Origin of the sequence: Oceanotoga teriensis (assembly GCF_003148465.1) — a bacterium.
Lineage (GTDB): Bacteria > Thermotogota > Thermotogae > Petrotogales > Petrotogaceae > Oceanotoga > Oceanotoga teriensis.
The window spans coordinates 57,672-115,342 of sequence record NZ_QGGI01000007.1 but is presented as its reverse complement, the minus strand read 5'-3'; the positions used below and the strand labels follow the sequence as shown (position 1 = coordinate 115,342).

General features: G+C 26.1%; 46 protein-coding genes (2 of these 46 cut by a window edge). 12 read left to right on the top strand and 34 right to left on the bottom strand.

Annotated elements, in window-relative coordinates; translation table 11 throughout:
• The 6 genes in view from C7380_RS06445 to C7380_RS06415 are tightly spaced (at most 58 nt apart) and all read right to left on the bottom strand, a layout consistent with a single transcriptional unit that may run on beyond the window.
• A protein-coding gene (locus C7380_RS06445) for a hypothetical protein (protein WP_109604673.1) crosses the window boundary here: on the bottom strand, positions 1–443 show its beginning. Its footprint begins 1,003 nt before the window's first position; 443 of the gene's 1,446 nt are visible here — the first part of the coding sequence; its start codon is at positions 441–443; the stop codon falls past the left edge of the window.
• 21 nt (positions 444–464) lie between these two features.
• Positions 465–1,544 (bottom strand): VWA domain-containing protein, encoded by a 1,080-nt coding sequence (locus tag C7380_RS06440; RefSeq protein WP_146192158.1) that lies wholly within the window; start codon positions 1,542–1,544, stop codon positions 465–467.
• On the bottom strand, positions 1,537–3,768 hold the full coding sequence (locus C7380_RS06430; RefSeq protein WP_109604671.1) for a DUF5682 family protein: 2,232 nt from the start codon (positions 3,766–3,768) through the stop codon (positions 1,537–1,539). The genes C7380_RS06440 and C7380_RS06430 overlap by 8 nt, the downstream gene beginning before the upstream one ends.
• Positions 3,765–4,832 carry an ATP-binding protein gene (locus C7380_RS06425; RefSeq protein WP_109604670.1) on the bottom strand — a complete coding sequence of 356 codons (1,068 nt, stop codon included), beginning with the start codon at positions 4,830–4,832 and terminating at the stop codon, positions 3,765–3,767. The genes C7380_RS06430 and C7380_RS06425 overlap by 4 nt, the downstream gene beginning before the upstream one ends.
• 58 nt (positions 4,833–4,890) lie before the next feature.
• Complete coding sequence (locus tag C7380_RS06420; protein ID WP_109604669.1) at positions 4,891–8,103, bottom strand: DUF4132 domain-containing protein; 3,213 nt, start codon at positions 8,101–8,103, stop codon at positions 4,891–4,893.
• Positions 8,104–8,125: 22 nt separating this feature from the next.
• Positions 8,126–8,719: a thymidine kinase gene (locus tag C7380_RS06415; protein ID WP_109604668.1), complete on the bottom strand. Its 594-nt coding sequence runs from the start codon at positions 8,717–8,719 to the stop codon at positions 8,126–8,128.
• 779 nt (positions 8,720–9,498) lie between these two features.
• Between C7380_RS06415 and C7380_RS06410 the strand changes: the two genes are divergently transcribed.
• The 3 genes from C7380_RS06410 to C7380_RS06400 all read left to right on the top strand — a co-directional run bounded on the left by C7380_RS06410 (position 9,499) and on the right by C7380_RS06400 (position 14,515).
• Entirely contained in the window at positions 9,499–11,550 is a 2,052-nt protein-coding gene (locus tag C7380_RS06410; RefSeq protein ID WP_109604667.1) for a hypothetical protein, read from the top strand.
• Between the two features lie 15 nt (positions 11,551–11,565).
• Positions 11,566–13,911, top strand: a complete 2,346-nt coding sequence (locus C7380_RS06405; protein WP_109604666.1) for a S8 family serine peptidase — start codon at positions 11,566–11,568, stop codon at positions 13,909–13,911.
• Positions 13,912–13,999: 88 nt separating this feature from the next.
• Positions 14,000–14,515, top strand: a complete 516-nt coding sequence (locus tag C7380_RS06400) for a protease complex subunit PrcB family protein (RefSeq protein ID WP_109604665.1) — start codon at positions 14,000–14,002, stop codon at positions 14,513–14,515.
• Between the two features lie 35 nt (positions 14,516–14,550).
• Here the strand turns inward: C7380_RS06400 and C7380_RS06395 are convergent, their stop codons facing one another.
• The 13 genes from C7380_RS06395 to C7380_RS06335 form a co-directional block, all read right to left on the bottom strand.
• Positions 14,551–15,468, bottom strand: coding sequence for a ribokinase (locus tag C7380_RS06395; RefSeq protein ID WP_109604664.1), 918 nt, complete (start codon positions 15,466–15,468; stop codon positions 14,551–14,553).
• Positions 15,469–15,486: 18 nt separating this feature from the next.
• Positions 15,487–17,463: a methyl-accepting chemotaxis protein gene (locus tag C7380_RS06390; protein WP_109604663.1), complete on the bottom strand. Its 1,977-nt coding sequence runs from the start codon at positions 17,461–17,463 to the stop codon at positions 15,487–15,489.
• A 64-nt stretch (positions 17,464–17,527) separates the two neighbouring features.
• On the bottom strand, positions 17,528–18,394 hold the full coding sequence (gene rbsB / locus C7380_RS06385; protein WP_109604662.1) for a ribose ABC transporter substrate-binding protein RbsB: 867 nt from the start codon (positions 18,392–18,394) through the stop codon (positions 17,528–17,530).
• A gap of 21 nt (positions 18,395–18,415) precedes the next feature.
• Positions 18,416–19,342, bottom strand: coding sequence for an ABC transporter permease (locus tag C7380_RS06380; protein ID WP_109604661.1), 927 nt, complete (start codon positions 19,340–19,342; stop codon positions 18,416–18,418).
• On the bottom strand, positions 19,329–20,825 hold the full coding sequence (locus C7380_RS06375) for a sugar ABC transporter ATP-binding protein (RefSeq protein ID WP_109604660.1): 1,497 nt from the start codon (positions 20,823–20,825) through the stop codon (positions 19,329–19,331). Before C7380_RS06375 ends, C7380_RS06380 begins: the two co-directional genes overlap by 14 nt.
• The gene (gene rbsD / locus C7380_RS06370) at positions 20,825–21,217 is read right to left on the bottom strand and encodes a D-ribose pyranase (protein ID WP_109604659.1); all 393 of its coding nucleotides are present in this window, start codon (positions 21,215–21,217) and stop codon (positions 20,825–20,827) included. The genes C7380_RS06375 and rbsD overlap by 1 nt, the downstream gene beginning before the upstream one ends.
• 9 nt (positions 21,218–21,226) lie before the next feature.
• On the bottom strand, positions 21,227–22,204 hold the full coding sequence (locus C7380_RS06365) for a LacI family DNA-binding transcriptional regulator (protein WP_109604658.1): 978 nt from the start codon (positions 22,202–22,204) through the stop codon (positions 21,227–21,229).
• A 276-nt stretch (positions 22,205–22,480) separates the two neighbouring features.
• Positions 22,481–23,179 (bottom strand): Crp/Fnr family transcriptional regulator, encoded by a 699-nt coding sequence (locus C7380_RS06360; RefSeq protein WP_109604657.1) that lies wholly within the window; start codon positions 23,177–23,179, stop codon positions 22,481–22,483.
• 111 nt (positions 23,180–23,290) lie between these two features.
• Positions 23,291–23,851, bottom strand: coding sequence for a TetR/AcrR family transcriptional regulator (locus tag C7380_RS06355; RefSeq protein ID WP_109604656.1), 561 nt, complete (start codon positions 23,849–23,851; stop codon positions 23,291–23,293).
• 4 nt (positions 23,852–23,855) lie between these two features.
• Positions 23,856–24,647: an alpha/beta fold hydrolase gene (locus tag C7380_RS06350; RefSeq protein ID WP_158274812.1), complete on the bottom strand. Its 792-nt coding sequence runs from the start codon at positions 24,645–24,647 to the stop codon at positions 23,856–23,858.
• A 116-nt stretch (positions 24,648–24,763) separates the two neighbouring features.
• Positions 24,764–25,405, bottom strand: a complete 642-nt coding sequence (pcp, locus tag C7380_RS06345; protein ID WP_109604654.1) for a pyroglutamyl-peptidase I — start codon at positions 25,403–25,405, stop codon at positions 24,764–24,766.
• A gap of 17 nt (positions 25,406–25,422) precedes the next feature.
• A complete protein-coding gene (locus tag C7380_RS06340) occupies positions 25,423–26,340 on the bottom strand; it encodes a DUF979 domain-containing protein (RefSeq protein ID WP_109604653.1) in 918 nt (305 codons plus the stop codon).
• Between the two features lie 2 nt (positions 26,341–26,342).
• Positions 26,343–27,023: a DUF969 domain-containing protein gene (locus C7380_RS06335; RefSeq protein WP_109604652.1), complete on the bottom strand. Its 681-nt coding sequence runs from the start codon at positions 27,021–27,023 to the stop codon at positions 26,343–26,345.
• A 208-nt stretch (positions 27,024–27,231) separates the two neighbouring features.
• Here C7380_RS06335 and C7380_RS06330 point away from each other — a divergent pair, with 208 nt between their 5' ends.
• From C7380_RS06330 to C7380_RS06310, 5 genes are all read left to right on the top strand, one after another.
• Complete coding sequence (locus tag C7380_RS06330; RefSeq protein ID WP_109604651.1) at positions 27,232–27,675, top strand: MarR family winged helix-turn-helix transcriptional regulator; 444 nt, start codon at positions 27,232–27,234, stop codon at positions 27,673–27,675.
• A gap of 12 nt (positions 27,676–27,687) precedes the next feature.
• Entirely contained in the window at positions 27,688–29,058 is a 1,371-nt protein-coding gene (locus tag C7380_RS06325; protein ID WP_109604650.1) for an MATE family efflux transporter, read from the top strand.
• A gap of 96 nt (positions 29,059–29,154) precedes the next feature.
• Entirely contained in the window at positions 29,155–30,003 is an 849-nt protein-coding gene (locus tag C7380_RS06320; protein ID WP_109604649.1) for a sulfide/dihydroorotate dehydrogenase-like FAD/NAD-binding protein, read from the top strand.
• Positions 29,996–31,378: an NADPH-dependent glutamate synthase gene (gltA, locus tag C7380_RS06315; protein WP_109604648.1), complete on the top strand. Its 1,383-nt coding sequence runs from the start codon at positions 29,996–29,998 to the stop codon at positions 31,376–31,378. Before C7380_RS06320 ends, gltA begins: the two co-directional genes overlap by 8 nt.
• A 127-nt stretch (positions 31,379–31,505) precedes the next feature.
• Positions 31,506–32,648, top strand: coding sequence for a hypothetical protein (locus C7380_RS06310; protein ID WP_109604647.1), 1,143 nt, complete (start codon positions 31,506–31,508; stop codon positions 32,646–32,648).
• A gap of 139 nt (positions 32,649–32,787) precedes the next feature.
• On the opposite strand, the gene C7380_RS06305 is transcribed toward C7380_RS06310, so the two are convergent.
• Positions 32,788–33,753 (bottom strand): DUF4097 family beta strand repeat-containing protein, encoded by a 966-nt coding sequence (locus C7380_RS06305; protein WP_109604646.1) that lies wholly within the window; start codon positions 33,751–33,753, stop codon positions 32,788–32,790.
• A gap of 178 nt (positions 33,754–33,931) precedes the next feature.
• Here C7380_RS06305 and C7380_RS06300 point away from each other — a divergent pair, with 178 nt between their 5' ends.
• The 3 genes from C7380_RS06300 to C7380_RS06290 are packed head-to-tail and all read left to right on the top strand — an operon-like array spanning position 33,932 to position 38,617.
• On the top strand, positions 33,932–34,345 hold the full coding sequence (locus C7380_RS06300; RefSeq protein ID WP_109604645.1) for a response regulator: 414 nt from the start codon (positions 33,932–33,934) through the stop codon (positions 34,343–34,345).
• A 17-nt stretch (positions 34,346–34,362) separates the two neighbouring features.
• The gene (locus C7380_RS06295; RefSeq protein WP_109604644.1) at positions 34,363–35,505 is read left to right on the top strand and encodes an HD domain-containing phosphohydrolase; all 1,143 of its coding nucleotides are present in this window, start codon (positions 34,363–34,365) and stop codon (positions 35,503–35,505) included.
• A gap of 4 nt (positions 35,506–35,509) precedes the next feature.
• Complete coding sequence (locus C7380_RS06290; RefSeq protein ID WP_109604643.1) at positions 35,510–38,617, top strand: two-component regulator propeller domain-containing protein; 3,108 nt, start codon at positions 35,510–35,512, stop codon at positions 38,615–38,617.
• A gap of 35 nt (positions 38,618–38,652) precedes the next feature.
• Here the strand turns inward: C7380_RS06290 and C7380_RS06285 are convergent, their stop codons facing one another.
• From C7380_RS06285 to C7380_RS06230, 12 genes are all read right to left on the bottom strand, one after another.
• On the bottom strand, positions 38,653–40,005 hold the full coding sequence (locus C7380_RS06285; protein WP_109604642.1) for a DUF4127 family protein: 1,353 nt from the start codon (positions 40,003–40,005) through the stop codon (positions 38,653–38,655).
• Complete coding sequence (locus tag C7380_RS06280; RefSeq protein WP_158274811.1) at positions 40,002–41,318, bottom strand: FAD-dependent oxidoreductase; 1,317 nt, start codon at positions 41,316–41,318, stop codon at positions 40,002–40,004. The genes C7380_RS06285 and C7380_RS06280 overlap by 4 nt, the downstream gene beginning before the upstream one ends.
• Before the next feature lie 16 nt (positions 41,319–41,334).
• Complete coding sequence (locus C7380_RS06275; RefSeq protein ID WP_206050540.1) at positions 41,335–42,186, bottom strand: carbohydrate ABC transporter permease; 852 nt, start codon at positions 42,184–42,186, stop codon at positions 41,335–41,337.
• A 1-nt stretch (position 42,187) separates the two neighbouring features.
• Complete coding sequence (locus C7380_RS06270) at positions 42,188–43,069, bottom strand: carbohydrate ABC transporter permease (RefSeq protein WP_109604639.1); 882 nt, start codon at positions 43,067–43,069, stop codon at positions 42,188–42,190.
• Between the two features lie 38 nt (positions 43,070–43,107).
• Positions 43,108–44,325 carry an extracellular solute-binding protein gene (locus tag C7380_RS06265; RefSeq protein WP_158274810.1) on the bottom strand — a complete coding sequence of 406 codons (1,218 nt, stop codon included), beginning with the start codon at positions 44,323–44,325 and terminating at the stop codon, positions 43,108–43,110.
• Positions 44,326–44,348: 23 nt separating this feature from the next.
• Entirely contained in the window at positions 44,349–45,017 is a 669-nt protein-coding gene (locus C7380_RS06260; RefSeq protein ID WP_109604637.1) for a hypothetical protein, read from the bottom strand.
• A 375-nt stretch (positions 45,018–45,392) separates the two neighbouring features.
• The gene (locus C7380_RS06255) at positions 45,393–45,770 is read right to left on the bottom strand and encodes a RidA family protein (protein ID WP_109604636.1); all 378 of its coding nucleotides are present in this window, start codon (positions 45,768–45,770) and stop codon (positions 45,393–45,395) included.
• Between the two features lie 48 nt (positions 45,771–45,818).
• Positions 45,819–46,973, bottom strand: a complete 1,155-nt coding sequence (gene aar / locus C7380_RS06250; protein ID WP_109604635.1) for a bifunctional L-alanine/L-glutamate racemase — start codon at positions 46,971–46,973, stop codon at positions 45,819–45,821.
• 11 nt (positions 46,974–46,984) lie between these two features.
• Positions 46,985–47,812, bottom strand: coding sequence for a carbohydrate ABC transporter permease (locus tag C7380_RS06245; RefSeq protein WP_109604634.1), 828 nt, complete (start codon positions 47,810–47,812; stop codon positions 46,985–46,987).
• The gene (locus tag C7380_RS06240; protein ID WP_109604633.1) at positions 47,809–48,711 is read right to left on the bottom strand and encodes a carbohydrate ABC transporter permease; all 903 of its coding nucleotides are present in this window, start codon (positions 48,709–48,711) and stop codon (positions 47,809–47,811) included. The genes C7380_RS06245 and C7380_RS06240 overlap by 4 nt, the downstream gene beginning before the upstream one ends.
• Before the next feature lie 53 nt (positions 48,712–48,764).
• Entirely contained in the window at positions 48,765–50,006 is a 1,242-nt protein-coding gene (locus C7380_RS06235; RefSeq protein ID WP_109604632.1) for an ABC transporter substrate-binding protein, read from the bottom strand.
• Positions 50,007–50,225: 219 nt separating this feature from the next.
• A complete protein-coding gene (locus C7380_RS06230) occupies positions 50,226–51,275 on the bottom strand; it encodes a GntR family transcriptional regulator (protein ID WP_109604631.1) in 1,050 nt (349 codons plus the stop codon).
• Between the two features lie 133 nt (positions 51,276–51,408).
• On the opposite strand from C7380_RS06230, the gene C7380_RS06225 reads away from it, so the two are divergent.
• On the top strand, positions 51,409–53,019 hold the full coding sequence (locus C7380_RS06225; RefSeq protein WP_109604630.1) for a hypothetical protein: 1,611 nt from the start codon (positions 51,409–51,411) through the stop codon (positions 53,017–53,019).
• Between the two features lie 36 nt (positions 53,020–53,055).
• Here C7380_RS06225 and C7380_RS06220 read toward each other — a convergent pair whose 3' ends face one another.
• Both C7380_RS06220 and C7380_RS06215 read right to left on the bottom strand, forming a co-directional pair.
• Positions 53,056–56,415: a DEAD/DEAH box helicase gene (locus C7380_RS06220; RefSeq protein ID WP_158274809.1), complete on the bottom strand. Its 3,360-nt coding sequence runs from the start codon at positions 56,413–56,415 to the stop codon at positions 53,056–53,058.
• 83 nt (positions 56,416–56,498) lie between these two features.
• Positions 56,499–57,671 carry the 3' portion of an alpha/beta hydrolase gene (locus tag C7380_RS06215; protein WP_109604628.1) on the bottom strand. 417 nt of this gene lie beyond the right edge of the window, so the window shows 1,173 of its 1,590 coding nt (coding positions 418–1,590); its start codon lies off the right edge, out of view; its stop codon occupies positions 56,499–56,501.

Genomic DNA, 57,671 nt, shown 5'->3' with positions numbered 1-57,671 from the left:
AATGGATAGTCTATTATATATGTTTTTTCTTTTATGTTTATTTTTAAATTTTCTTCTATTTGATGTGTTATTTTTGTTTGATCATAATTTATTATGGTTTCATTTATTTTGTCTTGATTTGTATATTTTTTTAGTTTTGAATTGTCTATTTCATTTATTTGTTCATAATCTTTTAGGGTTATTTTTTGACTTTCTTTATTGTTCATGAGATATATGTATATCATTATTACGTGTTTACAGTATCCAACAGCTTCACAATCACATGTAAAATCAAATATGTTATTTTTGAATTTTATATTGTATGATTCTGTTTTATAATGATTTTCATTTATTTTTATTATTTGATTTTTTTCTAAAGATTTTAAAGCTCTTTTATACATTCCTTTATTTGTTAAGTCTATTATATATTCTTCATTTAATGAGTTTATTTGTTTATTTATCATTTTTTTACTCCTAAAATTTTTTTACTTTATGTAGTTCACGAGTTGTTTTACTGTATATGATTTGACTGATATATTTAATTTTTCTAATTTTTTTGCAATATTGTTATTATAATAGGTTTTTCCATCATCTTCTATTCCCGTTAATATTAGTATTTTATTTACCATTGATTTTATGTTTTCAAATTCTTTTAACATTGTTTTTTCTTCTGAAAATAAGTCTGTTATCATTATTATTTCTGTATATTGTTTGTTTTTTATTAGTTTTTGTGAGTATTTTAATGCTTTTGATATATCTGTACCTCCGCCAAGTGTTACATTTAATAGTATTTCTATTGGATCTTGTTTTATTTGAGATAAATCTACTATTCTTGTATCAAATAATATTATTTTTATGTTTATATGATTTATATTATAGAATATTGAGGATATTATTGCTGAGTATATTAAACTTTTTATCATACTACCAGAACAATCTACTATTAGTATTATATTTTTTGTTTTTTTTATTGCTTTATTTGGATAGAAGTATATGTTTTCTATATATAATTTTTTTTGTTCTTTGTTGTAATTTTTTATATTTGTTTTTATGGTTTTGTTTATATCAATATTTTTTGATTTTTGGTATTTTGTTGATATTGTTTTGTTTGTAGTCCCAACTGATGATAGGTCTATATTTTTTAACATTTTTAGTTTTATTTCATTTGCTATTTTTTTTATCATGTATTTTATTTTTTCTTGTTCTTCTGTTTTTGTATAGTTTTTGTACATTATTAAATTTTTTAATAGGTTTATGTCTGGTTTTATGTTTTTTATGTAGTTTTTATCTGTTATTAGTTCATATATTCCATATTCTTCAAATGCATCTAAAGCTATTTTGTTTATTGTTTCTTGATTTAATATATTTTTTACTTTGTTTATAGTTTCTATTATGGTTATTCCATTTGATTTTGTTCCATACATTTGTTTATTTTTTGTATATTCATTATCATATACTGTATCTAATAGTGTTTCTATGTTTTGTTGTTCTTTTGTTATGTTTTGATTTAAATTTTCTTTTGAGTATTTTCCAAGTATTAGTCTCCATTTTGTTTTATTATCCATATTTTATTCCTCTTTTTTCAAGTGTTTCTATAGCTTTTTTTTGTATTTTTATGTTGTTTATTATTTGTTGTTGTGTTGTGTTTATTTGTATTAGTATATTTTCTGTTGTATTGTTTAAATTTTTTATTTTTTGAGATAGTTTTACGGTTTCTATTGGTTTTAAGTTTATAAATATTTTTCTTAATTCTGGTAGTATTTGAAAAAATTGTTCTTCTGTCAGTGTTTCTATAAATTGATTGATTATTTTTATGAATTTGTCATCTTTGAATAATATTTGATGGTTGTTTATTATTAAATATTTTAGAAAGTTTGATGTGTGTATTATTCCGAATTCAGTTGTCTTGAAGTTGTTGTTTATTATTTTGTATAGTTGTTTTTCTTCTATTATATTTTGAGTGTATTGTATTGATACTGATATTCCTTTTAATGAAGATGTCCATGTTTTTTTTGTTATTATTTTTAATGTGTTTATAAATATTTTTTTGTTCAATTTTATTATGTTGTTGTTATTTATAAAAGTGTTTAGTTCATTTATGAAGTTTGATATTTTGTTTTCTAACTTTATGTTTATTTTGTCTATTGTCTTTATTTGTGTAAGTATTTTTATGTATAGATTATTTATTATTATTTTTATATCTTCTTCTATATTTTGATTGAATGTTTTTGAGTAATTTATTATGTTTATTAGTTCATAGAATGAATCTATCATATTTGATATATTGTGTTCATTTATTATGTATTCATTTATTTTTTTATATATTTCGTTTGTTTTATTTTTTAATATTGTCATTATTTTTAATATATTGATTGATTGATATAGATTTGTTGAATTTTTTAATTGATTTTTTATTTTTGTGTTTATACAATTGTCTATTGTATTTCCTAAGTACGCATTATCTATTAGTTGATGTATTATTTTTTCTTTGTTTGTTATTTTGAATGTTTGATTTATGTTTTGATTAAGGTCTATTTTGTATAAATTTATTCCTTTTGTTTGAGTTGAATATTCTATGTTTAAATAGTCTAATTTATATAGGTATATCGATTTTTGTAAAGCTTTTTCTGAATTTAGTATGTTTAATGTAATTATTGAATTTTCTTTTATTTTATATTTTTTTGTTGTTAGTATGAAGTCTTGAACTATCGGTGGTAATGTGGTTTCATCGTATGTTTTTCCATAATTTTCTCCTATTAGAAATTTTTTGAAATTTTGTTTTATTTGTTCTGAGTCATCATAATATATACTGTCTGAGTATGTTGTTACTGAACTGTCTATTAGTTCATATACTCCTGGTTTAATTTTTTTTCTTATTTTAGCAAGTCCATTTGCCATATTTATTCCATCTATTATTTTGCTCATAGGTGTTTTTATTTTATTTTTTTGAGCATATTTTATTAGTATTTCTGTGAATGTTTGCGTTGTATTCATACTGTTTTTTAGCATTATTTTTGAGTATTCAGGATAATTTATTCCGGCAGGATATCCATTTAATGATGAGATATTTTTTGTGTTATATGGTATTAAGTAATTTTTATTTTTATCTGTTATTTTATTTATTTCTTTTTTAGAGATTTTTATTTGAGTTTTTATTAGTTCTGGTAGTATTACTGTGTGAAATCCTCCAGTTATTATTAATGTTTTTTCTGTACTATATTTTATTATATTTTCTGCCATATATTTTTCTCTTAATTGATTGAATGTTTGTGTTGGTGTTAGTTTTCTTGTTATTTCACAGTACGCAAGCATTTGTTTTATATAGTTTTCTATTGTTTTGCTTTGTAAGTTTATTTCAAAGTATTTTTCATAAAATTCATCAAATGATTTTAATTTTAATTTTTTTATTATTTCTTTTATGTATTGTGAGTATTCAAAGTTTTGTTTTTCTTTTATTATCTGATAATCATATATCGGTATGTCTATGAATTTTGTTTCTATTTTTTTTTCATATGCGTATTTTATTGCTATATATTCTGGCGATGTATTGAAAAATGGGTAGTTTATTCCTATATTTTCTATGTTTTGATTTATTCCATATATGGATATTGGTGGTTTTGATTTTGCAATGTTTTGTATGTGTTTATTTGCATCTGATGGTCCCTCTATTAATATTGTTTTTGGTTTATATTCTTTTAATGCTTTTTTTAAAAAATTTGAACTTATTATACTATGATGTCTTATTGGAAAAAAGAAATGGTTTTGATTTATATATTTTTTTAAGTTCATTTTATTTTTACCATATTTTTATATAATTTATTGTATATTTCATTTGTTGATGATCTTAGTTTTATTGTTTTTTCAAAGTAGTAATTTAAAGCTCTTATATCATTTTCATTGTTTTCATCAAAACTGTTTATTAATTTATCAAAAACTATATTTGCATCTATTTCTGAATTTGAAAAGAATTTTGCATGTATCATACATTCATGATATACATTTACAAGTTCTGCAGTTGATAAGTTTTTTTCAGGTTTTTCTATTAAATCTCCTTCTATCGTTATTCCAGTTCTTAAGTCATTGTATATTGTTGTCAATATTTCTATTATGTTTTCGTCTATTTTGTTTTTTTCATCCATTTTTATTATTTGATTTTTTACTATTTCTTGTTCTAATTTTATGTTGTTTAAGGGTTTTATATGTTCTATATTAAATCTTCTCTTTAATGCACTACTCATTTCATTTACACCTTTATCTAATGTGTTGGCTGTAGCTATTATATTGAATCCTTTTTTTGCAAATATTGTGTTGTTTTCTTTTAGTTCTGGTATTTGTATCAATTTATCACTCATTATTGATATTAGCATGTCTTGTACTTCTTGAGGACTTCTTGTTATTTCTTCAAATCTTACTATTGAACCTTTTTCCATGGCTTTTAATACAGGTGATTTTATCATTGATTTTTTATTTGGACCATTTGAAATTAATAATGAGTAATTCCAAGAGTATTTTAAATCGGCTTCATTTGTACCTATATTGCCTTGTATTGTGTTCAATGAATCATTACATATAGCAGCAGTTAAAAGTTCGCTGAGCATTGTTTTAGCTGTTCCTGGGACACCTGTTAACAGTAGTCCTCTGTCTGTTGCAAGTGTAACTATTGATCTTTCTACTATGTCATCATTTCCATATATTTTTTTGCTTATTTGTAATTTTTTATCTCCAAGTATGAATTTTTTTACAGATAATGGAGACATTTGCCACCCTTCTGGTTTGTCTTCTTTTTCATTTTTTATAAGTTTTTGTATTTCTTCTTTGTATTGTATTTCCATTGGTTGTTTTATTATTTGCATTTATGCACCTCTATATAATATTAGTCAAGTAGTAATTTTTACCACTTGACTAATTATTTTATTTTATTACTTCATCTAATTGGTTTAATACAGCATTTAGAAATTTTTTGTCTACATTTTTTATTTTATATGTATTATTTTCGTTTAGGTCATCATATAAATAGGATCCTCTTTCTATTTCTTCTTTTTTATAGAATGCAAGTTCTTCTATTTCTGTTGTTTCATCAATTCCACCTATGTATAAATCAGAACCATGTATTTGTGCTCCATATTTAAGTTCATCAAATTGTAGATGAAATCCGCTATATCCACCACCATCGGTTATTGAATTTTTACTCCATCCCAATTTTTCTAATCTATTTATTAGGGTTGCAACATACATTTTTTTACCTTTATATCTTTTTAAAAAGTGTTTTTCTTGTTCTTCTTGGGTTAATTTTATTAGTTTTATGTTTAATTGATTTACAGGTTGCTCTATTTCATTGTCTTGTAAATTTTCTTTCCATTCATTTATTTGTTTTTCTGTTATATCAAATGGGTGTATTAGTACTATTTGATCTTCTGATTTGAGTTTTATTTGATCATATTCTTGGTTTTCGAATGTTCCATCTTCCATATATCTGAATGTTTTTTGTATTTTTTGATTTTGGTCTATTATGCCCCATATAAGTCCTGTTGCAAATATATTCATTATTGGATTGTCTTTGAATACTTCTTTGAATGTTTTTGAATTCCATTTTCTTGTTATGAATATTGCTCTTTCTAATCTTAATTTTTGAGATTCTATGACCGTTTTTAATTGTTTTTTTAGGTTTGTAAATTCTTTTTTTGTTGTTTTTGCTATTTGTTCATCATCAGATTTATTTGGTTTTGGAAGAGTTTTTAATTTTTTTCCTTCTTGATCATATATTTGTATTGTTAGATCTTTATTTAATTTTCCTATGAATTTTCTATTTCCATAATTTAGTTCTATTTCACCTTTTGTATTGAATCCAAGATTGGGTATTACTTTATCTGAGAGCTCTTCAGAGGTTAATCCCATATTTTTAGCTGCTATATAAAAGTATTCTTTTGCAGTTTCTTTTACTTTTTTGTGTTTGTATTTTCTACTTATTGTATCGAGTTGCATCAGTGCATAATCACTTCCATGAAATGATAATGCTTTTATTCCTTCCGCTGCTATTGCACCTCTCATATTTAAAGCCCAATCGTCTATTTGTTTTTTGAATTCTATTATGAATTCATCATCACAGTTATAAACAGCAAATACCATAGCCATTTTTTCTTTTGCTTTTGCTCCATTGTTTTGCCATATATTGTATACATATCTTCCTAATGTGTTTAAATCATTTTTAGATAATTTTTCTTTTATTTCATTTGCAAGTAAAGGTAGTTCCACTTTTGGACTTAAAAGGAATGAGGATATGTAATATTTTATAACTATTTCATCTATATATTCATTTTTTTGTTCATATTTTATTTTTGGTATATCTATTATATTTAATTTTTCTAATTTTTTATCTATTATTTTTGGATTGTATAATTCTTTTATCAGATTGACTATTGAATTGTTTTTTGTATCGAATTTGTTTATTTTATTGTATGTTATAAGATATTCTAATTCTTCTTTGTTTGCTTTGGGTAATTTTTGTTTTGAAAGTTTTTGTAGTTCTTCATCATATTCATTTTTTCCTTTTAAGTTTTCTATTATTAAATCTCTGATTTTTTTGGATTTTGAATTTAATGATTCAACTATTATTTTTTTGTTTATTATTGGTTTTTTTATGTAGTAATTGAATATATCTTTGTATATTATATAATTTGTATTTTTGTTTAATTTTTTTTCTAATAGTTCATTTTTTTCTATGTATTCTAAATAATCTTTTTTTATATCATCACTTAAATTTTGAACATGTATCCAATCACTTTCTATTAAGTTTATTATATATTCTTGATTTTCACCTATTGATATTATTTGATCTATTACATTTTTTGATTGATATTTTAGTCCTATGATGTTTAATATGTATTCGCTTAAGTGATAATTTAGTTTTATATAATTTCCACATATATTTGATTCTTCTAATAATAAGTAAGCTGATATTTCAAAATATAATGAGTATGATAAATCATGTATGAAATATGATATTTTTTGATAATCATGTTCTAATATATTTTTTGTTTTTAATAATTGTTTTATTTCTTGATATTCTTTTTTTTCTTTTAATGCTTTAAATATATTGTTTATAAATTTGTCTTCAAAATATTTTATGTGTTTTTCTATTTTTATATTTAGATCTTTTGCTTTTTTTATTAGGTATGCATGTATTATTAGTGTTTTTATCATATCTTCTTTTTTGTCAAAAGTTTTTATTATTTCTAATAGTTGTTCTATATATTCTTGATTTATCTGATGATTCATAAGTTCTTTTAATATCTTTTTTTCACCATAACTGAATATTATTACATTTTTTAAGAATGTTTTTAATAGTTTTTCATTTAATTTCATTTTTGTTGATAAGTCGTTGAATTCGTTCATATAAAAATTCATTCTTTCTATTGAAGAATATGAGATATTTGAATATATTGAGTATATTGTTGTTGAGTGATTTATAAATATTTGTTGTATTTTTTCTTCTATTTCTTTTCCATGGATTTTGTTTATTTTGTATAATGTGTAAGTTATCAACATGATGAAATCTTTTTGTTTGTTTATTTTTGATAAATTTATAATTTTTTTTATTTCATCTAAGTATTTTTCATTTTGATCATGTATGTATTTTATGTATAATATTTGTATTTTTAAATCGTTTGAATTTGTTGTATTATATATTTTATCCATATTTTTTATATGTTTTTTATATTCTTTTTCATCATTTAAATTTTTTGGAATTTCTTTGTTTATAAGTATTTGTTTTGTATATTTTATTGTGTTCATTATTATATTTAAATATGTGAAGAATGTTTCATCTGTTTTTTCTATATATTCAATATCTAGATTTTCATTGCTTTCTTTCAATATTTCTAAAGCTAAGTCTACATCATTTGTAATTAAGGAAAGTATTTTAAATACTTTGTAATAGTTTTCTTTTAATTCTTCTTTTGGAGTGTATAAGAAAAAATTGAAGTATGAAAAATTTGTATTTGTTTTTATCTTATTTTTAGTTTCTATGAAATTTTCTGAATTTTTGTAGTATGATTCTAATATATTTATTTCTTCTTTGTTGAGTTTATTTTTTATTGGTTCAAAATATTTTTCTTTATAATTCAATATTAGTAACTCCCTTTTTTAATTAAAATAATTTGTTCATGTTTATCTTTTGTTCTTTTTTTTGTTTTTCATTCAATTTTTTATAGCAGTCTCTACACACAGCTATATATTTATCAAATCCACCTATATCTATTTCTCCACCATTTTCAATGGTTTTATAAGATATAGTTCCTGTGTATTCTCCACATTCGTGACATACTGCTTTTTTCTTTATTACTTCATCTGCATATCCCATTAATATACTTGTTGTTGGAAATATATTGTTTTTAAAACTTAAGTCTAATCCTGAGCAGAATACATCTATTCCTTTATCAATTAGATTTAGTATTATGTCTTTTAATTCTTCTGATATGAATTGTATTTCATCTATAAATACTGCTTTTTCATTTCCTTCAAGTATTTTAAATATTTCTTTTGGTTCTTTTATAGGATATGCTTTTACTCTTGTATTGTTATGAGATACTATGAATGTTTCATCATATCTGTTATCTATTGATGGTTTGAAAGCTTTGTAATTCTTTTTTCCTAAATGATATATTTCAACATATGATAGTAATTCAGATGTTTTTCCAGAGTACATAGGTCCTACTATTAATACAAGTCTTCCACTTTTCATTTTATTACCCCTTTCGAATTTTTTTATTGTTTATAATTTTTATAGTCTCTTATATATATATGGTAGTAGTGATAGTGATATGATGTTGATAGTTGAAAAGTGATTCAAATTAGCTTGAATTCTTATTAAATTAAGTCTATAACTTATCAACTTATTATTATTGTTATCAACTCATTTTTGTTGATAACTTATAAGTACACTTTTGTATATTATTATCATGTTGATAGTTTTTTGTATCGACATAATTATCGACTGAGTTATCGAAAATCATGTCGATAACATAGTTATAGACATTTTTTGTTGATATTTTTTTAATTTAAAAGTTCATAACTTATTAAATAATGTATTTGAGATATTTTTGAAAGTTATCAACTAAATCAACTTATCAACGTTGATAGTTTATAACTTAAATCTTGAATAAAAATAAAAAAAATGTAAGTATTTTATAAACTAACAAAGATTTAACCAATGTCGATAAGTTGATAAGTTTTTTTATATGTCATTTGATTAATAATTTATAAAAATTTTATTGCTATTATATTTTACAATAAAGTATGAAAAGAAACACATCATTTACATATGAAAAAAAATTCAAAAATAATTTACAATAAGTAATTTTATTCATTTTTTATTAAAAATTGATTTTTTTATTTTAAAGTTGTATAATAATATAAAGTTAAGATTATTAATTTTTTTTGAATTTTATATGTTTTGAATTAAATGAAAATTCAAAAATTAAAGAGAAAGTCATAAAAATTACTCATTAAGGGGGGATTTAAGTGAAAAAAGTACTTTTTTTAATCATGTTAACTATCATGGCTGGAATATTACTGGTATCTTGTACTCAAACTCAGAAGCCACCAGTAATAGAGAATAAGTTTACTCCAGAAAATGGAACAAAACATTTAGAAGGTACTGTTAGATTGACTTGGAAAAAATCAGAATCTAATGTACCTCTAACTTATGCTGTTTATGTTGGAGAATCAGAAACTAATTTAAATAAAGTAGCTGAAAAATTAACTAATAACTATTATGATATTCAAACAGAACCTAATAAGAGATATTATTGGAAAATTGAAGTTTCAGATGGTTCTCAAAAAGTTTCAAGTGATGTTTATGAATTTTGGACTAAAGGCTTAGAAGTATTATTAGTTAAATATAATTCTGGTCCAAGAGTTTCAGAGGGAAAAATAGAGGTTTTTAATTCGTCTAATGATTCAAAACTCGGTGAATTTATAGCAGATGAAGAGGGTTATGCTGATATAAATATACCAAATATACCTGAAAAAGTAGAACTTGTTATAACTAAAGAGGGTAATGCTAAAACAGTTGTAAAAAATTTAAAACCAACATATTTTTTAAATAAAGAACCTTTAGAAATTTATTCAAGAAAAGCTTCTTTATGGGAAGATTCATCAGATATAGAATTAAATGAAGTAACTATTAATTATTATAATTCTGATGATACTCCATTTAATATTGATACTACACCAGCTACACAAAATTTTAAAGCTTCTTTAGAAATTTTACAAAAAGAAGAATTTCATTATATAACATATCTCACAAATTGGAATAGAATTCCTGGTTCAGGAGCTATGATATCTGATAGAACTGCTACTTATTCGAGTGAATCAACTAAAACCACTTCAAATATAAGTTTAACAGGTCTATCAAATGGTGAAAATGCTTTATTTACTGCGGTTTATGATCATAATGATAATTTGGTTTTGAATATAGATTATGTAAATGTTCAAAGAGTATTAGATACAGCACCAGCAACACCTTATAATGTGATGAAAGCAACAGATGTTGCAATTTTAAATCAAAAAAATATGATTTCTTGGATGAGAAGAAGAGGTTTAGCTTATTATAATGATCCTGTAGATTTGACAGGAAAAAATAGAACTTTTGATAATTCTATTTCATTAAATATTCCTGAATTAGAAGTAGATATGAATGGAATTCAAACAGATTCTAATTTATATATTGAATTATTCTGGATAGATTTTGATAGCTATGAAATATTAAAAGCTAATTCACTTATAGAAGGTCCAGATGATTATGAAGAACCTGAGGCATACAATGTTTATAGATCTTTTGATGATATAAATTATGTAAAAATAGGTACTGTTAGATCTTCTTATACAACTTATAGAATATTACAAAGTAAACCTTTGGCTAATTTTGTAGATCAATCATCACAGTTAACTCCAGGAGAAGAAGTATGGTATGGTATAAAACCTAAATATAATGGATATGAAGGAAATATGACAAAATTAGGATCTGTAGTTCCTATGGATCAATTTAATATAGAATTAAAATCTCCTGAACATAATTCTATGGATGTTTCTGTGAACCCTGTATTTAAATGGGGACCAGATAAAGAATTGGTTTCCGATTCTGATGTTGTATATGCTTATAACCTTTTTGTATATGATTGGAATCAATCGAATAATGGATTATTTGTTCCTGTTTCCGATACTTCAACAGAACCATTTGGTTATACATTTGCTACATTGGGAAAAGAAGATGTATCTGTAGAATTTACTGGAAATGTTGAAAAAGATGGTTTAAATTGGCATGTAATTAATCCTTATGGAATATTTGTAAGTGGAGATAATTCTCTTTATAAATCTGATAAACTTGAAAATGGAAAGTCTTATAACTGGGGAATAAATATTGCTTACGCTATTTCTATAGATGATGATAGTGAATCATATTCTATTTCGGCAGATTTTAGATATAGAGATAAAGGTTGGGGAGTAGATCCTTATCCATATGGTATGGAACCTGATTTACATGCTGATTTTACAACTGAGACGTTAAATTAAGGGGGGTGAGTTGTAGTGAAAAAACTATTTATTGTTTTATTAGTATTAACTGCTTTAATTTTAAGTAGTTGTATGATGCCAAAAGAAAAAAATAATGAAAATAATAATGATATATCAAAAAATTATAGATTTGAAGATTTAATAAGTAAAAGAATAGATGAATTAGATTTGTATGAATATTTTGATAATCAAATAAATGTAGGTTATGAAAACGAAGAAGCTTTGGATAAAATAGTAAAATTATTAAAGGCTGAAGATATAGAAAAAGCTGAAAATTTAAAAATAGCAAATTTAACTTTAGATATTTCTACTAAAAAAGCTTTAGAAGTTTTAATAAAAAATAAGGTTGAAGGTATAAGATTTGCAGAACCAAATTTTAAAAGAGAAATAACACCTTATGAAAAAGTAGATATAGTAGATATAAGTTCAAAAGCACCTTCAAGATATAGTTCACAATGGGCTTTAAAAAAGCTTAAAGCTGAAGAAGTTTGGAATTTAGGATATACTGGAAAAGATGTAATTGTTTCTATAATGGATGGTGGTTCTGATTCAGCACATCCAGATTTGCAAGGACAATATGTTGATGGAATAGATTATTATAATAAAAAAACAATCCCTGCAGGAACTTCAGTTCCTTATGGAGATCATGGAACACATGTTTCTGGTATAGTTGCTGGTACTGGAAATTTTGAAAATGGAACAGGTATAAAAGGTCTTTCACCAGATGCAAAATTAATGGTAGCTCCTGTTTTTGCTCCTGATTTTGTAGGGGATTTTAATGTTGCTTTAAATGCACAATGGTCTGTTATAAATGGTGCAAAAATCCTTCAAAATAGTTGGGGTGGACCTGGTTATTCTGATACTTTAAAAGAAGGTTTTGATTATGCTTTAAGAAATAATGTCTTAGTAGTTGTTTCTACTGGTAATACTCACATTGAAGAAAATTGGGGAAGTCCTAATTCATTACCAGGTATAATAGGTGTTGGTGCTAGTGGACCGGATGATAATGTTACAGATTTTTCAACTGGAGGAGATTCAGTTTCTGTAATAGCTCCTGGTTATCAAATATTATCAACTATAGCTCATAATAGTATTGAATTAAGTAATATTTATGGACCTTATTCTTTTTATAATGGTACATCTATGGCTTCTCCATATGTTTCAGCTTTAGCTGCTTTATTATTTGAAAAATATCCAAATGCAACTGGATATCAAATAAGAAAACTTATGGAATTAACAGCTAAAGATATTGGAGTAACTGGTTGGGATGAAAAATCTGGTTATGGAAGAATAGATCCTTTAGAAGCTTTAAGTGCAGAACTTCCTTCTCATACTGGTGGTAATTTAGAAATTACTGTTACAGATAGTACTGGAAAAGTACCACTTGCTGGAATTTATGTAACTTTAAAGAGAAATAATGGACCAAGTTATTATGCAAGAACTAATGCTAACGGAGTTTGTGGATTTTATCAAATAGATCCTGATACATACGATGTTATAATGGGTGGACCTGATTTATTAGATACAAATTCTTTAGCATTCAGAAGTGCAGAACAAAATTCTATAACAGTTAAAGATGTTAAAGTTGATGAAGATACTAAAATTAATTATACTATGAAATCTACTTTTGAATTATCAATGGCTAAACCAATGGCTTCAGGAAATTATACTTTGAAACTTTTAGGTGCAGATAAGGTTACAGAAGTTTATTCTGAACCATTAACTTCTATAACAACTATAACAGATCCGGGAACTATGGTATTTTATATTAAAGTAGAACCAGATTCTTTACCACCTTTGAATCCTCCTACTTTATCAGATAATTTTGAAACAGGAGATTTTTCTAAAATGTCTTGGGAACTTAGTTCAAATGCTCCATTTATTGTTGATGTAGCTGGAGTTCATGATAATGTTGTAAAATTTGCTGATATAGATGATGATGAAGTATCTAATTTTAGTACAACAACTACGTTGCCAAATTCAAAATATGGTTATATAATGAATTTTGATTATAAAGTTTCAAGTGAAGCTGATTATGATTATTTATTTGTTAAAATAAATGATGAAATTGTATTTAAAGTTTCAGGAAATTTAGATTGGGAAACAGCTTCTATTCCTCTTGAACAAGGAGAAAATAAAATAGAATTTGAATATTCTAAAGATAGTGCAGCTTCTTCAAATATGGATACTGCATGGATAGATAATATTGAAATAATAAAATTACCTGATAATTATGCTGATTATAATGTTTCAGGATATATAAAAATAAATGGCGAAAGAATTTCATTGCAACAATCTCTTTATAATGGATTTATTATAGATGATGATCCTATAAATGAACTTCCATTTATAGTTTTTTAAATAAGTTTATTTAAGCGGCTTTTAAAGCCGCTTTTTTAATTATTATTTAATTATTTTTTATATAATTTAATCGATCGGAGGTGAGATCATGGATATGAAATTGATTTTTTTGATCGGTGGTGTTGTCGTTTTATTGGGGGGATTGGTTTTTTTGGGTAATTTAAAAGATGATAATAGTGATAATTTAAAAAAAGAAAACCCTAAGGTTAAGACTTTTGATGTTGAGGGTGATAAGTTTGAATTGAAGGATATGAATGATATGGGAGAAGTTTTGGTTTATGAGATTGTTGATAAAAAATCAAGAAGTGAATTACCTGAAATTTTAATAGATGAGAATGGTAGGTTGATAAGTGTTTGTATTGGTAAGAAAAGTACAGGTGGTTATGATTTGAGTGTTGATAAGATTTATATTAATGATGATATTATAACTGCTGAAATTAATTTAAAGGAACCTGGATCTGAACCAGTGACACAGGCTTTTACATATCCTTGTATTAGTTTTAGAATTTTGACAGAACTCGATAAGGGTAGGTATCAGATAAAGGTTATTTTAAAAGATAAGTTGATGAATCAGAATATGTTTAAATTTTTTGATTATGAATAAAATTAAAACGGATAAGTTTATAACTTATCCGTTTTTTATGAATTTATTTTTGATATTATTTCTTCTCTTGTTGGTATAGATGTTTGAGCCCCTTTTTTTGTGACTGAAATTCCTGCCGATACTGCTGCGAATATTAGACTTTTTTCTATTGAATTTTTGTCTGAGAGTGCTGATACAAATGATCCATTGTATATATCTCCTGCTGCAGTTGAATCTACTGCTTTTACTTTTATTGATTTTATTGTTGATAATTGATTTTTTTCATCTATTAATAGACTTCCTTTTGACCCCATTTTCATTATTAGATTTTTTACTCCAGTTAATTTTTTGAATAATAATCCTTTTTCTCTAAGGTCTAAATCTATTTTATTTGAGACTTTTCTGAATAAATATTCAAATTCTGTTTCATTTGGAGTTAGAAAGTCTATATCTTTAAGATTTTCTATATTTGTTGCTTCTTTTGGTGCTGGATCATATATTATTTTGATGTTTTTTTCTTTTAGTTTTTTTATTGCATAGTTTATTGTTGTTTCTGGCATTTCGTTTTGTATCATACAGTATTTTATTTTGTCGGAATATTTTTCTAAAAAGTTATCAACTTTTTGTGTTGATATTTTATCATTTGCTCCAGGATGTATTATTATTCTATTTTCTCCTTCTTGTGAGACCTCTATATAAGCTCTTCCTGTGTTGGTGTCTTTTTCTATGCAGTATCCTTCTATATTGTTTTTTTTGAATTCTTTTTCTATTTTTTTACCGTATTCATCATCACCAATAACTGTACAGAAATATACTGGATTTTTTGTCAGTTTTGCAGCTGTTATTGCTTGATTAGCTCCTTTTCCACCAAAATTTGTATCTATTATATCTGATTTTTGTGTTTCACCAGGTGCGGTGAAGTGGTGTACACTTAGTACTATGTCTATATTTGTACTTCCTATAACTCCTATCATTTTTTTCCACTCTCCCGTTTATAGTTTGAATTTTTCTATCATTTCGGTTAGTTCAAATACAAGTTTTGAAAGGTTGTTTGATGATTCAGCAATTTCTTCATTTATATTTGTTTGATTTGTTGCTATTTCTTGTACTTCATCTGATGTGTTTATTGATTCTATTATCGAATTTTTTATTGAGTCATTCGATATTTTTACTTTTTGGCTGTTTTGATTTAGTGTTTTTATTATTTCATTTTGCGTTTTTATTTGTTGATTTATTTTTTGTATTGAACTTAATATTTCTTCAAATGTTTCATTGGTATTGTTTATTATTTTTATTCCCGATGATACATCATCTACAGATTGTTTCATGGAGTTTTGAATTTTATTGGATTGTTTTTTGATGTTTTCTACTATTGAATTTATTTCTTTTGTGGCTTTGGATGCATCTTCTGATAGTGTTCTTATTTCTTCTGCAACTACTGAGAATCCTTTTCCGAATTCTCCAGCTCTCGCTGCTTCTATGGATGCATTTAATCCAAGTAGGTTTATTTGTTGTGATATGTTTTCTATTCTGTCTACTATTGATCCTATATTGTTTGTTAAGCTTGAGAATTCTGTTATTAATTTGTTTGAATTTTCTGTTGATTGATTTATGTTTTTTATTTGATTTATTGATTTTTCTATATTATTTTTTCCTTTGTCTGATGATGTTAGTATTAAATTTGTGTTTTGTTCTATTTTTTGTGATTGTGTATTTAATATTTTTATTTCATCTAAGAATTCTTCTAAGGTTGATTCAGAATTTTGAATTTTTTCGAGTTGTGTATCCATGGCTTGTTTTATTTTTTCTATGTTGTTTGAAACTATTTTTGAGTTTGCACTTCCTTCTTGAGTTGCAGATGAAAGTTCTTCACTGGATGATGATACTGTTTCTGAACTTTGTTTTATGTTTTCTATTATTGTTGATATGTTTTTTATCATTTTGTTGAAGGATTGTGCGAGTTGTCCTATTTCATCTTTTCTTGTTTGTTCTATTTTTTGGGAGAGGTCTCCATTTGATATTGATTGAGTTATTTTTACCATGTTTTTTATTGGGTTTGTTATTGTTCTCGTTATTATTATAGCTATTGTTATAACTATTACTATTATTATTATAGCTATTATTAGTAATTTTTGTATGAATGAATTTAGAGTTTTGAAAGCTTCGTTTTTATCTACTTGAGTTGTTATTGTCCATTTTTTGTTTTCGTCTATGTTCAAAAGAGAATTTGAGGTTATTAATTCTTGGGAATTGGTGTTTGTTTGTATTTTTTCATTTATTTTTTGATTTTTATAAGGTGTTTTTAGAATTGAGTTTGAGTTTGTTATATAGCTGGTATATTTTTTGTTTTCTGTATTTTGTATTATTTGATTTATTTTTTGTTCGGGTATTTCAAGCATTACCCATCCTGCAAATCTTCCATATGAGTTTATTGGAGATATTATGTATATATAGTTTTGATTTTGTATTTTTATATAGTCTGATATGTTTGTTTTTTCTTGTGATATGTCTAATAGTTGTTTTATTGTTTGATTTGTTTCGTTTATGTTTTGATTTATCATTTCATTTTGTGTCGTATTGTATAGTATTTGACCGCTTTTTTCTATTAGTATTATATCTGAATATTGATAAGATGTTATATAGTTATCGAAGAAGGGTTTGAAGTCTTTTAATGCATTTTGATAGGAGCTGCTTTCTTTTCCACCAAGTCTTAATCCACCTTTGAACATAGTGAAAGCATCTTGTGTTTCTTTTATGTTTGTTATGTGGTTTATATCTGTTTTAGCTTTGTTTAATATGTTTTCTATTTTTTGTAATTTTTCATCATTTATTGAGTTTAATGTTTGATATGTGTCGTTTTTTAATATTTCGCTTGTTTCGGTGTATTGCATATATATTAGTAAGGTTATAGGTATTATAGATATTATTAGGAATGATAGTAAGATTCTTGTAAATAATTTCATTTTCATGCTTTTACACCCCCGCTTTTGACATTAAGTCGATAGCGGAGCTAAAAATAGCTCCGCTTTTTATTTATTTTACAAGTTTTAAGTCAACAGGGAAGTATACTGTCATTGTGTTTAGATATTCTACTGCTTTTGTTACTGCGAGTCCTCCCATTTTTTCTGGTTGTTGAGCTATTGTTGCGGCCATTTCTTTATTTTGAACAGATTTTACAGCATCTGGTACTGCATCAAAACCTACTACAACTACATTTTTTAGTTTTCCTGCAGATTTTAAAGCTTCTATTGCACCTAATGCCATTTCATCATTTTGAGCAAATACTGCATTTACATCTGGATTTGATTGTAATAGATTTTCCATTACTACTAATCCTTCTGCTCTGTTGAAGTTTGCTGTTTGTCTTGCTACAACTTTTATATCTTTGTATTTTGATATTCCTTGATCGAATCCTGCTCCTCTATCTCTTGCTGCAGATGTTCCAGGTATTCCTACTAATTCTATTACTTTTCCCTTTTGATTTAATTTTTCTGCTATAAATTCTGCAGCCATTGCTCCACCAGCTATATTGTCAGAAGCTATATGTAATAATACTTTTCCACCATTTGAGCCTCTGTCTACAGTTATTACTGGTATATTTGCATCGTTTGCTTCTTCAACTGATGATGCTATTGCATCTGAGTCTGTAGGGTTTATTATTATTAGATCTACTTTTCTCTGAATCATATCTTCTATATCATTTAACTGTTTTGCAGGGTTATCTCTTGCATCTGCAACTATTAGATCTATATTTAATTCTTCGGCTTTTTCTACTGCACCGTCTTTTAATGCTACAAAGAAAGGGTTGTTGAGTGTTGATACGGATAAACCTAATGTGAATGAGAATCCAATACTCATGATGAGGGTTAAGGCTAATAATGTTAATAATGTTTTTTTCATACTGAAAACAACCTCCTTATATTAGTCTTCTTTTTCAAGAAGTACCGCTATTAGTATTATTACTCCTTTTACTGCATCTTGATAGAATGGAGATACGTTTAATAAATTCATTCCATTGTTTATGGTTCCGAGTAGCAGTGCTCCAAATAATGTTCCAAATACTCCGCCATATCCACCAGCTAATGAGGCTCCACCTAGTACAACGGTTGCTATCGCATCTAATTCATAACCTGTTCCAAAGGTTGGTTGAGCAGAGTTTAGTCTTGCTGTAAGTATGATTGCACTGATTGCTGAAAATAATCCACTTATCATATATATTATTATTTTGTATTTGTCTACATTTACTCCAGATAGTTTTGTAGCTTCTTCATTTCCGCCTATTGAGTATGTATATAGTCCAAGTCTTGTTTTTTTGAGTATATAATAGGTTATGAAGAATACTATGAACATTATTATTATAGGCATTGGTATTCCAAGAAAGTCACCTCTGCCAAGAAATCTGAATCCTGAACTGAATCCTGATATCGGTATTCCTTCAGTGAATCCAAGGGTTAAACTTCTTGCTATTGCCATCATTGCGAGTGTTACTATGAATGGTTGTATTTTTCCTTTTGATATTATTATTCCATTTAATGCCCCTATTGCTGAACCAACTAATAAAGCAACTATTATTCCAAGTATTGGGTTTCCAGCTTTTACAATACTTGCCATTATGACTGCACTTAATGCGAATGTTGATCCAACAGATAAGTCTATTCCACCAGTTAGTATTACAAGTGTCATTCCAAATCCAATTATTGATATTATCGATGTTTGTCTCAATATGTTTGTTATATTGTATATGCTTAAAAAGCTGTCAGATATTATGGATAGTATTATAAATATTCCTATAAAACCAACTAAAGCTGGATTTTTTCTTAAGAATGTTAAAATTTTATTTTTTGTCATTTTCTGTCAACCCCGTTCCTGCTTTTAGTATTTTTTCTGGATCCATATCTTTGGAGTTTATTATTCCAGATACTTTTCCTCTGTGCATCACCATAGTTCTATCGCATAGTCCAACTATTTCAGGAATTTCTGAAGATATTAGTATTACTACTATTCCCTGATTTGCAAGTTGATTTATGAGATTGTATACTTCTATTTTTGCACCAACATCGATTCCTCTTGTTGGTTCTACGAATATTGCAAGTTCAGGTTGTCTCATTAAATATTTTGAGATTACTACTTTTTGTTGATTTCCACCAGATAATTTTTTTAATTTTTGTCTTTGATTAGGTGTTTTTATTCTGAATTTTTGAATTTCTTCTTGAGCTGTTTTTTCAGCTTTTTTCCAATTTATGGAGTATGAAGTTCCAAATTTTTTTATGTTTGGTAGTATTATGTTTTTTGTTATATCTAATCCTGGTATTATTCCTTGACTTTTTCTTTCTTCTGGAATTATTATTATTCCATTTTTTAATGCTTCTAAAGGATTTTTTAAATGTTTTATTTCTTTTGATTTTATGATCATTTTTTCAAATTTGTTTTTCATTATTCCAAAGAGTCCCATTGCAAGTTCTGATTTTCCACATCCAACAAGTCCTGTTATTCCAAATATTTCACCTTTTTTAATTTTGAAACTTAAGGGTTTTATATGATTTTCTACTTCAAAATTTTTTAGTTCAAATATTATTTCGTCTTCTATTTTATTGAATTTTGGATACATGTCTTTTACTTCTCTTCCAACCATCATTTTTATTAAAGTGTCTTTTTCATAGTTTTTTAGTTCACCAGATCCTATGAATTCTCCATCTCTTAATACTGTTACTTTGTCTGATATTTCATATACTTCATCCATTCTGTGAGTTATAAATATTATGGATATACCTTCTTTTTTTAGATCTTTCATTATTTTGAATAGTTTTTTTACTTCATGTTCTGTTATTGTTGCTGTTGGTTCATCCATCACTATTATTTTTGAGTTGTATGATAATGCTTTGGCTATTTCTACGAGTTGTTTTTGGGATACATTTAAATTTTTTACTTTTTCTGAAGGGTCTATTTCAAAGCCAAGCATGTTTAAGTATTTTTTTGATTCTTGTATCATTTTTTTTATGTTTGTGTTGAATATGGTTCCTATTTTTTTGCCAAGAAATATATTTTCAGCTATGCTTAAGTTTTCGGCGAGCATAAGTTCTTGATGAATTATGGCTATACCTTTTTTTTGTGAGTCTAAAGGATTTTTGAAGTTCATTTTTTGATTTTCTAAGTATATTTCACCTGAAGTTGCCGTATATACACCACCAAGTATTTTTATTAATGTGCTTTTTCCAGCTCCGTTTTCTCCAAGTAATGAGTGTATTTCTCCTTTTTCGAGTTGAAAATCTACACTTTTTAATGCTTTTACACCTGAAAAATCTTTGCAGATTTTTTCCATTTTTAACAGCATTAGAATATTACTCCTGAGATTAACATTATATTTGAGTAAGGGCTGGCTTCTCCTGTTCTTATGAAGAATCTTGAATCTTTTGCATGTTTTTTAAATTCTTCATGTGTTAGTTCTTTTATGGTGGTTTTTATATTTTTTGTTATGTATTCATATTGTTCTTTGTTTTTTTCTTTTATTTCTGATGCTATTATTACTTGCTCTATTTCTAATTCTTTTAGAACTATTTGAAGCACCTCTTTGAAGGAGGGTTTCCCTTTGTCTAGTACTATATCGACATATTTTGATTCTTTTGGTATAGGATATCCCATATCAACTATTGTCAATATGTCGGTATGTCCCATTTTTGCAATTTCTGAGGATATTATTGAGTTGTATATTCCAGTTTTTTTCATCTTTTCACCTCATTTTCTTTTTAATACGCTGTTTCTTAGTATTAATTCGTTTTTGAACATTTTTATAGGGTTTTCTTTTACTTTTTTTTGTAATATTTGTATTACTATTTCTGAGGCCGTTCTTCCCATTTGATATATTGGTTGTTTTATGGTTGTCAATGGTGGGTTGAACATTGCACTGAATAGTATGTCATCATATCCTGTAACACTTACATCTTTTGGTACATTTATTTTTCTGTTTTTTAGACCTTGAATTATTCCATAGGCCATTAAATCGTTTGAGCATACTATTGCATCTGGTATTGTTTGAATTTTTTCTGCAATTCTTATTCCCGATTGGAATGTGTAATCAGCTTGTATTATTTGATTTTTTATTTTATGTTTTTTTGAAAAATCTGTAAATGCTCTGAGTCTTTCACTTGCTGAAAATATGTTTTCATCTCCGGAGATGAATATATATGTTTTATGATTGTTTTTTAGAAGATAATCGAGTAATGTAGTCATTCCTTGATAATTGTTTGATACTATGTAGGATGAATTTGAGTTTTTTTCTATTCTGTCTATGTATATGATCGGAGTTTTTATTTTTTTGAATTTTTCAAGATTTCCAATACCAGCATATAGTATTGCATCTACTTTTTTTTCGAGTAGTAGTTTTACTATTTTTTCATCTTCTTTTTTATTATCTGAATTACATATTATTGTTGAATAGTTTTGTTCTCTTAGATAGTCTTCTGATCCTTTTACGAGCATAGAAAAAAATGGGTTTGATATATCTGGAATTATTATTCCTATTGTTTTTGTACTACCCATTCTCAAACTTCTTGCCAATGAATCTGGATAGTAGTTTAATTCTTTTATTGTTTTTATTATTATTTCTTTTGTTTCTTTTTTTACTGGTAATGTATCATTTAGTACTCTTGAAACTGTAGAGGTACTTACACCAGCTTTTTTAGCAATATCTTTTATTGTAATTTTTTTATCCATAAGTATTCATCCACCTTAATAATAATATACAAATATCATGCAATCGATTTCATAGAGGGATTAAAAAAATGAAAATACTCTATTGAATAGGTTTTTAAAGGATTGATTAATTTTAATAATGATATGCAATCGATTTCAGAATGTTTTCAAATTTATGTTATCATGATAATTTTTTGTTTTCTAAGTTATTTATATGTTATTGTGATTGATTATTTTTGTATAAGACTACTTATTTGCATTTATTTTATTTTTTCTTAGTTTTATTTGAAAATATTTTTACCATACTGTTTTGTATAGTTTCATTAGTTCTTTTGGATTTTCTATTTTTATATATTTACCATAATATGTTATTAAACCAAGTTTTTTTAGTTCATTTATCGATTTTGTTATGGTTATTCTTGATATTCCAAGTGCGTTTGCAATTTCTTGATGTGTGTATGGATATGGAATTATTTTGCTTTCTTGTGTACATTTTTGACCATGTTGTGCTATTAAAGCAATGAGAAAACCAGCTAATTTTCCAGTTGAGTCGTTTGATAATGAGTTTACATAGTTTAAAGATATTATTCTAAATTTTCTTATTATTGAATGCATAAAACACCAGTATAATTCTTTGTCTGTGATTAACATTTCTTCTATTATTTTTCTGTTTACTGCGGATATTGATGAGTTTTCTTCTAATGATTTTACTATTCCAAATGTTTTTTGATTATCAAAGAAATCCATTTCTCCAAATATTGTTCCAGCATTTAATCTGTAAAAACTTATTTCTTTTCCTTCAGGAGAGTATACGAGTTCTTTGAAATAACCATTTGTTACTATGTATATGTGATTTGAGTCGCATATTTCAACTATTTGATTTTTTGAGTAATTTTTTTGTTTGCCAAGAGGGGCTATATAATTTAATAATTTATCCGTCATTTTTTCTTGTAATTTTTTACTGAACATTTTGTTGAACATATCAGCTTCTTTCATATTTTTCCCTCCATAGAATATTTTTTTTATTATACCATTTATTTTGTTTTTGAATAAAAAAATTAATCGAGCTAATTGATCAGCTCGATTAGATAATTTTTATATTTTAGTTTATATTTTTTTTAATATATTAATATATTTCATTAGTTGTGATATATAGGATTCTTTTTCGATTATATTTTTTATATATAGTTCATTTAAACCTTTTAGAGTCCAAAATATGATATTAGATTTTTCTGTTGATATATTGTATTTTTTTATGATATCAAAAAAATATGTATTTGATGTTTTGATAATATTTTCATGTATTATTTTTTCTTCTTTGCATGAAGGATATAAAATTATTTTTTCAAATAATGAGTATATTTTTGGGTTTTCTTTGTAAAAATCATATTCCCATATTGCATATGTTATGAGATCATCATATATATTATTTCCTTTAAATGAGGGCATATTTTTTAGTATTTTTTCAGTAGAAATATTTATTATATATTCAAATAATTCAAATTTTGAATCTATATATTTATACATGCCTCCTTTAGATATATCAACTTTTTTTATAATTGTATTTAAGGATGTATTTTTATAGCCATTTTTGGAGAATTCTTCAATAGAGATTTTTATAATTTTGTTTTGTTTTTCTTCTGATATATTATAAAAGGCTTTTTTCATTTGATTACTCCTTAAAAAAATTTATTATTGTATTTTCATAATTTTGTTTTTCTTCTGCCATTAATGCATGTCCGTATTCTGATTGGTATAATAAAGAGTTTTTTATTTCGGAGTTCATAAAAATAGCTTCTTTATTTCCTACTATTTTATCATTTTTTCCCCCTATTATTAAAGTAGGAGTATTTATTTTATGTATTATGTTTTCAGTATTATGATTTATACAGGCATTGATTTGTATTAAAAATCTTTCATAGTTTATATTGAATTTTAATAGTTTCATTAAAGGAAAGTATTTTCTTTGTTTTTTTAGTTCATTTTCTGTATATGAATATTCAGAAGAACTTTTCATGAGTTCATAACCGTTTTTTTCTTGAGCAAGTTTTTTCCAATAATTACATATATATTTTAATGTATCATATTTTCCAGTGAAAGTAACGGCTAAACATAATTTTTTTAATTTTTTTGGATGATTTATTGCAAAATATTGTGCTATTGCACCACCCATAGATGTACCTAATAGATTGAAATGATTTATATTTAATTTTTCTATAAAATTATTTAAATCATTTGCCATGTCTAAGGTACTATAATTTTTAGGCATATTTCTCTTTCTTGAAATTATATAGACTTTGAAATTTTTTTTGAATTTTTTTAATGAGTGAGAAAATATTAAACCTTTTCCTTTAACTGAAGAAAATCCATCATCGAGTCCAGGAATCATTATTAATATATTATCTCCTTTTCCAAAAGTTAAATAATCAAAAATATCATTTTTTATTTTTAATACTTTACTCATTTTATCCCTCCTTATAGAGACCGTATGGTCTCTATAAAAGTATATCATAAAAATATGATATTTCAAAATTATTTATATAATAAAAAAACCCCCTTTAAGGGGGCATTTGGATGATATTAATGGAGTTTTCCTCCAATTGTTTTTATATCATCTTTATACTTTATAGCGGCTTTTACTGCTGAGGTTAAGCCTATTATTATATCATTTAAGTTCATGTATGGTGTATTTCTTTTATCAATAATTTGTTCATTTATAAAAGGTACATGTATGAATCCACCTTTTATGTTTGGATATTTTTTGTTTATTAAATATAATAATGAGTACATTATGTGATTACATACGAATGTTCCAGCTGTGTTTGATATTGAAGCTGGAATATTTTGTAATTTTATTTCTTTGACCATTGCTTTTATTGGAAGAGTTGAAAAATATGCTGAATCACCATCTTCGAATATTTTTTGATCTATTGGTTGATTTCCTTCATTGTCTTTTATTCTCGCATCATCTATATTTATTGCAACTCTTTCAGGGGTTATTTCAAATCTTCCTCCAGCTTGTCCTATACATATTACTATATCAGGATTATGAATTTTTATATTTTCTTCGAGTTTTTGATAAGATTTTTTGAATACTGTAGGTATTTCTATTTTTATTATTTCTGAGTTTTCTATTTCATCTGGAAGTCTTTTTACAGCTTCATAAGCAGGGTTTATTTTTTCTCCACCAAATGGATCAAAACCTGTTATTAATACTTTCATTTTTTCATCTCCTTTTTTTAGAAAGCCCAATAATACATTAATAGTATATGAGTTATTAATAATGCTATTGCAATAGGAAATTGAGAGATTATAACTCTATTTTTATTTTTTGTTTGTAATATTGCTGCTGGAACTATATTGAAGTTTGCTGCCATTGGTGTCATCAATGTTCCACAATATCCTGCAGTTAGAGCTAATGATCCTGCAATTGCAGGGTTTGCACCTTGTGAATATACAAATGGTATTCCTATTCCAGCTGTTATTACTGCAAATGCGGCGAATGCATTTCCCATTATCATTGTGAATATAGCCATTCCAAGGCAGTAGGCTATTACTCCACCAAGTATGTTTCCTTGTTGTACAAAATTTCCTATTCCATCAGATATTACAGTTCCTACTCCGGCTTTTGTGAATAATGCACCAAGTGCTGTTAATAATTGTGGAAGTATGCTAGCAGCTCCTATCTGTAATAATAATCTTGAGCTATCGTATGTAAATTCTTTTGGTTTTGCTTTTGTTATAAAGAATGAGATTATTGTAGCAGCTAATGCACCAAATCCAAGACCAACTAAACCACCAAGTGAAGGTATTCCTTGGGCAACAGCAAAGGCTATTATTCCTATTGTTAAAGCAGGTATGAATATTTTTCCCCCAATTAATTTTGATGATTTTTCTCTGAATTCTTCTGTTGAGTTTATGAGTGAACCAAAAGTTACTCTTTTGGTTGCCGTTAATATACCCATTATTAGTATTAGTATTCCAACTATCCATGAGGGTATATATTTTCCAGCTATAAATATAAATCCAAATATTGACCAGAATAATGCAGTTTCTAATCTATGAGGGTGTTTTTTATCTTTTAAACTGTAAAAAGCCGCTGTTATTGATATTAGTCCAGATATTATATAAAATATTTCTAATAATGTATTTTTCATTTTTATTTACCTCCATTTTTTTTGGATAGTTTTTTTTGTATTTTTTTATCCAAAATATAATGTTGTATTACTCCGTATAAGAAAGCAAATATTGCTATTGGTATAGAAGCTTTTGCAACATCAAGAGGTTTTATTTCTATTCCTTGTTCTTGTAGAGTTGCAACTATTAGTAATACTCCACCTGCTGCAACGAATACATTTTGGCCAAAAAAGTTTCCAAGATTTTCTGCCATTGCGGAGAATCCTTTTATTTCGTCTTCTGTTTTTTCATCGATATCACCATAATTTTTTTCTGCAGCACCATATGCCATTGGATTTACAAGAGGTCTTATAAATTGTACATGACCACCAAGTCTTAATGAAAGAGCTGCTGCGAGTTCTCTTATTAATAAGTATATTGTTAAAACTCTTCCAGTTGTAACTGATTTCATATTTTTTATCATGTCTGCAGCCTTTTCTCTTAAACCATATCTTTCAAGTACCCCTATTACAGGAAGGGTTAAAAGAAATAATGACATATATCTCGTATCTATGAAGGTTTGACCTATTATACTTAATATTTCCATAATGCTAAGTCCACCTGTTAAACCAGTTATAACTCCAGCAACAAGAACTACGGCTATTGTATCTAATTTTAATATGAATCCTATGATTATTATCGCTACCCCAATCAGCGAAAGCATGTTGTTCCCTCCTTTTTTAGTGATTACGTTAATTTTGAGTTAGTATATTATTACAAATTATACCTCAATATTTTTTTATTTTTTGTAAAGTAGACTACAATGTTTTTTATTTTTTAACATAAAATTAGTTGCAATCGCAACCAATTTTGTGTATAATTTTTAAATAGTTGTAATCGCAACTATTTTGGCTTGTACGGAGGGATTTTTTATGGATGATTTGAAATATATAGGGAGAAGATTGTCCTGTTTATCGAGAAATTCACATCATGTTTTTTTGGATATAATAGGTAAATACAATCTTGGAAAGGGACAGATTCATTTTTTAATTTATTTGGTTAGAGAAGAGGATGGATTGACTCAAGAAGATTTGAGTCGGATATTGGAAATAGATAAATCTAATACTGCAAGAGCTATTAAGAAACTTATGAAAGAGGGTTATGTTGTTAAGAAGGTTGATGATAAAGATAAGAGAAAGAATAGAATTTATGTTACTGAGAAAGCCATTAAATATGAAAAACTCATCAGAAAAGAGATAATTGCATGGGAAAATGCTATAACTAAAGGAATTTCTGATGATGATATTGAAAAATTTTTGAATACTTTGGATATTATGATAAACAATATTTTAGAACTTAATAAGAGTGATACATGAGGAGTGTTTTTTATGACAGATAGAGAAAAGATGATGGAGAATGAATCTATTGGAAAGCTTCTTTTGAAGCTTTCCTTGCCAGCTACAATTGCTATGATGGTTCAGGCTCTTTATAATTTTGTTGATACTATTTTTATTGGTAGAGGAGTTGGAACTTTAGGAATTGCAGCTATTTCAATAGGATTTCCTATTCAAATGGTTGTTATGGCTTTTGGGCAGATGATAGGTATTGGTGGAGCTTCTATTATTTCGAGAAGTCTTGGAGCAAAAGATAAGGATAAAGCAGAGCTTACTTTTGGAAATATGGTTTCTACAGGTATTGTTATGGGTTTGATTATAACTATTTTTGGAAGTTTGTTTTTGGATCAGCTTTTATCTTTATTTGGAGCAACCGAAACTATTTTACCTTATGCTAAAGATTATATGCAAGTCATAATATATGGGAGTGTATTTTTTGTTTTGGGTATGATTTTTAATAATACTGTAAGGGCAGAAGGTGCTGCTAATATTTCTATGTTTAGTTTATTGATTTCTGCTGGTATGAATATTATTCTCGATCCTATTTTTATTTTTACTTTTGATATGGGTATAAGAGGAGCAGCTCTTGCAACTGTTATTTCCCAAATTATTGGTTTTAGTTTTTTACTTTTGTATTATCTTACAAATAAAGGTATTTTGAATTTTAATTTTAATCCGTTTAAATGGAATTTTAAGATCATTATCGAGACTTTTGCTATAGGTTCTTCTGCTTTTGCAAGACAGGTTGCAGGAAGTGTCATGGCAATAGTTTTGAATAATTTGTTAGCTGTTTATGGTGGAGATTTGTCTATAGCTATTTATGGAGTTATAAATAGACTTATAATGTTTACTTTGATGCCACTTTTTGGTGTTGCTCAAGGTTATTTACCTATTTCAGGCTTTAATTATGGTGCTAAGAAATTTGATAGGGTTAAAGAGGTCATGAGCCTTTCTATGATTGTTACGAGTATTTTTTCTACAACTGGATTTATTATTTTACAGTTTTTTCCACATTTTTTAATAGGAATTTTTAGTAAGGATTTGGAACTTATTTCTCAAGGAGCTCCAGCTTTGAGAATAGCTTCAGCTTGTATATGGGTAGTTGGATTTCAAGTTATAGGTTCATCACTTTTTCAGGCTATTGGTAAAGCTGGACCAGCATTGATTTTATCTATGTCAAGACAAATTTTAATTTTTATTCCTATGGCATTTTTAATGTCTAATTTATTTGGACTTTTGGGTATTTGGTTATCATTTCCAATTTCAGACGGTCTTTCAGCTCTTATAACACTTTATTTTGTGTTGAAAGAGAATAAGATAATGAAAACTAAAATAGCTAATGATCCAGTGTATTCTGAAAAATAATTTTTTTGTTATCATACCTTAACAGGGTATTATTTAATATATTTTTTTCCTGTGATATATTTTGTTTGATTGGATTTTTTTGCAGGAGGAGTTTATATGTTTAAAATTTTATCTAATGAAATGATTGCTGAAAATATTTATAAAATGGATATTTTAGCACCAAGGGTTGCTAAATCAGCTAAGCCTGGGCAGTTTATCATTGTTAGAGTTGATGATAAAGGTGAAAGAGTACCTTTGACTATTTCAGATTTTGATTCTGAAAGAGGTTCTGTTCAGATTGTTGTTCAGGCTTTAGGTCATTCTACTAAGAAATTGGTTTCTCTTGGTTCTGGAGAGTTTGTAAAGGATTTTGCAGGACCTTTGGGAAATGCCTCAGATTTTATTTCTGAAGATTTTGAATTATTGAGAAATAAAAAAGTAGTTTTTGTTGGTGGTGGAGTTGGAGCGGCTCCAGTTTATCCACAAGTGAAATTTTTTTCTGATTTAGGTATTTGTACAGATGTTGTTTTAGGTTTTAAAAATGAAAATTTTGTTATTTTAAAGAATGAGTTTGAGAGTCTTAATGCCAATGTTCATTTTTGTACAGATGATGGTAGTTTTGGATTTAAAGGACTTGTTACTGATAAACTTGAAGAACTTATTAAGTCTAAAAATATTGATATTGTTGTGACAATTGGACCGATGATTATGATGAAGTTTGTTGCTGAACTCACAAAAAAATATGATATTAAAACTATAGCAAGTCTTAATACTTTGATGGTCGATGGTACTGGTATGTGTGGCGGATGTAGAGTTTCAGTTAATGATGAAATTAAGTTTACTTGTGTGGATGGTCCAGAGTTTGATGCACATTTGGTAGATTTTGACGAGGCTATGAGTAGACAATCTACTTATAAGGAAGAGGAAAATCATAAATGTAGATTGGATGGTGATTTGAATGTCTAAGATTGATAGAGTACCAGTTAGAGAACAGTCACCAGATATTAGAAGATCTAATTTTGAAGAGGTTTCTTTTGGTTATAATGAAGAGGAAGCTGTTTTAGAAGCATCGAGATGTCTGAATTGTAAAAGACCTATGTGTGTTTCTAAATGTCCTGTTTCTATAGATATTCCAGGTTTTATAAGTTTTGTCAAAGAGAGAAATTTTGATAAAGCTTATGAGATTTTGAGTAAATATACTTCTTTACCAGCTGTTTGTGGAAGGGTTTGTCCACAAGAGGTTCAGTGTGAGAGTAAATGTGTTTTGGGTATTAGAGGTGAACCTGTTGCCATTGGAAAACTCGAAAGATTTGTAGCTGATTGGGCTCTTGAGAATAATTTTAAAGTTGATTCTGATATAGTTTTCAATGGTCATAAGGTTGCTGTTATAGGGAGTGGACCTTCTGGATTAACATGTGCTGGAGATCTTGCAAAACTTGGTTATGAAGTTACAATTTTTGAAGCACTTCATGAAGCAGGAGGAGTTTTGACTTATGGAATTCCTGAATTTAGACTTCCAAAGGATAAGGTTGTTAAGCCTGAAGTTGATAAACTTAAAGATCTTGGAGTTAAAATAGAAACTAATGTTATTGTTGGTAGAACTGTTACTATAGATGAACTTATTTCTGAAGAAGGTTTTGAAGCAGTTTATATTGGTTCAGGTGCAGGATTACCGAGATTTATGAATATTCCTGGTGAGAATGCAAAAGGAGTTTTTTCTGCCAATGAGTTTTTGACAAGAGCTAATCTTATGAAGGCTTATAGAGATGATTATGATACGCCTATAAAGCCTGGTAAAAGGACAGCTGTTGTTGGTGGAGGAAATGTGGCTATGGATGCTGCAAGAACGGCTTTGAGACTTGGAAGTGAAGTTTATATTGTTTATAGAAGAAGTGAAGAGGAACTTCCTGCAAGACGTGAAGAGGTTCATCATGCAAAAGAAGAAGGAATTAATTTTGAACTTTTGACTAATCCTGTTGAAATTTTATCTGATGAGAATGGTTGGGTTAAAGGTATTAGATGTATCAGAATGAAATTGGGAGAAGCTGATTCTTCAGGTAGAAGAAGGCCTGTACCAATAGAAGATTCTGAGTTTGTTATAGATGTTGATTCTGTTATTATGTCTATAGGTACTACACCAAATCCTTTGATATCTTCTACTACATCGGATATTGAGACGAATAAAAAAGGATGTATTATTGCAGATGATGATGGAAGAACATCTAAAAATAGAGTTTTTGCTGGTGGAGATATTGTTACTGGTGCAGCTACTGTTATTTTAGCTATGGGTGCTGGTAAGAGTGCTGCAAAAGCTATTGATGATATGATAAAAAATAAATAATTAATATAGTGAACTGTTGGAATTTTGATTTTTAATTCCAACAGTTTTTTATTTTTAGTATAAAGGTGTATAATTTATTAAAAGTTTTGAAAAAATTTTATATGATTAGTAAAAAAGGGGGGAAAATATGAGTACACATCATGGAGGTCCAGTAATTTTAAAACCTATTGATGAAATTGCTAAATATATAAAAAAATTGATACCAGCAAATATACCTGAAAATTACTCTATAAATGCTATGTTTAAGGGTATTGCAAATGAAAAAAGTATAAGAGAAGGTATTATTGCTTACAGAAATTTTTTATATTTATTTTGTGATTATTTAAATTCAGATGGGCATTTATATTTTAGTTTGAAAAAGAAACCAGTTAATGAAACAGATTATCCGTTTTTGTATGAAATAACAGATCTTTTATCTAATATTGGTTATCATAGTAAATTATCAGATAATAATAATTCATTATTGGTAACTGAATTACCATCATTTATCGCAGTTATTGATGATAATGGAAATAAAATCAAGCCTAAGAATTCTGGAACTAAGTTGATTAAGTGTTTGAGGTTTTTGGAATTTTGTGGTTTTGTTTTTAATGGCATTGACTTAAAAGAAAAAAAGGTTAATATCTCAGATTTAGAGTTTTTAGAAGTATCATATCCAAAAAATCCTATTTTATTAACGGGATTAAAAATCATGTCTATTGCAGATATAGAATTGCGAAAAAAGAGGTATAAGCATGATTATAATCATGATAATCTTTTAATTTGTGATTATAGATTAATAAAAACGGAAGATACTGATGTAATAGATATTTTGAAAGATTTTTTATATCCATTGCCTGAAAAAGTTCAAGAGATGTCTTTGAAGTTACATAGACATTGTATAGATATGGGAATGGTTTGTGTACCTATAATATCTATATTTGAAGTTCATTTTGCTTATTCTTATATAAAGAATAAAAATAGGAAATTATCTGTAAAAGATATATATCAAATGCGAATGTGGGAGTTTGCTTTATCTGTCAGACATGATTATTGTTTAGTTGTAAGATCTAAAAAAACAGATAAATATTTAGATGTAATTGAAAAATTTCCTTCAGTTTTGCAGAAAAAAATTGAAAAGGGATATGGTTGTGATAGAAAATTATATAATGAACCTTGTCAACGAGGATGTCAGGGATTTCGTTTTTCTTTGGATGATTCAATATTAAATATTGGTGATAGTATTGAAGTATGGCTTGATAATGAATTTTCGACTTATTTTAAAAAATAATTATTATATTGGAATTTCAATTGTGACTTTTGCACCATTTGGGTTAAAGAGCATAAATTTTATTGTATATATTTTTTTAGTATTGATTTTAAAGTTTTATTATTTGAGTTTATTATTTGATTATATATTGTATTTCCTTTTATTTTAAAATTATATCTCCCGTAGTTGTTCTTATTTCTATAGTTTTTTGTCCATTTCCATATTCGAATTGTTTTTCAAAGTTTCCATAAGGTGTTTTTATATCTCCAATAGAAGTATTTATTCTTATTTTATACTGGTTTAGATCTAAATTATTTATCATTATTTCTCCAATTGTTGTAGATAATTCTATGGTTTCTGGATTATTGTTTAGATTTATGTATATGCTTCCTGTTGTTGCATTTATCTTTAATTTATTTGTGTTCGAATTTTTTACTGTTATTTCTCCAATCGAAGTTCTTAAGTTCATTATATCTGCTTGTGTATTTTCTATTTCTTGATCACCAGTTGTTGTTTTTGTGTATAGTTTTTTAGTTTTTGTATTTGATATTTCTTGTTCTCCTGTTGAACTTTCTAGGTCTATTATTTCTGAATTTGTTCTTTCAATTTCGATGTCTCCTGTAGAACTTTTTAATTCTATTTCTTTATAAGTTGTTTCATATAGTTCTTGATCTCCTGTACTTGTTTTTATTTTTATATATTCTCCATCTGAATCATATATTTCAATATCTCCTGTGCTTGTGTCTATATCAGTTTTATAAGAGTATATATTTTTTATTGTTATATCTGATGTTGCTCCTTTTATATCCATATATTCTTGATCATAATAGGTATTTATTATAAATTCATTTTTTGGTGTATAAAAGTTAAAGAATTGTGCTCTTTTGCTTTCTATTAGATTGAATTTATTGTTTGATACATAATAATCATATTCTATTTTATCATTATCTTCATAACTGTAGAATAATTTATTATTATTTGATCCTATTATTTCTAAATCTGCTATTCCAAGATCTACTCTGATTTTTTCAAATTTTTCTAAGTTTAATTCTCCAGTTATCATTTTACTGCTATTACCTATTATTGCAATTATAGCTATTAATGAAATCATTATAATTTTTTTCATTTTTTCACCTCCAGCTTTATTTTAGTATGTATTAATTTTTTTTGCAAATGCTTTTTGATGAAAAGGCTTTTTTGAATAATTATCTGTCATTTTATGATATTTTCAAATATAATATTTTTATATATTTAAAAATTATTAATAATATGTTATAATTTAAAATGATATAAAGGAGGCGAACATGTTGAACTCTAAAAAACCCATTTTGCTTGTTGAAGATGATAGAATAGATGCTATGAGTGTAAAAAGATCTCTTCAAGAGCTTAAGATTGTTAATGATTTAATTATAAGAAATAATGGTGAAGAAGCATTGAAATATCTTCTTGATTCCGAAAATGAAATTCCCTGTATTATATTACTTGATTTGAATATGCCAAAGATGAATGGTATTGATTTTCTTAGAGAGAGAATAAAATATGATAATTTAAAATTAATACCAACTATTGTTTTAACTACTTCAAGGGAAGAACAGGACAGAGTTAATTCTTTTTCTTTGGGAGTTTCTGGATTTATGATAAAACCTGTGGATTATAAACAGTTTGTTGATGTTATTAAAACCATAGATTTATATTGGAGTCTCAGCGAACTTCCCTGATTTAAGGGGGTTATAATATGAATTCTTTGAAGATTCTTTTTGTAGAAGATAATATAATAGATTTGAAATCTTTTAAAAGATTTATTGAAAGAAGCAATTTTAAGTATATTGTTGATTTTTCTATGAGTTATGATGATGTTGTTGATAAGCTTAAGTATAATGAATATGTTGCAATAGTTACAGATTTTAATCTTGGTATTAATACGGCTTTTGATTTTTTTGATTTTGTTGATGATATCCCAATAATAATTGTTACTGGAGCTGGTAATGAGGAAATAGCTGTACAAGCTATGAAAAAAGGTGCTTATGATTATGTAATCAAAGATATGGACTATAATTATTTTAAAACTATTGAAATAACCATAGAAAATGCGATTAAAAATAAACAGAATGAAACTGAACTTGAAAATTATAAAAAACATCTTGAATCACTTGTACTTGAGAGAACTAATAATCTTATAGAGGAAATTCATGAGAGAAAAAAAATAGAAGAATCTTTAAGAATTTTACAGGAAAATTTTAAAGATGCAAAAAATGCATTGATTCTTTCTTTAGCAGAGCTTACCGAATCTCGCGATTATGAGACGGGTCTTCATCTTATTAGAATTAGAGAGTATTGTAAACATCTTTCTATTCTTCTTTCAAAAAATTCTAAATTTAAAAGTATTATAGATACAATTTTTATAGAGGATATTTATGAATCAAGTATTTTGCATGATATTGGTAAGGTTGGTATTCCTGATTCTATTTTGCTTAAACCAGGTAAACTTACTGATGAAGAGTTTGAAGTTATAAAAACTCATACTTTGATAGGGGCACATACTCTTGAAAAAGTTATTTCTAAGTATCCTGATTTTACTTCTTTGAAAATGGCTTATGATATTGCTAAGAGTCATCATGAGAAGTGGAATGGAAGAGGATATCCAGAAAAACTTTGTAAAGAAGATATACCTTTGAGTGCAAGAATTGTTAGTTTTGCAGATGTTTTTGATGCTCTTACAAGTAAAAGGATTTATAAACCTGCATTTACTTATGAAAAAACTTTTGAAATAATGAAAGAAGATGAAGGCGAAGCTTTTGATCCTTATATTTTCAAGGTTTTTGAAGAAAATTACGATGATTTTGTTAAGATAAAAGAATTCTATAATTCAGAGGAATGATAGCATGAATAAATTTTTTGTTTTGATTTTTTTATTTTTATTTTCTGTTTTGATTTTTTCTCATGATAAATTTTTTCGATTTTTTGTGTTGAACAATGAAAATAATATGTCAAATAGTAGTGTTAATGATTCTTTAGAAGATGATAAAGGTTTTATGTGGTTTGCAACTAATAATGGTCTTAATAAATGGGATGGAAATAAAATGACTGTTTATAAAAAAGCTAATGGTGATAATAGTGTAAGCGGTAATTTTATAAATAATTTAATTAAATGTTCTCATGGAAATATATGGATTTCTACTATGGATAAAGGAATTTCAGTTTATGACCCCATAAAAGATCATTTTAGATATTATTCTGTTGAAAATGGAAAACTTCCAGATGATAATGTTACTTTTATGACTTTGAATAAAAATACTAATATATTATGGATTGTTATAAAAAATCATGGACTTTTTTATTTTGATAAAGATACTGATTCTTTTATAAATGTCGTTTTTTTGAATGATATTAATTCTGTGGCTTTTAGAGAAGATGAAGTTTGGCTTGGTACGAATTCTGGAATTAAAATATACAATGATGGTAAGATTAGAAATTTTGATTTATTAAATGGATATAAAATAAATGATATTTGTATTGAATGTGAACATTTTTATTTTGCAACCGATAAAGGACTTTTTTTCTTGGATAATGAAAATAATGAGTTAAAAAGTATATTAAAAGAATTATATATTTCTACTTTATTTTTAGATTCTAAGAAAGATCTTTGGATAGGGACACATTCGAGTAGTATATATAAAATTGATATGCATTTGGATTTTGATATTATAACTTATGATCTTAAGATTGAAGATTCTATAATTAATACAAATATTATGAGTATTTTTCAAGATAGTTCTGGATTGATGTGGCTTGGAACTCAAGGTAATGGAGTTATATATTTTGATCCATATGTTGAAGACTTTAAAAATTATACAAAATCAGTTGGACAATTATCTCATAATTCTATTGCAGGCATGTTGGAAATTGATACAGGTCTCATTTGGATAGGTACAAGAGGTGGAGGGTTAGATATTTATGATCCTGAAACTTTGAGATTTTTTGAAAATGATGAAGAGTTGATGAGTTATAATGTTTGGTCTTTGATGCAAGACTCTAAGAGAAGAGTTTGGATAGGAACTGATAAAGGAGTTCAGATATATGATCCTGATTCTTTGAGGAATATTTTGATTATAGATGATTTGAAAGATTATGATATTTGGGCATTTTATGAATATTCTGAAGGTATTTATTTGATAGGAACTCGTTATAACGGATTGTTTGTTTACGATTATGATAAAAGAGAACTTTTGGATAATTTTAAGTTTGATATGTATCTTAATTTCAATTCCAATACAAGTCCAAATTTTATATATAATTTTTTTAAAGATTCTAAAAATAGACTATGGGTTGGAACGGTTGGTGGAGGTATTTATCTTTTTGATATAAATAATGGATTTGTGGATATTTATAATTCTGATAATAGTAATTTTTTAACGAATGATTATGTAGTTAAAATAGATGAAATTGATGATGGAACTCTCATAATAGGGACTTATGGGGGTGGAATTAGTTTTTATAATCCAGATAATAATGAATATAAAGTATATACTGAAAAGAATAGACTTTTGAGTGATCATGTATTGGGTTTTTTGATAAATGGTGATGATATATGGTTTAGTACTAATTCGGGGCTTTCTAAATTCAATATAAAAGATGAAATTTTTATAAATTATGATTCAACTAATGGTATCCTCAATGAACAGTTTTTTGGTAAATCTTATTTGAAAGATTCTAATGGTATATTTTATTTTGGTGGAGATCATGGATTAACTGTTTTTGATCCAAATAATATAATACCTGAAGATTATGATTCTAATGTAGTATTAACTGATATTTATATTTTTAATGAAAGAATTTTTCCGGGTATTCCATATGATAATCATATTTTTTTGGAGAATAGTATTTATTATACAGATTATATAGAACTTCCTGAAAAATATAATATGATATCTTTTGAATTTTCTTCTTTAAATTTCTTATCTCAAAATGTTTATTCTTATAAAATGGAAGGTTTTGACAAAAATTGGATTTATTCTGGAAATAGAAATATGGCAGTTTATACCAATTTAAATCCTGGTTCTTATACTTTTAGAGTTAGGGGAACTGATAGATATGGTTCTTGGAGTAATAGAGAAGTTATTTTGAAAGTGAAAATAATTCCACCTTTTTATAAGACTATATGGTTTTATCTTTTAATGATTTCTTTAATAGCTTTTTTTGTATTTTTATTTATTGAATGGAGAATGTTCAAGGTTAAAAAGTATAATGATGAACTTGAAGAAAAAGTTATGGAGAAGACTATTGAATTGAGAAATAATAATGATAAACTTGTTCAATTGAATGATGAACTTAAAGATTTTGCCTATATTGTCTCTCATGATTTAAAAGCTCCTTTGAGGGGAATAGGACAGATAGCCCAATGGATAATTACTGATTATCATGAATCTTTAAATGACGATGGAAAAGAACTTCTCGATCTTTTGTATAATAGAACTGAGAGGATGAATACTCTTATAGAGGGTATTTTGAGTTATTCACGTGTTGGAAGACGTGTTGATGATATAGAAAAAGTAGATACAAATGAAGTTGTTGAAGATATAAGAAGTAATATTTATAATGATGAGTATATAGAAATAATTATAGATAATGAACTTCCAATTGTTGAGGTTGATAGGACTAAGATTACTCAACTTTTTCAAAATATTATTTCTAATGCCGTTAAGTATAATGATAAAGATAAATGTGTTATTAATATAGGGTGTAATTCAAAACCAGATTATAATATTTTTTATATTAAAGATAATGGTCCTGGTATAGATGAGAAGTACCATGAAAAGATTTTTAAAATATTTCAAACGCTTTCTTCTAAAGAGGATAGTGATAGTACTGGTATAGGACTTGCCATAGTTAAAAAAATAGTTGATAGTTTTAATGGTAAGGTATGGGTTGAGTCCCAGCTTGGTAAAGGAACTGTTTTTTATTTTTCTATAAAAAACAATAAGAAAAAATGATAGATAATGATAAATTATAAAGGTGATTTGAGAAATCAAATCACCTTTATTTTTATTTTACATTCAAATATTCTATTCCAAGGTAGTATAAATTTTTCTACTTTTAACGATTTTAGGTTCATATTTTTCATCAATTTTATTTTTAAAGGTTCTAATTCTCTTAAAAAAATGTTTTTATAAAAATAATCTAAAGTTTCTTTTTTTACATCATATATATTTTCATTTTTTTCTTGAATTATTTTTTTTAAAATGTTTCTTGTTTTTGTCTGATATAGATAATCTTCTAATAAACATTCTAAAAGAAATTTTTGAGCTTCTTTTTCATTATGATTATTATTACAAGCTATTATCATACTTATAATAGTTCCCAATCTATTTGAAATGGTGTTCCAAGAACTATAAAATTTGATTTTATTTAATAATTTTTCATTTATAAGAAAATTAATTAATTTTTCATTACATTTATTTACATTTAAAGCATCTAAAATATATATTTTTTTATTATTTTGAATTTCATTTAGAATAAGTTTTTTTCCATTTTCTATATTTTTGTTTATTATTATTAAAGTATTTATTGAATTTTTTGTTATCTTTATATTGTGCATGATTAGACGTGTTTTTAAGTTTTTTTCTAAAGGTCTATCTTCATAATCATATATATTTTTTAATGTGTTTGTTTCATCTGTCAATATATTAAGATCTACGGAATTATTTTTTATGATATGAGAAAATAATTCTTGAGATATTTCATCAGCACCATTGTATATGAATGTTTTTGAATTGTAATATTTTGAATTTTTAATTAATTCTAATTCTTCCTTTTTTGTGGGGCTATGTTTAAAAGTATCTTCAACCCCAAATATAATTTTTTTTACATTCTTTTCATTTTCATATTTTAATACTTCTAAATTTATTATATGATTTCTTTTTCTAAGTTTTTTATAATCTTCTTTGAATTTCGATGGGAGATTTTCAATATATTTTTTATCTTTAGTTATAAAATATTTTTTTAATTCATTGTATAATATTTCATCTTCTTTATTTTTTACAGAAATTAGAGCTCTTCTTATTATTGAATATATGTATATATCTTTTTTATAAATTTTTATTTTTTGCAAATTTTTTAAAGCATTTTCTAAAGTTATTTTATCAAGTCTCGAATTTATTAATCCGCCATATACTAACATATCTATTGAAATTATTGCTATATCGTATTTTTGATTTTTTGACCATTCGATTATTCCATTTATATCTGCAGGAGTATAAAAATCATCAAGAAATTTTTTTGGTGGATATATTAAGGTATTTTCTGAAATTTTTGATAATTCATATACATAATCTATATTTACTGGTCTTGAGTCAAGAGGTATTAAGAGTATTCTTTTCATTTATATATAATGCCCCTTTTATCTAAAATATTTTTAATATCTTTGTATGAAGATTCTTCTATTTTAGAATTTTTAATATATGTATAAGCTATTATTCCAGCTGCTTCACCAGTAGCACATGCAAGTGGACTTGTACGAATTGCAGAAAAAGCTTCTGATGTTGCAGAAATAGCTCTTCCAGCTAAAGATATATTTTCAACAGTTTCTGGTATTAAAGCTTCAAAAGGTATATAATATTCTTCGGATGTTTTTTTTGTAATTATTTTATCTGATCCTGAATCGTGTATATCTATTGGATAAGCTCCGACTGCTATAGAATTAATATTTATATCTTTTTTTAATAAATCTTTATATTCAATAATTTTTTTTCCTTTTACATGAAAAGTTTCTCTTATACCTATTATTGAAGAGGTTTCTATTGAATTAATATTTTCAAATCCGTATATTTCATTTTTTAAAAAAGATTCGAAATTTTCAGTGTCTTTAAATGAATTTAATTGATTTTTTGTTTTTTCATATGGATTTGTTCCATCAAAATTATATCTTGAAGTATTCATCAATATTTCATCTGTAGAAAAAGGTATTTCAAAAAAAAGAAGTCTATCTCTTTTAAAATTGATATTATAATCTTTAAATTTTTTGATTTCATTAAAATATCCAGATATTGCAAGATATTCTTTTAAAGCAGTGGTATTCTCATTTAGTGTAAAATTTTTTTTATTTTTTAATACATAATCTTTAATTTTTTCTTTATTTATTCCTTTTATTTTATATACCATAGTTGAAGGTTGCGGTGTTGAATTTTGAGTTATTTTTTTTGCTCCCGCTTTCACAGAAAAGTTTCCATCTCCTGTTGCATCTATATAAAATAATGATTTTATATGTTCTTCCATATATTCATTTATTATACTTATGTAATTGATTTTGTTTTGCTCAATTTTTATTTCATTAATAATTACTCCAAATACGGTATCAATTTTATATTTTTTTATTAGATTTGATAAAACTAATTTCATTTTTTCTGGTTTGAAAGGTGTAATACTTTCAACAAAACCTATAGGATCTTTTAAATGACCGTATGTTCCCTTAACTTTTTTTAATTCTTCAATTATTTCTTGGCCTATACCTTGTATGGTTTGTCTTTTTTTACTGTGAAAAGTCATCATTGGCATTACATTACAATTAGTGAGTACTCCACCAGGATTGTTATTTTTTTCTATTATTAATGTTTTTAATCCAAGTTTTGAACAAGAGATTGCTGCAGAAATCCCAGAAATTCCACCACCAATTATTATTACATCATATTTTTTCAAGTTTTTCACCTCTTTTTTATTTTAAAGAGCTTGATATAGATATATCTATAAAATATTTTTGAAGTATTATAAATATTATTAAAACAGGAATTATTGTTAAAGTTGTTGCTGACATTAGAGGACCCCAATCGGCTGAATTTTGGCTTTTAAAAATTTCTAAACCAAGTTGCAAGGTTCTCATCGAATCATCATTTGTTATTATTAATGGCCATAAAAAATCATCCCAAGCTTGAGTGAATGTAAATATTGCTAATGCAGCTATAGAAGATTTTCCAATTGGAAAAAATATTTTAAAAAATATTATAGATTCACTAGCACCATCAATCCTTGCTGATTCTGCAAGTTCTTTTGGAATTTGTAAATAAAATTGTCTCATCATAAAAACACCAAAAGCAGACATTATATGTGGAATTATTAATCCAGCATAGGTATTAAGAAGTCCTGTTCCACCATAACCAAATAGGTTATTTCCTCCAATGAGTGGGAAATTTTTGGCAATTAAAAATGTTGGTATAAGAGTTATCTGTATTGGAATCATCATTGTTGCAAGTAATAAAAAAAACCAAAAATTTTTGTGTTTAAATTCAAGATGAGCGAAAGCATAACCAGCCATGCTACAAAATAAAACATTTATTATTACAGATAGTCCGGAAACTATAATACTATTAAAAAAATAGCCTGAAAATCCTTTTATATTTAAAACATAGTCATAGTTTTTTATAGTAAAATTTTTAATTATTAATGATGGCGGAAATGAAAATAGTTCATTATCTGGTTTAAATGAAGATGTAACTGTCCATATAAAAGGGAAAGCCATTATTATTCCAATTATTATTAATAGAATGTATAATTTTATTTTTTTTGTCAATTTAAACACCTTCATTATTTTTTGAATTTAATTTAAAACTCATAAAAGATAGGATTAAAATTATTATTCCCAGTATAAAAGACATTGAAGAAGCCATACCCATATTCATATATTCAAAAGCTTCTCTATATATTAAAAGTCCAACTGTTGTAGTTGATTCTAAAGGTCCTCCACCAGTCATAACGTACATTTCAGTAAATGATTGAAATGTACTTATTATTCCCACTATTAGTACATAAATATGCACAGGTCTTAGAAGTGGAAGAGTTATTTTCCAAAAGCTTTGTATTTCTGTTGCACCATCTAATTTAGCGGCTTCATAAACATTTTTTGAAATATTTTGTAAACCTGCAAGATATATTATCATATTCCAACCTACACCTCGCCATATTCTCATTACAGATATAGAAGATAACGCTGTCGAAGAATCAGCCAAAAAGTATACAGGAGGTATATTAAATAATGATAATAAGAAATTTATTATTCCATATTCAGGATCATATAGCCATACCCATATTATGGAAACAGCAACCATTGGAGTTATTACTGGAAGATAATATATACCTCTAAAAAAACTTATTCCTTTAATTTTATTATTTATCATTATTGCAAGAATTAAAGAAATTAACATATTTAATGGAAGTACTTCTAAAGCAAATATTCCGGTCCTTAAAATAGAATTTCCAAATTCTTGTGATTTTAATAATTCAAGATAGTTTTTAATACCTATGAAAATTGGAGATGAAAATCCGTCATAGTTTGTAAAGCTAAGTATTAAAGAATAAAATATTGGAATTATTTTGAATATTATATTGTATATTATTACTGGCATTATGAATAAAATAGCTGTTTTTACTATTTTCTTTTTTGATTTTTTAGTCATTATATTCCTCCGAATAAATGACCGGAAAACCGATCATTTTATTTGAGTTTTATTATTTCATCATATGCTTTATTTAAAGCTTCTTCAGAAGTTTCAACTTTTTTAATAGCTCTTTCGAGATGTTTTATTAGAATATCTCTTGCTTGTGACCAATAAGTTATATTTGGATTTCCAAATGAAAAATAAGATCCTTCAATGTATTTTTTTATGGTTTCATCATTTGAAAATTCTGTATATAACAAGGAAGACTGTCTTGGTGGAAGTGTTCCTAAAACCTTATTAATAGAAACAATGTTATCTTTTGAAGTTAAAAAATTTAAAACTTTTATTTTTGTTTGGATTTTTGTTTTATTGTTTACTACCATGAATCCAGCAAAAGAATAAAATGTAGATTTTTTTTCTTTTTCAGGTGGAAGTAATATTTTTAATTTGTCGTATTTATCAGGAGAATATTTTTCAATATCTTTTAAATCTTCTAAAGTTAAAAAACTCATTACAGATTTTTCTGCTGCTATAGGTTTTATAGTTCCTATTGAAGAAACACCATATTCTGGGCATACATCATTTATTAAGGATGAATAATAATTTAAAGCATCAATTCCTTTTTTGTCATTAAATACTGGATCTGCATTTTTGTCAAATAATTGACCACCATTTTGATATAGAAAAGAACTCCAAACTTGTTGTAAATCTATTCCTTGAACAGGTAGTTCTAAACCAGATCTTGTGATTCTTTTACCGGTTTTTATGGTTACTTTCTCAGCAATATTTTTAAGATCATTCCAATTTAAAGGATTATTTATATTTGGTATATTATTTTCATTTAAAATATCTTCTCTTACTACAAGAAGTCTTCCACTACCGAATAAAGGTATAAAATAGTGACTATTATTGTATAATCCTGTATCTATGCTATTTCCAAAATCTTTGTAATCTTCTATATCTTTTAAATATTTATCTAAAGGGATTAAAATATCTTTTTCAGCAAATCCAGCGATAGCAGCTTGTCCGTGCATAAATATATCAGGTCCCATATTTCCAGCAAAAGATGTTGTCAATTTTGTAGATAATTGACCCCAAGGTATAAATTCAACACTTAATTTTATTTCGGAATTTTCTTTTTCAAATTTTGGTATTAATTCATCATTTACAAGATCCATTAATTCTTTTTGAGTTCCAGCAAACCAAATTTTTATTGTTTCTGAGAAACTAAAAATAGTTATAGAAATTATTAATACTATAAAAAATTTTTTCATTTTAAATCCCTCCATTTTAATATTTATAATTTTTCAATACAGTTTTTTATTTCAAAAATTTTTTTTGAGAATGTTTTTATTTCAGTTGTTGTTACTATTGGACCAATTATAAATCCTTTGGCACCTATTTTGATAAATTCTTTTAAATCATCATATTCCATTATTTTTTGTGAAGGAATATATACTGGTAATTTTGTATTTGATATAATTTTTTTAAATTTGAGAATATCTTTTATAGTATAATTTTTTCCATATTCTGATGGATTTATTATTGAAGCTTCTATTATATCTGGATTAAAATGTTCTATTTCTTTTATTAGTTCTAAATCATCGTCATAATTTATTGCAAACATTTTTTTTAATTTTGTGTTATTCATCCATATAGGATAATACTCAATATAACAATCTAAAAAATCCAATTTAAAATCTTCAAATTCTTTGATATCCTGTTTTGAACACATTAATTCAGCTCCTGGAACTATTCCAACTGGAATATTTAAAGTATTTATAATTCTTTGAGTTTCATTTTTTATTGAATTCCAGGAATCATGAATTTTTTTAGTAACTCTGTGTTTTACATTTATATGCAATTTGACAGCATCAGCTCCCATTTTTTCTGCTTCTAATGCATATTCTAAAGTGTTTTCAGGTAAACTAACTATTAAATTTCTTTTTGATAAATTTAATTCCATTATTTCTCATCTCCCATAAAATATATTTTACTAATTTGATTTTATGCAACATTTATGCAATGTTTTTTTTATTATTTAATCGGCAGAGTTTATCAACAAACTATAAAAATATAAAATTCATTTATTAGTTATTGTATTTTAAAATAAATGAATAATAATGATTACAGTATTTTTTCTTAATTTATTAATTGTTTATTAACAAATTAATAGAATTTTTTAATTTATTGAGAATATAAAAATCATTAAAAAATACTTGAATTAATAAATTTGATAGTTTATAGTGAAGTTTTTAATTAAATTAAGAGAAGATAATGAGAATAGAGAAGTTTTTAATAAAAAACTGCATGACTTTTTAATATGTCATGCAGTTTATTTTTATTTTATTGCTATTACTTCTATTTCAACATCGGAGTCTTTTGGTAGTTTTGCTACTTGGAATGCAGATCTTGATGGATGGTTTTCCATAAAAAATTTTCCATATATTTCATTCATTTTTGTAAAATCATCCATATTTTTTAGGTATACTGTTGTTTTTAAAACTTTATCCATAGAACTTCCGAGTTCTTCGAGTATATTTTTTATGTTTGTTAGTATTATTAGTGTCTCTTTTTCAACATCATTTTTTACCATTTCTCCTGTTTCCATATCAACAGGTAATTGACCAGAAAGGAATATAAGATTATTGTATTCATTTGCTATAGAGTAAGGCCCTATTGCTTTTGGAGCAGATTTTGGATTATGTGTTTTTTTCATTTTTATTTTTATCCCCCTTTTTTTATTGTATTTTTATTATAATATATTTTATATTATTTTTAAAGCTTCATCTAAGTCATTTATTAGTAATTGAGGGTCTTCTAATCCAACGTGTATTCTTATTAGAGGTAAAAGTTCTTGTGATATGTTATCAGTTGTAACTGCATAAGGCATTATTAAACTTTCATATCCTCCCCAGCTAACAGCTCTTTTGAAATAATTTATTCTGTTTGTAAATTCTATTACTTTTTCTATTTTATTTGTTTTTAATTTGAAAGACATTAGACCAGATCCACCTTTCATTTGTTTTTTTGCAAGTTCATATTGTGGAAAATCTGGATCGAATGGATATAAAACATTTTCTATTTTTGGATGTTGTTTTAAAAAGTTCATTATTTTTAAAGCATTTTCATAGTGTTTTTCAAGTCTTATATGTAAGGTTCTTATTCCTCTCAGTATTAACCAAGCCATGAATGGATCTGGTACTGTTCCGATGTTTTGAAATTCCGTTTGAAATATATGTCTTATATCTTGTTCTTTTCCAATTATTATTCCTGCTACTACATCGGAGTTTCCACCGAGATATTTTGATGCTGAATGTACTACTATATCTATTCCATAGTCTATTGGGTTTTGATATATTGGTGTTGCCCATGTGTTATCTATGATTGTTTTTATATTTTTTGATTTTGCAAAGTCTGATATTTCTTTTAAGTTTTGCAGTTTGAATGTAAATGTTGTGGGACTTTCAAGGTATATTATTTTTGTGTTTTCTTTTACGGCATCTATTATTTCTTGTGTATTTGTTCCTTCAACATATGTATGAGTTACTCCAAATCTTGGAAGGTATTTTTCTAAAAGATTTTTAGTCCAACTATAAGAATCTTTTACACATACTATATGATCTCCTGATTTTAGAAAAGAAAGTATAGAATTTGTTATTGCTGATATACCAGAACTTACGAGTTTTGCTCTTTCTCCATGTTCTAATTTTGCAATTTTTTCTTCTAACAGATTTACTGTTGGATTGTTTCCGCGAGAGTATATATAATTATTTGGTTCATCTGATATAGCTTTTTTGAAGTCTTGAAAATTTTTATAGCAAAATATTGATGTTTGATATATTGGAGGATTTACGGCTCCAAAAGGAAAGTCGTTTTCTCCGAGATGATGTAATATATCTGTTGTATTTAATTCGTTCATTTTTTCCTCCTTTAGCCTTTTACGGCTCCATCAGTTAATCCCTGAACTATGTATTTTTGTGTAAATGCAAATATTATCATTGTTGGTAGAAGTGCAACAACTATTCCAGCACTCAATACACCCCAACTTACCCCTGCTTTTGATATGAAGGAATTTAAGGCAACTGGAATTGTCATTTTGTACGAAGAACTCATGAACATTGCAGCAAGGAAAAGTTCATTCCATATGTTTACAAAGGCAAAACTAAATATTGCAGCAAGTCCTGGTAATGATAAAGGTATTACTATTTTTATTATTGTTTGCATATTATTGCAACCATCTATTAATGCTGCTTCTTCAAGAGCTACGGGAATTCTATCAAAAAAACCTTTTCCCATTATTGTTGAAAAAGCTATCATTGTTGAAATGTATATTACCATCAATGAAAATAAGCTATCCGTCATTCCAAAATTGGCAAATGATGTGAATAATGGTGCCATTATCATGAATGTTGGTATCATTTGTGAGAAATACATTGCTAATAATAAGGTGTTTTTTGCTTTGTTGTATTTGAATCTCGAAAGAGAATATCCACTAAATATAGATATTATCATCGCACCTAATGCGGATATTAGGGATATTAATACACTATTTTTAAAGTATATTCCAAAATTACTTATTTCAAATAGGTATTTATAATTTTCAAAATTTATTTTTGAAGGTAAATATTTTATTGGAAATGTATATATTTCTTTATAGTCTTTGAATGAAGTTACTATAACCCAGTATAGAGGAAATAAAGCCATTATTAAGAATAATAATAATAATATTATTTTTAATGTGTTTTTTATTATTTTCATATATTATCATTCCCTTTTTTGGAGGATATTTTTAAATAAATTATTGCATAAGTTAATAGTATTGCTATTATTACTACTCCATATGCAGATCCTTGTCCATAATCGTAGAATTTTAATATTTTGTTTATCATTTGTGTTGCAAGTATATTTGTGCTGTTTGCTGGTCCACCATTTGTCATTGCATATATTATGTCTGGAAAATTCATTATCCAAATAGTTCTTAATAGTGTTGTTGATATTATTGTTGGTTTTATGTAAGGTATTGTTATTGAAAATAGTTGTTTAACAGGTCCAGCACCATCTATTTTTGCAGCTTCGTATAATTCATTTGGTACTGATTGTAATGCTGCAAGTAGCATTATTGCGAAGAATGGTACACCATACCAAATATTTACCACTATTACAGATATCATGGCTATTTTTGGATTTGATAAGAAGCCGATATTTGAATTTATTAATCCCAATTTTAATAAAATGTCATTTATTACACCAAATTGTCCATTGAACATCCAAGCCCATATCAATCCAATGGCAAATCCTGATAATGCCCAAGGGTAGAATACTAAAGCTGAATAAAGTCCTCTTCCTTTGAAGGGTTTTTTCATCAATAATGCAAGTATGAATCCAAGTATGAATTGAAATAATAAAGATATTACAACCCAGATTATTGTGTTGAATAGTATTTGTATAAATCTAAAGTTTTGATCTGTAAATATGTTTTTGAAGTTTTGAAAGTTATTGAATTGTGTATTGGATAGATCAAATAATGTATAGTTTTTGAATGATATGAATATACCTTTTATAACTGGAAAGTATATGAATAATCCAAGAAATAAGAATGCAGGTATTAATATATATATTAAGAATTTGTTTTTTTGAGTATGGCTTTTTTTTAGCATTTTTGCACCTCTTAAAATTCAAGGCTTGCTTTTCAGCAAGCCTGAAGTATTTTTTAGTTCCAATATGCTTCCCATTTTTTTAGGACTCTTTTTAATTCTGTATTTCCAAGTAAGAGGTTTTGCATATCGACTTCATGAATTTGGCTCCAGCCAGGCCATCTTTCTGAGTCTAAAGGGTATGTTTTAAATATATATTTTTCTGAAACCATTTCTTTTCCATATGCAGCATATTTTTCATTTTTGAAATGTTCATTATTTTCATATGTCGATTTATGTACTGGTAAAGCTCCATAGTGTTCATTGAAATATCCATTTTGTTCTGGTGAGTTTAACCATTTTATGAAATTCCAAGCTTCTGTCTTATTTTTTGAATAACTTGGTATTCCTACTCCAGTAAATCCATAATCGAGGTATGTGTAGCCATGAGGTCCTTCAGGAATTGGTATTACTGTATATTTATTTTCATCCATTAAGTTGTTTATCAAAGGTATTGCATCTGAATCTTGTATTAAGAAAGGTGTCATTCCTGATACGAAACTGTTTATTTGTTCATTGAATCCCCAGTTTACACCGTCTTTTGGTACAGCTTCTTTGAATAGTTTTATATATTTTTCCATTCCTCTTTTATAGTCTTCAGTGTTAAAAAATTCTTTTTCAGTAGAATATATATATTTTTCATTTTTTATGTTTTCAACTTCTGCAGATGCAAATAGATCTGAATATTTGAATTCTGAAGATTTTCCTCTCCATGTGAATCCATATTGGTTTTTTGATGGATCTGTTATTTTTATAGCTATATCTATTAATTCGTCTATTGTTTTTGGTAATGTATTTATTCCATTTTGTTTTAATACATCTTCTCTAACAAAAAGAGCTTTTATGAATATACATTGAGGTACGAGATATGGTTTATTGTCTAATGTATAAGCTGCTTTTTTTGCAACGGCTGTCAAATCTTCGGCATCTTTCCAATTTTCAAAGTATTTACTCAAATCTTCGAGTTTTCCATTGTTTACAAATTGTTTTAATGTATAGTCTCTTATTTCTACTATATCGAGTTTTTGATTTGTGTTTAGCATTAAAGTTGCTTTTTGATCTGCTTGTTCATAAGGTGGTGATATTAAGTTTATTTTGATATCTGGATTTTCTTTTTCATATTTTGATATCATATCTTTTAATAATTTTGTTCTTTCAGGACTTGTCATAACTTCTAAATAATTTAAAGTCACGGTTTTTGAAAATGAAATACTGAATAATAATACTAAACATAGTAATAATAAAGTTAATTTTTTCATAATTTTTCTACCTCCCCGTTTTGATAATACTATTTTTATTTTAGTGTTTTTTTTTAATTTAGTCAAAAGTATATACCAATAATTATTTGTATATACTAATAATTATTGTGATTTTTTTGTAAAAATCTTTTAAATTTAAAGTTATACTCGTTTACAATATGAAATATTATATTTTCTACATAAAAAAACGAGTTTATTCGAAGATAAACTCGTTTTTGATCATTTTATTTTGTCTTTTATTCCACATGATTCTCTATATATTATTTGGGTAGGGATGTATATTTCTGATTCTATTATATTTTTTTTATTTATTAAGTCTATTAGTATTTGAGCAGATTTTATTCCCATTTCTTCAAAATTTTGTTTTATTGAGGTTAATTTGGGTACTATTAGTTCTCCAATTTTTCTGTCATCAAATCCAACTATTTTTATATCATCTGGTATTTTGTATCCTTTAGATTGCATTATTGATATTAAGGCTACTGCTATAGTGTCATAACAGCAAAATATTGTATCATAGTCATATTCTATTAATTTGTCCGCTATATTTTCTAATTGATTTTCTTTTATTATGTAGTAACCAGTTTTTGCACCAAATCTTTTTGTAGCATCTCTTATTCCCATTAATCTATCTCTGACGGTGCTTAATACTACTTCATCATATGATATGAAGGCTATGTTTTTTGAGTTTCCAAATTTTATTAGATTTTGTGTTAATTCATATGTGCTTTGATAGTTTTCAGATTGAACTACTATTTTATCTGTGTATCCGACAGCTCTATCCATGTATACGAGTGGAAAATCTGATTCTAAAAGATCTGAAAAGTCTTCTATATCAAAAAATTCCATTCTCGGTATTGCTATTAGACCTTTTAAGTCCCTTTTTAGTAGTTCATTTACCTTTTTTTTGTTTAATTCTATATTTTCATTCATGAATTCTACTATTGGGGTATATCCATGTTCTCTGAGTACTTGTTCTATTCCAACCATCGTTTCTCCTGATAGATAATCTGATATGTAGGATAATATCAGTCCAATGTTTTTTGAGTTTTTTACATCTTCATTTACGAAAGATCCAATTTTTCTTTTTCGATATATATAGTTTTCTACTGTTAGTTCGTCTAAAGCTTTTCTAACTGTTGTTCTTGATGTATTGAATTTTTCTACGAGTTCTTTTTCTGTTGGAATTTGTTCGCCTGGTTTTAATTCTCCCGTCTTAATTTTTCTTAATATGTATTTTTTTATTTTTTTATGTAATGCTTCTTTCATTAAATCACCTCTTTTTGTGTATACATTTATTATTTTACTATAAAATTACATTATTTTTTCATTTTTTTAGTAAAATGGTATAGAAATTAGTGTATTATTAGATATTCTAATACTTTTTAAGGAGATGAAAATTATGTCAAAGAGGCTTACTGTTTTATTGTTTATTATTTTTACTTTTATTTTGTCTTTTGGTAGTTCTTATACTATGAATTCTTTTGATAGTTCTGAATTGAATAGGATAAATTCTGCCATGAGTACTGATAAGGGGAATTTTTCTTTGAATGTTGCAAAGGTTATTTATGATTTTTATAATTTTGATTGGGCTGGCAATGAGTATTTGTTGAGAGATCTTGAAGATATCATGAATTTGTATTCTGAGGATATATATTCTGAAGATTTTGATAGCGAATTTGATGATGAAGATTATTTAGAAAAACTTGAAGAATTTTTTAAGAGTTTAAAAAGTTCTGATGTTTATGATTTAATGGTTTCTATTAAAGATGAATTGAAAGATTTGGATGAGAATAAGGATTCTTTGGTATTTTTATCTAAGGAAGCTTATGATGATTTTGTGAAATTTATTAATGTTGATTCTGATCCATATTTTGTAGAATTTGATTATGAAACAGTTGGTAACTTTGCTTTTGATTATAGAACTCTTAAGATATTAGACATTTTAGCAAATACTTTTGTTTATATGAATGATAATCCAAGTATGTTGGAGTATTATCATAACTTTTTCTCTTATTTTGAATCAGATCCAGATGAGGAAGATTTAATAAGACCTGAAGCTAATTCTGTTTTTTCTCAAATGGAGTATGTAGAACCAGAGGATTTTGAACCTTTATTGAAGAAATTAGCTGCTGTAGATGGTGATTCAGAATGGATTTCTTTGAGAGATATATTTATTCCAGAAATTTTGATTCTTCCACCTTCTTATGAATATTTTACTATTTCTGATTATGCTATGAGAGGGATGTTGTTGATAGATGATTTTGAAACTTCTGATTTATTTGTTAATAAGAGATATGCAGATTTAGTAGATTATTTTATGAATACATCTGAAGCAGATGATTTTGTTTATTATTATTATCCTGATTCTTATGGGATTAAGGAAGATTTTGATAAAGTTTTGAAAGAGAATTATAATTTTAGATATGCTAATCCAATTTTAGGCTTTTTGAATGTTTCTTTTGATGAATTTTTGATGGAAGAAGATTTGGAAGATATTGTATCTGAATTTTGGATGTCTATTAATGGTGTTAAAGTTTATAATTTTAGAGATTTTGTTGAAGAATTTTTAAATTCTTATAAGGATGTTATGAACTTTAAGTTTAGAATGATGTTTAATATTGATATGAGTACTGGTTATGAAGAACCAGGAGAAGTTGTAGAGCCGTTAGTTTTAGGTTTGGATATGAATATGACATTTAATTATCCAGCTTATAAGGATCCTTTTGATGTTGGGGCTATGAATTTAAGGTTTAAACCTGAGATTTTTAATGTTGTTATGTCTGAATTTGCTAAGCTTGAACAAGGTTATTTCAATATATCCGAGATAGTAAGTAATATTTCTGAATATACAGATTTTTTAAAGGTTGAAAATAATGATTTAGTTTTTTATTTAAATGTAGATAATTATTTTGATTCTGAGATTAGTTTTGTTAATTTTATGAGTGATGATATTGTTAATTTACTTTCTATGTTTTTGATGACGGCTATGTCTTCAGATTATAATTATTGATTTTGAAAATAATAAACGGGCTTTTAAAGCCCGTTTTTATTTTAATGTGAAGAGTTTTTTAAGTTCTTCATTGGTTAAGTCTCCTATCCATTTTTCGGATGTTGTAATTATTTCTTTTGTTAATCTTTCTTTTTTATTTATTATTTCATTTATTTTTTCTTCGAATGTTCCCGTAGTTATTAGTCTGTGTACTATTACATTTTTTTCTTGTCCTATTCTAAATACTCTGTCTGTTGCTTGATTTTCTACGGCAGGATTCCACCATAAATCATAATGTATTACATGGTTTGCAGCGGTTAAATTTAGTCCCGTTCCACCAGCTTTTAATGATATTATCATTACTTTGTATTTGGATATTGTTTCGAATTTTTCTATCATTTCATTTCTTTGCTTTTGGTTTAAAGATCCATGAAAGAATAGTATTTCCATTTTAAAGTATTCTTTTATTAATTTTTGTAGTATATTGCCCATTGTTGTGTATTGTGTGAATATTATTACTTTTTCTTCATTTTCTATTATGGTTTGTAGTATGTCTATAGTTTTTTGCATTTTTCCTGATGAGTTTATTGTTTGTATAAAATTTTTGTCATAATTAGCTGGATGATTACATATTTGTTTTAATGCTGTTATTAGAGCAAATATATGAGCTTTTCTTTTTTGATGATTTTTTTCTATGTTTGAAAATTTTAGATCCATTATTTTTTGATAGTATTTTTTTTGAATTGGTGTTAAATATACGTATTCATCGTATACGAATTTTTCTGGTAAGTCTTTTATTATTTTTTTATCTGTTTTTAATCTTCTCATTAAAAATGGTTCTATGGCATTTTTTAAGTATTTTTTTTCTGCGTTTCTACTTAGCTTTTCTATTGGATATGCATAATTTATTTTGAAGTCTTCTTGATTTCCAAGAAAGCCCGGCATTAAGAAATCGTATATTGACCATAATTCTAATAATTTGTTTTCAACAGGTGTACCTGTAAGAGCTACTTTGTGTTGTGAGTTTATTTTTTTTACCGCTATACTTTGTGAGGTATATGGATTTTTAATGTTTTGAGCTTCATCTATTACACATATTTGAAATTTTATTTTTTGAAGTTTTTCTATATCCCTTCTTATTATTCCATAAGATGTTATTATTAGTTCATTTTCTTTTATTTTTTCTATATCTCTTTCATTTCCATGGTATATATGTGTTTTTATTTCTGGTGTAAATTTTGATGATTCTTTTTCCCAGTTTGCAAGTAATGATGTTGGACATATTACTATTGATGGATTTGTTAATTTTTTATTTTCTTTTATTTTTTGTATCACAGATAGTATTTGTATTGTTTTTCCAAGACCCATATCATCTGCAAGACATATGTTGAATCCTTTTTCAAAGTTTGTGTATATCCATTTATATCCTTTTTTTTGATATGGTCTTAATGTGGCATTTAATTTTTTTGGTATGTTTATTTGTTTATATTTTTTAAAGTTTTTTATGTAGTTTTTTAGGTTTTCATCTATTATTATGTCTATTCCAAATATATTTTTTGATAGTATGAATTTGAATAAACTTATGTTATCTAATTCTTTTATTTTTTTTACTATTTGTTTTATGTTTTCTATTGCATGTTTTTCATATACGAAGTATTGGTTTTCTATTTTTTTGATTCCATTTTCTGTATTATATTTTTTTATGAATTCTTCGAATTCTATTTCTGTACTTCCTATTTTGAAATTGAAATCAAAGTTTAATTGTTTTGATATGGTTTCTAAGGTTATATCTTTTTCGGTTGTTTTTGTTTTTATTATAAGTTCAGGTGTATATATTTTTTCCATTCCAATTGGATAGTTTATTCGACTGTTTAATAGTTTTATTATATTTTTAGTGTTTATTATTAAGTCTGAAAGATCTGATGGTTCTATTATTAGATCTTTGAATTTTAAGTTTAAGTATTCCATTATAAATGGAGAATATTTGGATATTATTGCAAGTTTTTTTAATATTGTTTGATCATTGTTTTGTCTTAGATGTTCTCTCAATTCTTTTGTTGTAAAGGGATCATCTTTTTTTGCTATGTCTATGGATAATGAGTATTTGCTTTTGTAATTTTTTATGTTGAATATAAAAAATTCATTTGCATCTATTGTTATTGGTTCGAGATAGTTTTTTATTGATGTAAACGTGTTTTTTTCATCAAATTTTTTTGGTTTGTATATATAATTTGTAAAAAATAATTCATGTATTTTGTTTTCTTTGGGTTCTATTATGTATTTTATTTTGTTTTTTATGTATAGATTGAAGAGAAAATTTATTATGAAATCTTGATCTGCTATTTCATTTTTGTTTTTTATTATGGGTTCTTTTATTAAAGATTTTAAGTATTCATGGTATTTTTTATATGTTTCATTTATTGTATATGGTTTATAAGTTATATGGAAGTTTGTTTCATCTATTTTTTGTGCTTGAGGTAAAAAGGATTTTGTATATTTTATTATTTCAAAGTATTTTAATAGTTTTGAAAAGAATTTTATGTTTGAATCTTCTAAGTTGTAATAATTAGCTTTTTCGAGTATTTCAAAGAAATCATAGTAATTGTACTCATGATTTAAATAGTCTATATTGGTTTTTAATTGTATTTTGGGATTTTGTTGATTATAATTTATTTTTATTTCTAAGTCTGTTAATTTTAAGTTTTCTATTTTTATGTTTTCATCTTGGTTTATTTCTTCATATAATTTTTTTAAATCTGATTTTAGGTCTATATTTGTGAATAGTATATCATCTGGAAGTAGATTTAATAGGTTTTGTATTTCAAGCGGTTCTGCTATTATTTCTGGTTCTTTTATTTCTTTTTTTATTTTGAATTGTTTTGAGAATTTTATTATATTTTCTTCGCTTTCTTCTACTATTTCTGATTTTTTGAGTCCATGAAGTTCAAATATAAGAAAAGGGTTTTTATCGAATTCATGGGCAAAAGAATAGAAAACAGCTGCAAGGTGTTTACAAGGATTAGCCCTATCCGGACATGAACATTTTGATAGTATATCAGCCCATTTTTCCGGAAATAAATGTATTTGTGATTGGGTTAATATTTCAAATAAGTCTGGAGGAAAAAATCCTATTAATAGTTGTGCCATAAAATCTTTTCTGTTTTTTAATATGGCTTTTATTTTATTTTTTTCATCTTTTTTGAAAGCATTCAATTTTATTGTTTGATTATAATGGTCTTTGTAATTACCTTTTACTTTTGATATTATCATTCCATCTTTGTAGTTTATGTCTATTACATTGCCTTTATTGAAATAAGTTCTACCACGTGGCAGTCTATTTTTATTTTTGTCTATGTTTTCAAGCGATTCTATCCATTTTAGACCCCACCAAGTTTTAACTATATTTTTTTTGTACATTAATTTTTCCTCCGAATTTTTTAGCATTATTATATTATATCAAATTATTGTATTTGTAAAAAAATAAAGATGCCAAAGCATCTTTATTTTGATATTGAGTATTGTATGAATCTTTCCATATAGTATAAGAATATTTGATTATAATATCCTTCAAAGTATATATCGTTTGCATGGCCAGAGTATGGAAAATATATTGTCATTATTTTATTGTTTTCTGAGTATTTTTTTTCGAATTGTTTTATTATTTCTTCTGGAACGAAGGTATCTTTTGTTCCTTGATATATCAATATGGGAATGTTATTTTTGTTTATTAATTTTTCTGGTGATATTAGTTCTTTTTCTCCTTCTATTCCTATTTTTGAAGCTATTGTATACGCTGGATATAAAGGTATTATACCTTTTATTTTTATGTTTTGATCATACCAGTTTTTGTATTTTTCATTTTCATAGCTTAAAGCAATTGCTGTTGCAAGTTGTCCTCCTGAAGATCCTCCACTTATTATTACTTTTGAGGTGTCGGCATTATATTTTTGTTTGTTTTGTTCGAGGTATTTTGTGAAATATCCTATATGTTTTATCATATCATCTATTGTGAAATTGCCAGTTCTATTTTTTATTTTTTCTGAATTTTTTGAGAATATGGATGTATTTGTTAATCCATATTGTATATCAAATACAGTGTATCCTTGTGATGCAAAATATTTGTTTATTTGTAGCATATTATAGAATCCTTTGTTTCCTCCAACCCATGAACCACCATGTATTCTTATTATTACAGGATTTTCTTTATTTTTGTTTTTGGGTATATATGCATCAAATTTTAGTTCTATATTGTTTTCATAACCTTTTGTATCTTTATAATAGGTAATATCTTTTTTTATTTCTATTTCTGGTATTTTTATTCCAAGTAGATAATCTGTGAATGAGAAATGAACTTTTCTGAATTTTGAGTTTTGTTGATTTCCAAATGTATTTGAAAATTTTAGATCTATTTTGTTTATATTTGTTAGATTAGCTATTAATGGTATTGTTAATAGTATTGAGAATATTATTATGAATATTACAGAGATTTTTTTGTTTATTTCTGATTTTGGATTTGTAGAGTATATAAGTAATCCTAAAGGTATAGTTATTATTGCAAAGGTTATTGAGAGTTCTGGTATTATCATTTCAATGGTTGAAACATATATTTTTGTATAAGTTATTATGGTTATTGCGATTATCATTAATATGTATATTAATGATATTAAATTTTT

Bases quoted from the DNA above. Each gene is read 5' to 3' on its own strand.
- C7380_RS06375 (WP_109604660.1), bottom strand. From the start codon at position 20,825: ATGCTGTTAAAAATGGAAAAAATCTGCAAAGATTTTTCAGGTGTAAAA.
- C7380_RS06260 (WP_109604637.1), bottom strand. From the start codon at position 45,017: ATGGAATTAAATTTATCAAAAAGAAATTTAATAGTTAGTTTACCTGAA.
- C7380_RS06380 (WP_109604661.1), bottom strand. From the start codon at position 19,342: ATGACAAAAAATAAAATTTTAACATTCTTAAGAAAAAATCCAGCTTTA.
- C7380_RS06365 (WP_109604658.1), bottom strand. From the start codon at position 22,204: ATGGATAAAAAAATTACAATAAAAGATATTGCTAAAAAAGCTGGTGTA.
- C7380_RS06225 (WP_109604630.1), top strand. From the start codon at position 51,409: ATGTCAAAGAGGCTTACTGTTTTATTGTTTATTATTTTTACTTTTATT.
- C7380_RS06270 (WP_109604639.1), bottom strand. From the start codon at position 43,069: ATGACTAAAAAATCAAAAAAGAAAATAGTAAAAACAGCTATTTTATTC.
- C7380_RS06425 (WP_109604670.1), bottom strand. From the start codon at position 4,832: ATGCAAATAATAAAACAACCAATGGAAATACAATACAAAGAAGAAATA.
- C7380_RS06220 (WP_158274809.1), bottom strand. From the start codon at position 56,415: ATGTACAAAAAAAATATAGTTAAAACTTGGTGGGGTCTAAAATGGATA.
- C7380_RS06230 (WP_109604631.1), bottom strand. From the start codon at position 51,275: ATGAAAGAAGCATTACATAAAAAAATAAAAAAATACATATTAAGAAAA.
- C7380_RS06430 (WP_109604671.1), bottom strand. From the start codon at position 3,768: ATGAACTTAAAAAAATATATAAATCAAAACCATTTCTTTTTTCCAATA.
- rbsB (WP_109604662.1), bottom strand. From the start codon at position 18,394: ATGAAAAAAACATTATTAACATTATTAGCCTTAACCCTCATCATGAGT.
- C7380_RS06295 (WP_109604644.1), top strand. From the start codon at position 34,363: ATGAATTCTTTGAAGATTCTTTTTGTAGAAGATAATATAATAGATTTG.
- C7380_RS06400 (WP_109604665.1), top strand. From the start codon at position 14,000: ATGGATATGAAATTGATTTTTTTGATCGGTGGTGTTGTCGTTTTATTG.
- C7380_RS06325 (WP_109604650.1), top strand. From the start codon at position 27,688: ATGACAGATAGAGAAAAGATGATGGAGAATGAATCTATTGGAAAGCTT.
- C7380_RS06335 (WP_109604652.1), bottom strand. From the start codon at position 27,023: ATGCTTTCGCTGATTGGGGTAGCGATAATAATCATAGGATTCATATTA.
- C7380_RS06310 (WP_109604647.1), top strand. From the start codon at position 31,506: ATGAGTACACATCATGGAGGTCCAGTAATTTTAAAACCTATTGATGAA.
- C7380_RS06440 (WP_146192158.1), bottom strand. From the start codon at position 1,544: ATGGATAATAAAACAAAATGGAGACTAATACTTGGAAAATACTCAAAA.
- C7380_RS06360 (WP_109604657.1), bottom strand. From the start codon at position 23,179: ATGAAAGAAGCTGATATGTTCAACAAAATGTTCAGTAAAAAATTACAA.
- pcp (WP_109604654.1), bottom strand. From the start codon at position 25,405: ATGAAAGTATTAATAACAGGTTTTGATCCATTTGGTGGAGAAAAAATA.
- aar (WP_109604635.1), bottom strand. From the start codon at position 46,973: ATGAACGAATTAAATACAACAGATATATTACATCATCTCGGAGAAAAC.
- gltA (WP_109604648.1), top strand. From the start codon at position 29,996: ATGTCTAAGATTGATAGAGTACCAGTTAGAGAACAGTCACCAGATATT.
- C7380_RS06305 (WP_109604646.1), bottom strand. From the start codon at position 33,753: ATGAAAAAAATTATAATGATTTCATTAATAGCTATAATTGCAATAATA.
- rbsD (WP_109604659.1), bottom strand. From the start codon at position 21,217: ATGAAAAAAACTGGAATATACAACTCAATAATATCCTCAGAAATTGCA.
- C7380_RS06355 (WP_109604656.1), bottom strand. From the start codon at position 23,851: ATGAAAAAAGCCTTTTATAATATATCAGAAGAAAAACAAAACAAAATT.
- C7380_RS06320 (WP_109604649.1), top strand. From the start codon at position 29,155: ATGTTTAAAATTTTATCTAATGAAATGATTGCTGAAAATATTTATAAA.
- C7380_RS06255 (WP_109604636.1), bottom strand. From the start codon at position 45,770: ATGAAAAAAACACATAATCCAAAATCTGCTCCAAAAGCAATAGGGCCT.
- C7380_RS06340 (WP_109604653.1), bottom strand. From the start codon at position 26,340: ATGAAAAATACATTATTAGAAATATTTTATATAATATCTGGACTAATA.
- C7380_RS06245 (WP_109604634.1), bottom strand. From the start codon at position 47,812: ATGAAAATAATAAAAAACACATTAAAAATAATATTATTATTATTATTC.
- C7380_RS06285 (WP_109604642.1), bottom strand. From the start codon at position 40,005: ATGAAAAGAATACTCTTAATACCTCTTGACTCAAGACCAGTAAATATA.
- C7380_RS06330 (WP_109604651.1), top strand. From the start codon at position 27,232: ATGGATGATTTGAAATATATAGGGAGAAGATTGTCCTGTTTATCGAGA.
- C7380_RS06395 (WP_109604664.1), bottom strand. From the start codon at position 15,468: ATGATAGGAGTTATAGGAAGTACAAATATAGACATAGTACTAAGTGTA.
- C7380_RS06235 (WP_109604632.1), bottom strand. From the start codon at position 50,006: ATGAAAAAATTAACTTTATTATTACTATGTTTAGTATTATTATTCAGT.
- C7380_RS06300 (WP_109604645.1), top strand. From the start codon at position 33,932: ATGTTGAACTCTAAAAAACCCATTTTGCTTGTTGAAGATGATAGAATA.
- C7380_RS06265 (WP_158274810.1), bottom strand. From the start codon at position 44,325: ATGAAAAAATTTTTTATAGTATTAATAATTTCTATAACTATTTTTAGT.
- C7380_RS06415 (WP_109604668.1), bottom strand. From the start codon at position 8,719: ATGAAAAGTGGAAGACTTGTATTAATAGTAGGACCTATGTACTCTGGA.
- C7380_RS06290 (WP_109604643.1), top strand. From the start codon at position 35,510: ATGAATAAATTTTTTGTTTTGATTTTTTTATTTTTATTTTCTGTTTTG.
- C7380_RS06240 (WP_109604633.1), bottom strand. From the start codon at position 48,711: ATGCTAAAAAAAAGCCATACTCAAAAAAACAAATTCTTAATATATATA.
- C7380_RS06390 (WP_109604663.1), bottom strand. From the start codon at position 17,463: ATGAAAATGAAATTATTTACAAGAATCTTACTATCATTCCTAATAATA.
- C7380_RS06350 (WP_158274812.1), bottom strand. From the start codon at position 24,647: ATGAGTAAAGTATTAAAAATAAAAAATGATATTTTTGATTATTTAACT.